Source organism: Chitinibacter sp. GC72 (genome assembly GCF_009760905.1).
Taxonomy (GTDB): Bacteria; Pseudomonadota; Gammaproteobacteria; order Burkholderiales; family Chitinibacteraceae; genus Chitinibacter.
Genome location: NZ_VIRW01000023.1, coordinates 1 through 48,954 on the forward strand (window position 1 = coordinate 1; position 48,954 = coordinate 48,954).

Annotated in this window: 49 protein-coding genes; 24 read left to right on the forward strand and 25 right to left on the reverse strand. The window is 55.5% G+C overall.

The features are described 5' to 3' along the window. Positions 1–383: 383 nt before the first annotated feature. Positions 384–1,355 (forward strand): hypothetical protein, encoded by a 972-nt coding sequence (locus FLS37_RS14405; protein WP_157670674.1) that lies wholly within the window; start codon positions 384–386, stop codon positions 1,353–1,355. A 34-nt stretch (positions 1,356–1,389) separates the two neighbouring features. Here the strand turns inward: FLS37_RS14405 and gatB are convergent, their stop codons facing one another. Genes gatB through gatC form a run of 4 tightly spaced genes read right to left on the reverse strand, consistent with a single transcriptional unit; the run spans position 1,390 to position 5,418 of the window. Further along, the gene (gatB, locus tag FLS37_RS14410; protein ID WP_157670675.1) at positions 1,390–2,832 is read right to left on the reverse strand and encodes an Asp-tRNA(Asn)/Glu-tRNA(Gln) amidotransferase subunit GatB; all 1,443 of its coding nucleotides are present in this window, start codon (positions 2,830–2,832) and stop codon (positions 1,390–1,392) included. 31 nt (positions 2,833–2,863) lie between these two features. Continuing rightward, on the reverse strand, positions 2,864–3,607 hold the full coding sequence (locus FLS37_RS14415; protein ID WP_157670676.1) for a GNAT family N-acetyltransferase: 744 nt from the start codon (positions 3,605–3,607) through the stop codon (positions 2,864–2,866). 12 nt (positions 3,608–3,619) lie between these two features. After that, on the reverse strand, positions 3,620–5,071 hold the full coding sequence (gene gatA, locus FLS37_RS14420) for an Asp-tRNA(Asn)/Glu-tRNA(Gln) amidotransferase subunit GatA (RefSeq protein ID WP_157670717.1): 1,452 nt from the start codon (positions 5,069–5,071) through the stop codon (positions 3,620–3,622). A gap of 59 nt (positions 5,072–5,130) precedes the next feature. Beyond that, positions 5,131–5,418, reverse strand: a complete 288-nt coding sequence (gene gatC, locus FLS37_RS14425) for an Asp-tRNA(Asn)/Glu-tRNA(Gln) amidotransferase subunit GatC (protein WP_157670677.1) — start codon at positions 5,416–5,418, stop codon at positions 5,131–5,133. A 232-nt stretch (positions 5,419–5,650) separates the two neighbouring features. On the opposite strand from gatC, the gene FLS37_RS14430 reads away from it, so the two are divergent. From FLS37_RS14430 to FLS37_RS14460, 7 genes are all read left to right on the forward strand, one after another. Next, positions 5,651–6,697: a rod shape-determining protein gene (locus tag FLS37_RS14430; RefSeq protein ID WP_157670678.1), complete on the forward strand. Its 1,047-nt coding sequence runs from the start codon at positions 5,651–5,653 to the stop codon at positions 6,695–6,697. Between the two features lie 150 nt (positions 6,698–6,847). Further along, complete coding sequence (gene mreC / locus FLS37_RS14435) at positions 6,848–7,732, forward strand: rod shape-determining protein MreC (protein ID WP_157670679.1); 885 nt, start codon at positions 6,848–6,850, stop codon at positions 7,730–7,732. Next, positions 7,732–8,238: a rod shape-determining protein MreD gene (gene mreD / locus FLS37_RS14440; RefSeq protein ID WP_157670680.1), complete on the forward strand. Its 507-nt coding sequence runs from the start codon at positions 7,732–7,734 to the stop codon at positions 8,236–8,238. The genes mreC and mreD overlap by 1 nt, the downstream gene beginning before the upstream one ends. 37 nt (positions 8,239–8,275) lie before the next feature. Next, a complete protein-coding gene (gene mrdA, locus FLS37_RS14445; protein ID WP_232522629.1) occupies positions 8,276–10,222 on the forward strand; it encodes a penicillin-binding protein 2 in 1,947 nt (648 codons plus the stop codon). Beyond that, positions 10,215–11,327, forward strand: a complete 1,113-nt coding sequence (gene rodA / locus FLS37_RS14450) for a rod shape-determining protein RodA (RefSeq protein ID WP_157670681.1) — start codon at positions 10,215–10,217, stop codon at positions 11,325–11,327. Before mrdA ends, rodA begins: the two co-directional genes overlap by 8 nt. A 182-nt stretch (positions 11,328–11,509) precedes the next feature. Then, positions 11,510–12,469, forward strand: a complete 960-nt coding sequence (locus FLS37_RS14455; protein ID WP_157670682.1) for a septal ring lytic transglycosylase RlpA family protein — start codon at positions 11,510–11,512, stop codon at positions 12,467–12,469. Positions 12,470–12,669: 200 nt separating this feature from the next. Further along, positions 12,670–13,017: a DUF805 domain-containing protein gene (locus FLS37_RS14460; protein ID WP_157670683.1), complete on the forward strand. Its 348-nt coding sequence runs from the start codon at positions 12,670–12,672 to the stop codon at positions 13,015–13,017. 71 nt (positions 13,018–13,088) lie between these two features. Here the strand turns inward: FLS37_RS14460 and FLS37_RS14465 are convergent, their stop codons facing one another. From FLS37_RS14465 to FLS37_RS14555, 19 genes are all read right to left on the reverse strand, one after another. Then, entirely contained in the window at positions 13,089–13,421 is a 333-nt protein-coding gene (locus FLS37_RS14465; RefSeq protein WP_198314658.1) for a YnfA family protein, read from the reverse strand. A 103-nt stretch (positions 13,422–13,524) separates the two neighbouring features. Continuing rightward, positions 13,525–13,884 (reverse strand): membrane protein insertion efficiency factor YidD, encoded by a 360-nt coding sequence (gene yidD, locus FLS37_RS14470; protein ID WP_157670685.1) that lies wholly within the window; start codon positions 13,882–13,884, stop codon positions 13,525–13,527. Between the two features lie 144 nt (positions 13,885–14,028). After that, entirely contained in the window at positions 14,029–16,848 is a 2,820-nt protein-coding gene (locus FLS37_RS14475; RefSeq protein ID WP_157670686.1) for a bifunctional diguanylate cyclase/phosphodiesterase, read from the reverse strand. A gap of 233 nt (positions 16,849–17,081) precedes the next feature. Then, positions 17,082–18,392: an amino-acid N-acetyltransferase gene (gene argA / locus FLS37_RS14480; RefSeq protein WP_157670687.1), complete on the reverse strand. Its 1,311-nt coding sequence runs from the start codon at positions 18,390–18,392 to the stop codon at positions 17,082–17,084. Between the two features lie 81 nt (positions 18,393–18,473). Continuing rightward, complete coding sequence (gene wbaP, locus FLS37_RS14485; RefSeq protein WP_157670688.1) at positions 18,474–19,946, reverse strand: undecaprenyl-phosphate galactose phosphotransferase WbaP; 1,473 nt, start codon at positions 19,944–19,946, stop codon at positions 18,474–18,476. A gap of 14 nt (positions 19,947–19,960) precedes the next feature. Continuing rightward, the gene (locus FLS37_RS14490) at positions 19,961–21,046 is read right to left on the reverse strand and encodes a glycosyltransferase (protein ID WP_157670689.1); all 1,086 of its coding nucleotides are present in this window, start codon (positions 21,044–21,046) and stop codon (positions 19,961–19,963) included. Beyond that, the gene (locus tag FLS37_RS14495; protein ID WP_157670690.1) at positions 21,043–21,864 is read right to left on the reverse strand and encodes a glycosyltransferase; all 822 of its coding nucleotides are present in this window, start codon (positions 21,862–21,864) and stop codon (positions 21,043–21,045) included. Before FLS37_RS14495 ends, FLS37_RS14490 begins: the two co-directional genes overlap by 4 nt. A 40-nt stretch (positions 21,865–21,904) precedes the next feature. Beyond that, positions 21,905–22,549 (reverse strand): phytanoyl-CoA dioxygenase family protein, encoded by a 645-nt coding sequence (locus tag FLS37_RS14500; RefSeq protein WP_157670691.1) that lies wholly within the window; start codon positions 22,547–22,549, stop codon positions 21,905–21,907. Further along, positions 22,540–23,361 (reverse strand): glycosyltransferase, encoded by an 822-nt coding sequence (locus FLS37_RS14505; protein WP_157670692.1) that lies wholly within the window; start codon positions 23,359–23,361, stop codon positions 22,540–22,542. The genes FLS37_RS14500 and FLS37_RS14505 overlap by 10 nt, the downstream gene beginning before the upstream one ends. Beyond that, positions 23,358–24,491, reverse strand: coding sequence for a glycosyltransferase (locus FLS37_RS14510; protein ID WP_198314655.1), 1,134 nt, complete (start codon positions 24,489–24,491; stop codon positions 23,358–23,360). Before FLS37_RS14510 ends, FLS37_RS14505 begins: the two co-directional genes overlap by 4 nt. Beyond that, the gene (locus FLS37_RS14515) at positions 24,488–25,498 is read right to left on the reverse strand and encodes a glycosyltransferase family 2 protein (RefSeq protein WP_157670694.1); all 1,011 of its coding nucleotides are present in this window, start codon (positions 25,496–25,498) and stop codon (positions 24,488–24,490) included. The genes FLS37_RS14510 and FLS37_RS14515 overlap by 4 nt, the downstream gene beginning before the upstream one ends. Next, positions 25,495–26,826 (reverse strand): oligosaccharide flippase family protein, encoded by a 1,332-nt coding sequence (locus FLS37_RS14520; RefSeq protein ID WP_157670695.1) that lies wholly within the window; start codon positions 26,824–26,826, stop codon positions 25,495–25,497. Before FLS37_RS14520 ends, FLS37_RS14515 begins: the two co-directional genes overlap by 4 nt. Before the next feature lie 166 nt (positions 26,827–26,992). Continuing rightward, complete coding sequence (locus FLS37_RS14525) at positions 26,993–27,310, reverse strand: hypothetical protein (RefSeq protein ID WP_198314656.1); 318 nt, start codon at positions 27,308–27,310, stop codon at positions 26,993–26,995. After that, positions 27,307–27,933 (reverse strand): hypothetical protein, encoded by a 627-nt coding sequence (locus FLS37_RS14530; RefSeq protein ID WP_157670697.1) that lies wholly within the window; start codon positions 27,931–27,933, stop codon positions 27,307–27,309. The genes FLS37_RS14525 and FLS37_RS14530 overlap by 4 nt, the downstream gene beginning before the upstream one ends. Beyond that, positions 27,933–29,507 carry a hypothetical protein gene (locus FLS37_RS14535; RefSeq protein ID WP_157670698.1) on the reverse strand — a complete coding sequence of 525 codons (1,575 nt, stop codon included), beginning with the start codon at positions 29,505–29,507 and terminating at the stop codon, positions 27,933–27,935. The genes FLS37_RS14530 and FLS37_RS14535 overlap by 1 nt, the downstream gene beginning before the upstream one ends. Beyond that, positions 29,504–30,694 carry a type II secretion system F family protein gene (locus FLS37_RS14540; RefSeq protein WP_157670699.1) on the reverse strand — a complete coding sequence of 397 codons (1,191 nt, stop codon included), beginning with the start codon at positions 30,692–30,694 and terminating at the stop codon, positions 29,504–29,506. Before FLS37_RS14540 ends, FLS37_RS14535 begins: the two co-directional genes overlap by 4 nt. A 2-nt stretch (positions 30,695–30,696) precedes the next feature. Beyond that, complete coding sequence (locus tag FLS37_RS14545) at positions 30,697–32,397, reverse strand: GspE/PulE family protein (protein WP_157670700.1); 1,701 nt, start codon at positions 32,395–32,397, stop codon at positions 30,697–30,699. Next, positions 32,381–33,535: a lipopolysaccharide assembly protein LapB gene (locus FLS37_RS14550; RefSeq protein ID WP_157670701.1), complete on the reverse strand. Its 1,155-nt coding sequence runs from the start codon at positions 33,533–33,535 to the stop codon at positions 32,381–32,383. Before FLS37_RS14550 ends, FLS37_RS14545 begins: the two co-directional genes overlap by 17 nt. Further along, a complete protein-coding gene (locus tag FLS37_RS14555) occupies positions 33,532–35,355 on the reverse strand; it encodes a pilus (MSHA type) biogenesis protein MshL (RefSeq protein WP_157670702.1) in 1,824 nt (607 codons plus the stop codon). The genes FLS37_RS14550 and FLS37_RS14555 overlap by 4 nt, the downstream gene beginning before the upstream one ends. A gap of 324 nt (positions 35,356–35,679) precedes the next feature. Between FLS37_RS14555 and FLS37_RS14560 the strand changes: the two genes are divergently transcribed. The 16 genes from FLS37_RS14560 (at position 35,680) to FLS37_RS14630 (ending at position 46,763) form a co-directional block, all read left to right on the forward strand. After that, positions 35,680–36,471: an ABC transporter ATP-binding protein gene (locus FLS37_RS14560; RefSeq protein WP_157670703.1), complete on the forward strand. Its 792-nt coding sequence runs from the start codon at positions 35,680–35,682 to the stop codon at positions 36,469–36,471. Between the two features lie 7 nt (positions 36,472–36,478). Next, positions 36,479–37,270 carry a lipid asymmetry maintenance ABC transporter permease subunit MlaE gene (gene mlaE, locus FLS37_RS14565; RefSeq protein WP_157670704.1) on the forward strand — a complete coding sequence of 264 codons (792 nt, stop codon included), beginning with the start codon at positions 36,479–36,481 and terminating at the stop codon, positions 37,268–37,270. After that, complete coding sequence (gene mlaD / locus FLS37_RS14570; protein ID WP_157670705.1) at positions 37,271–37,741, forward strand: outer membrane lipid asymmetry maintenance protein MlaD; 471 nt, start codon at positions 37,271–37,273, stop codon at positions 37,739–37,741. Between the two features lies 1 nt (position 37,742). Further along, entirely contained in the window at positions 37,743–38,354 is a 612-nt protein-coding gene (locus FLS37_RS14575) for a phospholipid-binding protein MlaC (RefSeq protein WP_232522631.1), read from the forward strand. Beyond that, on the forward strand, positions 38,351–38,626 hold the full coding sequence (locus tag FLS37_RS14580) for a lipid asymmetry maintenance protein MlaB (RefSeq protein WP_157670706.1): 276 nt from the start codon (positions 38,351–38,353) through the stop codon (positions 38,624–38,626). Before FLS37_RS14575 ends, FLS37_RS14580 begins: the two co-directional genes overlap by 4 nt. Before the next feature lie 57 nt (positions 38,627–38,683). Then, on the forward strand, positions 38,684–39,508 hold the full coding sequence (locus FLS37_RS14585) for a VacJ family lipoprotein (RefSeq protein WP_157670707.1): 825 nt from the start codon (positions 38,684–38,686) through the stop codon (positions 39,506–39,508). Continuing rightward, the gene (locus FLS37_RS14590) at positions 39,505–40,398 is read left to right on the forward strand and encodes an ABC transporter ATP-binding protein (protein WP_157670708.1); all 894 of its coding nucleotides are present in this window, start codon (positions 39,505–39,507) and stop codon (positions 40,396–40,398) included. The genes FLS37_RS14585 and FLS37_RS14590 overlap by 4 nt, the downstream gene beginning before the upstream one ends. Before the next feature lie 157 nt (positions 40,399–40,555). After that, positions 40,556–41,311 carry an ABC transporter permease gene (locus FLS37_RS14595; RefSeq protein ID WP_157670709.1) on the forward strand — a complete coding sequence of 252 codons (756 nt, stop codon included), beginning with the start codon at positions 40,556–40,558 and terminating at the stop codon, positions 41,309–41,311. A 69-nt stretch (positions 41,312–41,380) separates the two neighbouring features. After that, positions 41,381–41,629 (forward strand): BolA family protein, encoded by a 249-nt coding sequence (locus tag FLS37_RS14600; protein WP_157670720.1) that lies wholly within the window; start codon positions 41,381–41,383, stop codon positions 41,627–41,629. Continuing rightward, positions 41,626–41,808, forward strand: coding sequence for a hypothetical protein (locus FLS37_RS14605; protein ID WP_157670710.1), 183 nt, complete (start codon positions 41,626–41,628; stop codon positions 41,806–41,808). Before FLS37_RS14600 ends, FLS37_RS14605 begins: the two co-directional genes overlap by 4 nt. Before the next feature lie 136 nt (positions 41,809–41,944). After that, on the forward strand, positions 41,945–43,195 hold the full coding sequence (gene murA / locus FLS37_RS14610) for a UDP-N-acetylglucosamine 1-carboxyvinyltransferase (RefSeq protein WP_157670711.1): 1,251 nt from the start codon (positions 41,945–41,947) through the stop codon (positions 43,193–43,195). After that, entirely contained in the window at positions 43,195–43,599 is a 405-nt protein-coding gene (locus FLS37_RS14615; RefSeq protein WP_157670712.1) for a DUF4870 domain-containing protein, read from the forward strand. The genes murA and FLS37_RS14615 overlap by 1 nt, the downstream gene beginning before the upstream one ends. A gap of 289 nt (positions 43,600–43,888) precedes the next feature. Continuing rightward, positions 43,889–44,542: an ATP phosphoribosyltransferase gene (gene hisG / locus FLS37_RS14620; RefSeq protein ID WP_157670713.1), complete on the forward strand. Its 654-nt coding sequence runs from the start codon at positions 43,889–43,891 to the stop codon at positions 44,540–44,542. A 1-nt stretch (position 44,543) separates the two neighbouring features. Continuing rightward, the gene (locus FLS37_RS14625) at positions 44,544–44,774 is read left to right on the forward strand and encodes a hypothetical protein (protein WP_157670714.1); all 231 of its coding nucleotides are present in this window, start codon (positions 44,544–44,546) and stop codon (positions 44,772–44,774) included. Between the two features lie 78 nt (positions 44,775–44,852). Then, the gene (locus FLS37_RS16785; protein ID WP_198314657.1) at positions 44,853–44,993 is read left to right on the forward strand and encodes a hypothetical protein; all 141 of its coding nucleotides are present in this window, start codon (positions 44,853–44,855) and stop codon (positions 44,991–44,993) included. Between the two features lie 105 nt (positions 44,994–45,098). Then, positions 45,099–46,763, forward strand: a complete 1,665-nt coding sequence (locus FLS37_RS14630; protein ID WP_157670715.1) for an FAD-dependent oxidoreductase — start codon at positions 45,099–45,101, stop codon at positions 46,761–46,763. On the opposite strand, the gene FLS37_RS14635 is transcribed toward FLS37_RS14630, so the two are convergent. Further along, positions 46,760–48,664, reverse strand: a complete 1,905-nt coding sequence (locus FLS37_RS14635; RefSeq protein ID WP_157670716.1) for a bifunctional diguanylate cyclase/phosphodiesterase — start codon at positions 48,662–48,664, stop codon at positions 46,760–46,762. The two genes, FLS37_RS14630 and FLS37_RS14635, sit on opposite strands and share 4 nt — an antisense overlap. A gap of 50 nt (positions 48,665–48,714) precedes the next feature. Beyond that, positions 48,715–48,954: transposase (locus FLS37_RS14640; RefSeq protein ID WP_198314448.1), on the reverse strand; the 240-nt coding region annotated here is incomplete at its 5' end.

Consider the following 48,954-nt stretch of genomic DNA (forward strand, 5'->3'; position numbering starts at 1 on the left):
CACACTGTCCCGGTTCTGCCACTTGTGAATGGTATCGACGGAGACGTTATAGCGTGCAGCCAGTTCGGCCTGAGTGCCGGTCGCTTGCTGAATTTCCCTGCGAATGGCAGGCGTGGTGCGGGCGTTTTTGTGTAATTGGACGATCATGTTGTCTGGGCCTTGAGCGTTGCCAGAAGCTTACCTAAACTCTCGCGAGCTAGGGCAAGTTTCCAGATGCGTTTACTCAGGCAATCGTCCGGGATGCGACACTTAACAAGCTAAATACCGTGTATTACAAAAATGAGCTTTTAAATTCCATATGCTCGGCGATTAAGGAGGGAATTAACCCAAAAGAGATATTCATGCTTAGCAGCTCACTCCCTCTATACAAGAGCTATACAAGAATGAACATTCTAAATAAAAAGAGTGCGCTAGAAATATTTTACAATATCGGCCTACCAATTCCACTTCAAGCAAACAAAGAATATTATGAAATAAATCTACTATTTCAACATTTCAAGAAAGTAAATTCACTACTAACTCAAAAGAAAATACAGCCATTACGCATAAAACTAATTAATGAAGCCCACGATTTTCTGACATCATCAAGTCTAGAAAGTGCTGAGCAGTTCATCTGTGAATGTGCCTTAGAACAATCAGAAAAAAGCATAGCCGCCGCAAAGAAAAAGAAAGAAGAAAAAGAAGGCATAAATCAAGAGGACATTGACAAAGCACTACGCAACTACAAAAAAGAAAAAGAAAACACCTATGCTACGCTAGATGCAATTGAACACATGAGCAGAGATGAACTAGAAGACTGCCTAACAAAAAATGACAGAGCATCAAAAAGAATTAAAGAAAAATCACTCAGTTTCTTCACTCACTTCGACAAAGTGGCTCGACCACTTGTATGCATTAGCATTTCAGAAACTCAGTTTAAGGTTCTAGGCCGAGCGTTAGTAAACAAAAAAGAACAAACAGGTCTAGAATTAAAAGAAATCAAGAAAAACAGCCCATTAGGTGCAATCATCGAAGGTGGAGTAGCATTAGCACAACTATTTACAGGGGAGAAAAGAGCGAACGAATTACACAGCATTGAGTTACAGTCAAAGCAACTAGACCTAGAAATAAAAAGAGAGACATTAAAACAGGAAAAGTTAAAAACAACGATGATGGAAATTAAGGTCGAACAAGAACTCACAACTTTAATTCATCAAAGCGACATAAAAACAATTGAACAAATACCAGACTCGTTCACACGAAACAGGCTTCAAAAAGCATATATGCGTGAAGATAGCAACTCACGCCAAGTCATGAATAATTACGGACTCCATTTAGAATTAGGGAGCACAAGTATTATTGATGCAAAAGCATAGGTAAAATAAAAGCCGGCTTTTGCCGGCTTTTATTTTACCCCACCTTCTTCTTCAACAACTCCAACGCCATCCCTGGGTTGGCCTTGCCGCCTGAGCCTTTCATCACTTGGCCGACCAAGGCATTCAATGCCTTTTCTTTCCCGCTGCGATATTCCTCAATCGCTTTCGGATTGGCCGCAAGTACCGCGTCGACGATCGCTTCAATCGCGCCGGTGTCGGATTCTTGTTTCAGGCCGTCGCGCTCGATAATCACATCGGCCGCGTCGCCCGACTCCCACATTTTTTTCAAAACGTCTTTGGCGGTTTTGTTGTTGATGGTGTTATCCGAAATGCGCTTGATCAAGCCTGCCAAGGCTTCAGCATTCACTGGGCTATCGGCGATGGTTTTCTCTTCGCGATTCAGCGTGGCAGAGATGTCGCCCATGATCCAGTTGGCGGCGAGTTTGGCGTCTGCACCTGCGGCAACGGTGGCTTCGAAGAACGCAGCCAGCTCTTTGCTGGCGGTCAGCGTGCGGGCGTCGTAGGCTGACAGGCCGTATTGCTCCGCGAAGCGCGCTTGCATTGCGACGGGCAGCTCTGGCAATTCGCGTTGCACGCGCTCGATCCATTCTTCGCTGATCACCAGTGGTGGCAAGTCTGGATCGGGGAAGTAGCGGTAGTCGTGCGCATCTTCTTTGCTGCGCATCATGCGGGTTTCGCCGCTATCTGGGTCGAACAGAATCGTGGCTTGCTGGATTTTGCGGCCCGATTCGATTTCGTCGATCTGCCATTGCACTTCGTACTTGATCGCCTGCTCGATGAATTTGAACGAGTTTAAGTTTTTAATCTCGCGGCGCGTGCCGAATTCGGCTTGCCCCTCTGGGCGCACCGATACGTTCACGTCGCAGCGGAAACTACCTTCCTGCATATTGCCGTCGCAAATGCCGATCCATGTTACCAATGAATACAAGGCTTTGGCGTAGGCTACGGCTTCGGCGGCCGAGCGCATTTCTGGCTCGGAAACAATCTCCAGCAGCGGCGTGCCAGCGCGGTTCAAGTCAATGCCGGATGCGCCGTGGAAGTCTTCGTGCACCGATTTACCGGCGTCTTCTTCCAAATGCGCGCGCGTCAGGTTGATCACCTTCTCGTACGGATCGCCCTTAGCCGGCTGCACCTGAATCGTGATCGCGCCGCCCTCAACGACCGGCAGCTCAAACTGACTGATCTGGTAGCCTTTTGGCAGATCAGGGTAGAAATAGTTTTTACGCGCAAAAATTGATTTGCGGTTCACTTTGGCGCCAATGGCCAAGCCAAACTGAATCGCACGCTCAACCGCGCCACGGTTCATCACTGGCAGCGCGCCGGGCAGCGCGATATCAACAACGGCAGTTTGCGTGTTCGGCGCCGCGCCAAACGCAGTGCTGGCGGCGGAGAAAATTTTTGATTTCGTGGTGAGCTGGGTGTGAACCTCAAGCCCAATGACAACTTCCCATTTCATGGTTTTGTCTCTCTTGTTTTAAATGGCGCCGTCAGACTCGCTGGCGGCGATACCAATAAGGATATTGTTCAGTAAAACCCAATTGCGCATACAGCTTGATCGCCGGCGTATTGGCCACGATCACTTGCAGCAAAGCTTGCTTCGCCCCCTGCGCTTGCGCCCACGCGAGCAAATGCCCCACTATACGGCGGGCATAGCCTTGGCGGCGTTGCTCAGCAAGGGTTACTACGTCATACAGGAGTACCGTATCAAACTGCAGCACCGCCAAAGTGCACGCTACTGCTTGGCCTTCGTGATACAGCGTGGCAAATTGCGTTGGGCAAGCGTAGCTAGCCAACATTTGCCGTGCGTTGGCCTGCTGCGCAGCGGGGACGTTGTTGAGCGCGGCAAATTGCGCAAACCACGCGTCGCTGACTGTATCGCTGCTTTGCACTGCGGCATCGAAGGCAAAATCACCCGCTTGCAGTGGGCGAGTTTGCACCGAGCTTGGATCGACGACCTCATAGCCGCGCGCAGCGAGCACCTCATCGAGCGCTTGCGACGCAGGCGAGAGCTTGAACACCGCGGGCAAACCTTGCTGCTGGTAACGCTGCTCGCAATAGTGGAGCTTTTGCAGCATAGGTAAAGCACCTTGCCACAGTGGCGTTACCGAATTGGCACGCTTGGTGTAGCCCGCAGCAAAGCGCAGCACCCAGCCATCGAGATACTCGCTAGAGAGCGCTGGCCACGCACCGGTGGTCAGGCTTTCAAAATGAGTGACTTCGCTCAGCTGCATACGCGGTGTGCTTTACAGCGCTGGCGACTTGCTATGCCAATCAGTGACTTGCTGGTATTGGTGTGCAACGCCGAGCATTTTGGCCTCGCTAAAGTAATTACCAATAATTTGCAGGCCGATTGGATGGCCGTTGCTGGCAAAGCCGACTGGTACGCTCATGCCCGGCAAGCCGGCCAAGTTCACGCCCAGCGTGTAAATGTCTTCCAAATACACCGCGATTGGGTCGGCGTTTTTCTCGCCGATATGCCACGCCGTCGTCGGCGTTACTGGCCCCATAATCACATCGCATTGCTCAAACGCAGCCTGGAAATCGTTGGCGATCAGGCGGCGCACTTTTTGCGCTTTGATGTAGTACGCGTCGTAGTAGCCGTGGCTCAGTACATACGCGCCAGTCATGATGCGGCGTTTGACTTCGGTGCCAAAGCCTTCGGCGCGCGTTTGCTCGTACATATCGTCCAGATTGCCGGTTTTCCCGGTGCGATGGCCGTAGCGCACGCCGTCAAAACGGCTCAGATTGCTCGATGCTTCGGCAGGCGCAATGACGTAGTACGACGGAATCGCCAGCTTGGTATTGGGCAGGCTGATGTCAACAATCGTGGCGCCCAAGGCTTTGTATTGCTCAACCGCCGCTTTGATTGCAGCGGCGACTTCAGTATCTAAGCCCTCGGCGAAATACTCGCGTGGCAGGCCGATTTTCAGGCCAGCGAGTGGCGTCGCCAGATCACGCGTGTAGTCTTCTTTCGCGTGCTCAAGGCTAGTTGAATCACGTTCGTCAAAACCAGCCATCACATTGAGCATCAGCGCGCAATCTTCGGCAGTGTGTGCCATCGGGCCACCCTGATCCAGCGAGCTCGCGTACGCGACCATACCGAAACGGCTAACAATGCCATAGGTTGGTTTGATGCCAGTAATGCCGCAGAACGCAGCAGGTTGGCGGATCGAGCCGCCAGTGTCGGTACCGGTGGCGACCGCAGCAAAACCTGCCGCGACCGCAGCGGCTGAACCGCCCGAGCTACCGCCAGGAACCGCTTTTTGATCCCACGGATTTTTCACCGCGCCGTAGTAGCTGTTTTCATTGGCCGAACCCATCGCAAATTCGTCCATATTGGCGCGAGCAACGACGACAAAACCTGCCGCATCACAGTTTTCTGCCACTTGCGACGAATACGGCGCGATAAAGTTGTCGAGCATTTTGCTGCCGCAGCTGGTTTTCCAGCCTTCATGGCAGAAGATGTCTTTGTGAATCAGCGGCACGCCGAGCATCGGACGTGTATCGCCTGCCGCGCGGGCGGCGTCGGCGGCGGCGGCGGCGGCGAGCGCTTTATCGGCATCCACCGTAATCAGCGCATTCAATTGGCTATTGTGCGCTGCAATCTGTTTCAGGCATTCGCTCACCAATGCCACCGAAGTGGTTTGGCCGGCAGCGAGTGCGTCAATTTGCTGTTTTAAAGTGTTCATCACTATTTCAGGCGAAACGCGCAGGGCTTACACCTCACACCTCACACCTCACTCCTCACACGTAATCACTCGATAACTTTCGGCACCAGATACAGGCCGTTTTCCACACTGGGCGCTACGGCCTGGAAGGCATCGCGGCGATTCGGGGCGGTGGCGACATCCTCACGCAGGCGCAACATCACGTCCTGCGCATGCGCCATCGGCTCGATGCCGTCGGTGTTGACGGCGCGCATTTCTTCAATCAGCGCAAAAAGTTGATTGAGCTGAGACTGGCTCTCTTGCACCTCATCGTCGCTGACCGCTATGCGGGCCAGTCGTGCAATGCGGCGTACATCGTCCTGTGACAAAGACATGGTCGTATTTACCCCGTAAAACCTTCAATAACGTCAACACAATAGGGTATCATATCGGGTTTGTTTCTCCCACCCGCGCGCTGGTCGCGCTGAAAACGGGAACAAGACTGGATGTACGCGCGCTGAGCCAATGCCGCAGCGCAACATCGAAGCACCATATTTCAGGGAATTGATGGGCAAAGCATCGCCGATTGATGCCGCTTTATACCGCTATAGACACGTGAGATTCGCAATGTTTGGACTTCTTTCCGGCTACTTTGCCAACGATATCGCCATCGACTTGGGCACCGCCAATACTCTGATCTACATGCAAGGCAAAGGCATCGTGCTTGACGAGCCATCCGTTGTTGCCATCCAGCAAGAAGGCGGCCCATCAGGCAAGAAAACCATTCTGGCCGTCGGTGCGGAAGCAAAAAAAATGCTGGGCCGCACGCCGGGCAACATTAATGCAGTACGCCCGATGAAAGACGGTGTGATTGCCGACTTCACCATTACCGAACAAATGCTCAAGCAGTTCATCAAGAAAGTGAACCCGAGCCGCATGTTTTCATCGCCTCCCCGCATCGTAATTTGCGTACCTTGTGGCTCAACGCAAGTAGAGCGCCGTGCGATTCGTGAATCGGCACTGGGCGCTGGCGCACGCAAAGTTGAATTGATCGAAGAGCCTATGGCGGCAGCAATTGGTGCGGGTCTGCCTGTTGAAGAAGCCACTGGCTCGATGGTAGTGGACATTGGTGGTGGTACAACCGAAGTCGGCGTAATTTCTCTGGGCGGTATTGTTTACGCTTCTAGCGTGCGCGTAGGCGGCGATAAATTTGATGAATCGATTATCAACTACATCCGTCGTAACTACGGCATGTTGATTGGTGAAACCACGGCCGAAGAAATCAAAAAACGCATCGGTTCGGCTTTCCCTGGCGCTGAAGTGCGCGAGATGGAAGTGAAAGGTCGTAACCTCGCCGAAGGTATTCCACGCTCGTTCACGATTTCTAGCAACGAAATCCTTGAAGCGCTGACTGACCCGCTAAACCAGATCGTTTCTGCCGTGAAACAGGCACTGGAACAAACCCCCCCCGAATTGGGCGCCGACATTGCCGAAAAAGGCATGGTGCTGACTGGCGGCGGCGCACTACTGCGTGACCTGGATCGCTTACTGATGGAAGAAACCGGCCTGCCGGTGATTGTGGGCGAAGATCCGCTCACTTGCGTGGTTCGCGGCTCAGGCAAAGCGCTGGAGAAGCTCGACAAGGGCGGCATCGGCATTTTCACCAACGATTAATCTTTCATGTGAGGCGTGAGGAGTTAGGAATGAGGGCTAAACCCTCTATCCACGAGCGCCACAGAAAACTTAAGCACCGATATAAAAAACAAAGGGGAAGGCTGATGTCTTTACAGCTCATGCCTGCCCCCTCACTCCTCACATAGCAAAATGCAAGCCACTCAACCTACGTTCTTTAAGCAAGGCCCCAAGCCACTCACACGGGTGTTGATTTTCTCAACCCTGTCGGTGGCTTTGATTATTGGCGACGCTTACTTCCAGCTCCTTGGCCGCGTGCGTGAGCAGATCTCTATTGTGCTTTATCCGCTGCAATGGTTAGCCACTGCGCCGACCAATGCGGTGATCGAAGCCAGCGCCTTTTTGCAAAAGCAAAGCCATCTAATCGCCGAAAACCGCCAGCTTAATGATGCCAAGCTGATCGCACAGGCACAGGAAATGCGACTTAAAGCACTGGAAGCAGAAAATGCCCAGCTGCGGGCGCTCAAACTGGCCAACGAGCGCAATCCGCGCCAAAGCCAGCTGACGCAGATTTTGTACAATGGCCGCGATCCTTTTGGTGCCAAACTGATTGTTGACCTCGGGCAACGCTCAGGTGTGAGCGCGGGACAAATCGCACTGGATGCCAGCGGTGTGGTCGGACAGGTGATCCGCGTGCAGCCGATGACCAGCGAAGTAAGGCTGATTTCCGACCGCGAACACATGGTGCCGGTACTGGTAGAGCGTAACCAGCTGCGCACCGTGGTGTACGGCACCGGACGGCAAAATCCGCTGGAAGTACGCAATATGGCGCCCAATGTCGATATCAAGCCGGGCGATATTCTGCTGACCTCGGGGATTGACGGTATCTATCCTGCCGGCTTGCCCGTAGCCAGAGTCAGCAAGGTTGAGCGCGCGGCAGGCAATGCCTTTGCTCGCATCCAATGCAAGCCGCTGGCCCAGATCGACCAGCATCGCTTCCTGCTGCTGCTCAATGCGCCAGAACCCCTGCCAGCCTATCCGCTGACTACACCTGCACCCAAACCGAAGGGACACTAATGCCGATCAGTCGCCAGATGTTGCGCCCTGTTGGGGGCGGCTTTATTTTCTTTTCATTTATTATTGCTCTGCTGATCAATCTGTTGCCCTGGCAAATCAGCAGTATCAATTTTGCCCCTGATTTTGTCGCCCTGCTGATTGTCTACTGGACACTCAATCAGCCGCGCCGTTTTGGCATTGCCAGCTCGTTTGTACTGGGCGTCCTGATGGACGTGGCCGATGGCAATGTGCTGGGGCAGCATGCGCTGGCTTATACGGTCATCGCCTATCTGGCGTTGTCACGCCAGCGCCAGCTAGCGGTATTTCCATTCTGGCAGCAGGCACTGGTGGCATTGGCCCTGCTGTTTTTATCGCAAGCCATCATGCTGGGCATCCGTATGAGTATGGGCGCGAGCTTTATCGGCTGGGGCTATTTTGCCGGTACGCTGCTGGCGGCCTTTCTGTGGCCACCGCTATCAAACCTGATGATCATGTACCAGCGCAAGGACGTACCGGACGAGCTATGAAGTACAGTCACTTGCTTGCACACGGACGCTTATGCCAATGAACCGCCGTGTCGTCATGAATCACCACGGCGAGCGCAATGCCTTTCAGGTGCGTCTGGCCGCTGCCGCCTTTTTTATTCTGGCCATGTTCGGCGTTTTGGTTGGGCGCTTTGTGTGGCTGCAGGTTATGCAGCATGACCGCTATCTGACGCTGGCCGAGCAAAACCGCATTTCGCTGGTGCCTATTCCGCCATCACGCGGCATTATCCGGGATCGTAACGGCGTCGTACTGGCGCACAATTTCTCGGCCTATACACTCGAAATCACGCCATCCAAAGTGGGCGATCTGGAAGAAACCATCGCCCGCCTCAAAGGCATTGTTGATATCACACCCAAGGATCGCCGCCGTTTCAAAAAACTGCAGGAAGAAACCAAAGACTTTGAAACGCTGCCGATCCGCACCAAGCTCAGCGACGACGAAGTCGCCCGTTTTGCCGCGCAAAGCTATAAATTTCCCGGCGTTGAAATCAAGGCACGTCTGTTCAGGCAATATCCAATGGGCGAATCTGCCAGCCATTTGATCGGTTACATCGGCCGGATCAACGACAAGGACATCAAACAGCTAGAAGACGATGGCCGCCTAGCTAATTATCGCGGCACAGATCACATCGGCAAGCTGGGATTGGAGCAGAGTTACGAGGAGTATCTACACGGCGTTACCGGCTTTGAGCAGGTTGAAATCGATTCGGGTGGCCGCGCAGTCCGCACACTCAAACGCACGCCACCGCAATCGGGCAAGGATTTGACGCTGTCGGTGGATATCAAACTGCAGCAAATGGTCGAGCAGCAATTTGCCGCGCGCCGTGGCTCGCTGGTGGCGATTGATCCGCGTACCGGTGGCATTTTGGCGCTGGTGTCACAGCCAGGGTTCGATCCGAATCTGTTTGTCGACGGGATTGACCCGCAAAGCTGGTCCGAGCTCAATGAATCGCTTGATAAGCCTTTGCTCAATCGCGCCATCCGTGGCGAATATCCGCCCGGCTCGACGTTCAAGCCCTTTATGGCGATTGCCGCGCTGGAGCTTAATACGCCGATTGTGAATCAGGTGATTTCCGATCCCGGCTACTTTATATATGGCGGCCATCGCTTTAATGACTCAAAAAAAGGCGGCTACGGCTCAATGAGCTTTGATCGCTCGATTGCACTCTCGTCTGACACCTATTTCTACCAGATGGCCGTACAGATGGGCATCGACAATATCGCCAAGTCGATGGCCATGCTCGATTTTGGTGTCCCCACCGGAGCAGACCTGCCCGGCGAGCGAGGCGGCATTTTGCCCAGCCCGGAGTGGAAGAAAAAACGCTTTAAAAAAACTGCCCAGCAAAAATGGTATTCCGGCGAAACTGTCTCAATCGGCATTGGCCAGGGCTATAACGCCTACACGCCAATGCAGCTGGCACACGCTACTGCCACGCTGGCCAACCGTGGCGTAATGTTCAAGCCGCACGCCGTGCAATCGATTATGGATGTGGCGACCGGCAAGAAAATGATTGTGGAGCCCAAACCGGTCAAAACCATGCCGTGGAAGCCGCATAACATCGAACGCGTTATTCGCGGCATGGAAGGCGTAATGACCGTGGGAACAGGTGCCGGCGTTTTCCGTGGTGCGCCTTATGTTTCGGCTGGCAAAACCGGCACCGCGCAGGTATTTAGCCTGAAAGGCGCCAAATACAATGCCAACGCCATCAAGGAGCGCCTGCGCGATCATTCCTGGTTTATTGCTTTTGCACCGTCGGACAAGCCGACGATAGCGCTGGCGGTCATCGTTGAAAACGGCGGCTTTGGCGCGCAAGCTGCTGCGCCGATTGCGCGTAAAGTGCTCGATTATTACCTGACAGGCAAGCTGCCGCCTGACCCTGCTGCGCTCGCCGCTTCGGCAGCAGCCAAGGCCTCTGCACCACAGTCAGTATCCACCGTTTCAGCCGAGGTAGTGCCGCGTGATTAAGCATCTCTGGGATCGCATCAAACGGCCAGTTGATCCGTGGCTACTGCTGTTTATCATTTTCCTATTTATTGTGTCGTCTGTTCTGCTGTATTCGGCGTCCAATCGTGATCTGGACAAGGTGATAGATAAAATCACCTTTATGGGCATTTCACTGTTTGGTATGTGGTGCATTGCCAATATCCAGCCGCGCGTGCTGATGCATCTGGCCTTGCCCGCCTATATTGTCGGGGTGATTCTGCTGCTGGCAGTCGAGTTTTTTGGCGTAACCAGCCATGGTGCCACGCGCTGGCTCAATATCGGGATTACGCGGATCCAGCCATCCGAGCTGATGCGCCTTGCCCTGCCGCTGATGCTGGCGTGGTATTTCCACCATTTCGAATCGACGCTGAACTGGCGGCACTTTCTGGGTGGTGCGCTGATTATTGCCGCGCCATTTATCCTGATTCTGAAGCAACCCGATCTGGGAACCTCGCTCTTGATCGCCTCTTCAGGCTTTTATGTGCTGTTTTTTGCCGGGCTGTCGTGGCGCTTTATTGGCCTGATGTCGGGCTGCATTGCGGTCTTTGCCTATATCGTGACGCATTGGGATATGTGCATCAATGTGCTGCACGAATATCAATGCCGCCGTATCGCCACCATGCTCAACCCAATGGAAGACCCGCTGGGTGCGGGCTATCACATTATTCAGGGCACCATTGCGATTGGCTCGGGTGGCTGGTTTGGCAAGGGCTGGCTGGCCGGAACGCAAACGCATCTGGACTTTATCCCCGAGCGCACCACCGACTTTATCTTTGCCGTGTATGGCGAAGAATTTGGTCTGGTCGGCAACTGCATTCTATTAATTCTGTACCTGCTGGTGATTTTCCGGGGGCTGATGATTTCCAATAGCGCCAATACGCTGTTTGGCCGCCTGCTCGCAGGCGCGATTGCGATGAACTTCTTTACTTATGCCCTCGTCAATATGGGCATGGTCACCGGCATGTTGCCTGTTGTTGGCGTGCCCTTACCGCTGATTTCGTATGGTGGCACGTCGATGGTCTCAATTCTGGCTACGTTTGGCCTGTTGATGAGCATCCAGCGTGACCGATCGCTGATGAAAGGTTGAGGCGGCTGCGGTGCTGCGTGAGTATTAACTGCGCAGGTTCCTAGAAGCCACCGGATTATGTCGCAGCCTGATGTTCTATTCCCACACCCCCCGCCCTCTCCCTGAGAGGGGGCCTCGCTACGCGAGCGGTGTTCTTTTGGAATCAGCGCAAGGCCGAGTGTTTACAGGATAAAGGCTTAGGAATGAAATCAAGCAATAAGGGTATATTAATCGGGGCATTGCTATTCAGTGCCTGCAGCACCACACCCCCACCCAGTACCCCCAGCAAACCAGCCCCTGCCCCCACGGCAACACCGGCCAGCACGCAAGGCAGCTCGCCGTCGCCTTATCGCTGCACTTACGCCCCCAAGGCGGGGAATGGTGCGTTTTACAAAGACGATGGCCCGATGAGCGATTTGCCCGCCAATCTTGATTTCATCGCCGAGCCCACGCCCCGCTGGGAGCCGCTGCACAAATGGGCCAATCGCCCCTATACCGTGCTGGGTTTGTCGTTTACGCCATTACAGGCCCCCGGGCAATTGCAGGAGCAAGGCATGGCCAGCTGGTATGGGCGCAAGTTTCATGGCCAGAAAACCAGCACTGGCGAAGTCTATGACATGTTCCAGATGACCGCAGCGCACCCCAGCCTGCCGCTACCGAGCTACGCACGCGTCACCAATGTCAAAAATGGCCGCAGCGTGATTGTGCGCGTCAATGATCGTGGCCCATTCCATAAAGGCCGCGTGATGGATTTGTCCTTCCTGGCCGCCTGCCGCCTAGGCTACGCCACGCATGGCAGCGCCGAGGTCAGGGTGGAAAGCCTGCTGCCCGGCGATGCACCCAGCCAGATTGTCAGCGCAGCAGCACAGCCATTACCTAGCCGCCCACCAGTCAGCGCCACCGCCCCGCGCCCCATCCCGGTGAGCGATCAGGCAGGCGGCGTATTTGTTCAGCTCGGCGCATTTAGCTCGGCACAAAATGCGGACAATTTCAAAGCCCATCTGGCACGCGAACTCGATCAGGATGCCGACAAACTGAGTATCCAGACGGCCAATCAGCTTTATCGCGTCCGCCTTGGCCCTTATGCCAGCCGCGATCAGGCACTCAGTGCGATCAGCCGGATTACTGGCGAGAAAAACCTGCAAGCCGTCATTAGCCGCTAGGGGTGGTGGACGGCTGCCGATCACGCGGGTGTTGATTCGGAAGGCTGGCAGTCCATCACTACACGCGAGATTGAAGGTGCTGACACATATCCAGCACGAAATTGACGAGATGATTTCATTTTCTCTCTGGCGATAGAATAATAGCCAGGCAGCCAAGCTGACCTTTTATGACCTTCTATCACTCACCGAGCAGAGCGACTATGACATTCCAAGAATCCATCCAGACATGCTTTAAAAAATACGCCGATTTCAATGGCCGCGCCTCACGGGCTGAATATTGGTGGTTTGCCTTGTTTATCTTTCTGGTCAGCGTTGTGCTGGGCCTTGCCGGGGCGGGGCTGATTTCAGGCCTGTTCTCACTGGCCACCCTGATCCCGAGTTTGGCTGCTGGTGTTCGCCGCCTGCATGATCTGGGCAAAAGCGGCTGGTTCTTGCTGCTCTCGCTGATTCCACTGATTGGTGCCCTTGTGCTGCTCTACTGGTTTATCCAACCAAGCACCGATGGCAATCAGTATGGCGAGCCAGCAGAAGCGCTCGCTCAGGCATAAGGCATTCACGGCCCTGAGCCGATCAATCCAAGCCACCAACACCGGTGGCTTTTTAGTTTATGAATTCAGCACTATTTGCCCAGCGGCTGCAAAGCAATGACGGCCATGCCAAGCAGGGCCAGCGCTGCGCCTGCCAGATCCCAGCGCGTAAGCGCAATACCATCTACCAGCCTGAGCCACAGCAAAGCGATCACAATATACATGCCGCCATAGGCCGCATACGTTCGCCCGGCGGCGCTGGGGTGCAAAGTAAGCAGCCAGGCAAACAGCGCCAATGAGGCTGCCGCAGGGAGCAATAGATACAGCGGCTTGCCCTGTTTAAGCACCAGCCACGGCAGATAGCAGCCGACTATTTCAGCCAGCGCCGTTATGGCAAATAAAGCAACGATACGCAGCAAGTCCATCATACTTATTCCAAGCAAACAGGGTATATCTCTACAAGACAATTGAGAATTGGCCTACAGAGGCATACCCAAAGGTAATTTTCTCGTTTCGTGTTGATTGTTGCTAGCGCCTGAGCAGGCTGCGTTTTTTGGAGGGTCTGGGGTTTTTCTTTGAGCGGCTGGGCCAGTCGCAGCTGAGGCAATCCAGGCAATCCGGATCACAGCCCGGATCGCAATCGCCGCGCTGGTAGCGCGATGGGCGTGGCGGCATACTGGCTGCATGTATATCGCTGCAGCGCTTTAAGCGATTGCGTAACAGGGCCATACCCTTGATCAATCCAAAGCGCTGAATGACCCGGTAACCCAAAGCCGAGCAGCTGACGCGCCCGGTGCGGCAGCGATAGGCGCAGTGAAAGCCTTTATACGGCGAGAGGTAGCGCTGGTAGGCGCGAATCAGTAATAAGGCAGTAGTGCGTGCTGGCATTAGCAGGCCGTTGAAAAAGGTAGCGAGAGGCTCAAAGGCAAGGCCAAAAATGGCGAAAAACCGCAGTTTACAGCTAGTAAATGAGGATTTTGAGCCATTTTTAAACGCAGAATTTGAGTCGCGTCGTCGTTTTTCATCGGCATGCTAGCGCAGCCCCGGGTGATCACGCTGCGGTTTGTCCAGCCAGTAGCCTTGCACTTGGTCAACGCCAAACTCGACCAGCATATTGAAAATGGCTTCATTTTCAACAAATTCGGCGATAGTGACTTTGCCTAAATCATGAGCAATGCTCACCATGCCACGCACAAAGACCTGGCTGTCGGGGTCGTTTTGCAAGTCGCGGATAAACAGGCCGTCGATTTTCAGTACATCAGCTTTCAATTGCTTCAGGTAGGCAAACGAGGCAAAACCCACGCCGAAGTCATCCAAACACACTACGCAGCCGGTGGCGCGCAAGGCATCGATAAAGCGCTGCGCATCGGTCATATCGGACACGGCCGAGGTTTCGGTCAGCTCGACCAGCAGGCGCTGCGGGCAGACCTGATATTGCGCCAGCAGATTATGGATGTAGGCCGGCAATTCCGGATCGTCAAACGAGCGGCCAGAGACATTGACCGCAATCGATGGGCAATCGGGGTAATTGGCCAGCTGGCGAATCACCTGTGCAATCACCCAGCGATCCAGATCGAGAATCTTGCCGGTTTTTTCGGCATGAGGGATGAAATGATTCGGCATGATCACGCCATTGGGCGCTTCGGCGTCTTTCATCCGCACCAGCGCTTCCAGATGCGCCAGCGATTTGTCATGGCAGTAGTAAATACCCTGGAAATGCAGCTCGAAGCCGTTGTTTTCCAGCGCATCAACAATGCGTTCTTTCCACGACAAGCGGCTTAGCTCGTTGCGCGAGTGATCGGCATCGGGGCGATACAGCCGCCAGGTGCCTTTACCAGCCGCCTTGGCCTGATACATCGCCGAATCGGCGTGTGCCACGAGGTCTTCGGCATTTGCCGCGTGCTGCGGATACAGCGCCACGCCGACTGACGTGCTCGGGCGCATCAGGTGCGAGCCGGCCATAAACTGGATTTGCGAAATCGAGCTAACAATCCGGTCGGCCAGCTTGCTGACTTCAAACTCGCCACATTCGGGCAGCAAGACCGCAAACTCGTCGCCCCCCAGGCGCGAGAGCACTTCGTGGCGACGCACCTGTTTGCCGATTTCGCGGGCAATCGCTTTGAGCAGCTCGTCGCCGACGGCGTGACCAAAGCTGTCGTTGACGTGCTTGAACTCGTCCAGATCAAAAAACACCAGCGCCATTGATTGCTGGCGGCGATCTGCCTCGGACACCATGCGCTCCAGCTCCTGCTGGAAGCGATGGCGGTTATACAGGCCAGTGAGCGCGTCGCGCTCGGCCAGATTGACCATATGTTCAGCCAGCGCGCGCTGCTGGGTCACATCTTCATATACCCACAGGCGGCCATTGGTATTGCCTTTCTGATCGAGCACCCGGTAGCAGTTCTGCGTCACGATCCGGCCATCGTTCATCGTGATTTCGCCGAATTCGACCCGATCTTCCATCAGCGAGAGCTCTTCCAGATAAATCGACAGAATATCGCCCATTGCCGGGCGATTATCGGCCTGCTGCAGTACCTGGCCAATCGGACGATGGCTATTAAGGTCGCTGCTGGATACGCCCCATAGCTCGCAAAATGCCGGGTTGAAAAACACCACCCGGTTGTCGTTATCCAGGAACAACACGCCAAAACGCATCGCCGCCAGCAGCGCCAGCATGCGGGCACGCTCGGATTCGGCGCGCAGCAGATAGCTCTGCCCCAGCGACTGGATTTGCCGCAGCTCGACCACGGCCTTGCGCAAAGCCAGCCGGTCGTCTTTCATTTCCGAGTTATCGCGCAAGCTGGCGCGCAAGCCCAGATACTGGCCCTGCGCGTCAATCAGCGGCATCCAGCTGGCCGAAGCCCAGAACAAAGTGCCATCGCGCCGCACCGCACGGAATTCGTAATCCTGCTGCACGCTACGCTCCTGCAAGGCCTGCTTGAGCGCGGCGTCGAAACGCGAGCGCTCTTCGGATGTCGCGAGCGACAGCGGAAAATCGGGCAGCAGTTGGCATTCATTGACCGAATACCCGGTCATGCGCTCAACCGAGGCATTGACCCAGACCAGCTTGCCCTCCGGGTCCAGCCATAATTCAGTACTGTAAGTGTGGTCGGCAATGGCGTGGAATTTGGCTTCCGATTGCGACAGGGCGTAGACGCGCTCGCGAATAACACGGGCCATTTCATTAAAGCGGCGGGTAATCTGCGCCACTTCATCATGCCCTTTAGGCTCGGCCATCGCTTCAAAATGACCCTGGCTGGCCGTTTCAGCCGCGCTAATAATGCGGTAAAGATGCCGGGTTAGCCAGATGCCCAGCACAGTCATTAATACAATGGTCACCATCAGCCCGGCCACCAGCGCTAGTGCGCTTTGCCAGAGCAGGCGCTTGGCCGCGTCGTGCATAATGGCATTGGACAGGCCAAAACGCAGCTCGCCAAGCGACTCGCCGCCCTGCTCGATCCGGGTAGCGGCATGAATCAGCACCGGATCGGTCTGATCCATCGTCGCCACCGTGGTCAGCACGGGCAGCTGCTGCGAGACATCCCAGCCCCGCGCGGCAATAATCTGCTGCTTGGCATCAAGCAGGATCAGGTAGTCAATGCCGTCATTGGAGCGGATACCGTCCAGCAAATCGCTGGCCTTGGCCAGATCACCCCCCGCCAGCGGGGTGGTAAAAGCGGCACTGAGTAGACGGGATAATTCCTGCACCCGCACCTCGGTGACGTGCTGCACCATTTCGCTCCAGATTCTGGAGGTATTGAAAAGCAGAACGATCAGCAGCAGCGATTGCACCAGAATACTGGCACCAATCAGGCGGGCTCGTAGCGAGGAGAAGGCGGAAGGACTTGGCATAGCGTGGAGCTTACTATTTCTTGACCCTTCTGGACTAGAAAAATACAGAAAATGGGGCAAAACCACATCGAAAAAACCGGCCCAATCCTAAGGACTATTGACGTTTGGTTTACCGTCGCGCTGGCGCGAGTTTTTCGATGAGGCAAGAGGTAGATCACGCCGCATAGTCATTCTATGTCAGCGGTCTACAACTCGGCATCATCGGAAAAATCGCCAATCAAATCTAAAGCAAGCTAGCGCGTCAGCGGTTTGATAAATACTTTCGAGCGGCGCTGGTAGTTGTAGAGCTGTTTTTTCTCGATTGGCAGCACCTCCACCGTCGCCTGCGTAAAGCCGCGCTCGACAAACCAGTGGCTGGTGCGGGTAGTCAGCGCGAACAATTTTTCCATGCCCAAGCCACGCGCCTGCTGCTCGACGTGGCGCAGCAAATCAGCACCGCGATCTTCGTCGCGATAATCAGGGTGAATCACCAGGCAAGCCAGCTCGGCCATCCGGCTCTCGGCAAACGGGTGAATCGCCACAATGCCGATAATTTTGCCGTCGTGCTCCAATACCGAGTACCGGTGTACCTCGCGCTCCAAGAGCTCACGCCCCCTCTTGACCAATACCCCCTGTTCTTCCAGTGGCTCGATCAGCGCCAGCATCCCGCCGATGTCGTCAATCGTCGCGTGGCGCAGCGTTTCGAGCGACGCCCGCGAGATCATCGTCCCGATGCCATCGTGGGTAAATAGCTCCATCAGCAAGCTGCCATCAACGTGATGCGTCACCAGATGCGCCCGCTTGACGCCATAGCGCACCGCGCGAATCGCGCAGGGCAGATAGAGCTGCACGTCTTCATTCACGTTCGGATGATCGGCTAGAAACTGCTCGGCTTCAACCGCAGTCAGCTCGGTTTGCAACTCGCCCGCCTCGTCAACCACGCCTTGCGAGCCAAACATAAACAGCAATTTATCGGCTTTGAGCGCAATTGCCGCGCTGGTCGCAACGTCTTCGAGCGTTAAGTTGAAAATCTCGCCGGTCGGCGAATAGCCGATGGTCGACAGCAGCACCATTTCGCCATCGTCGAGCCGGTAATTGATTGCCGTCGTGTCGACCTTGCGCACTTCACCGGTGTATTGCAGATCGATCCCGTCGCGCACGCCCATCGGTTGGGCGGTAACAAAATTACCCGCCGATACGCGAATATCGGCGTTGGCCATCGGCGAATTGGCCAGCCCCATCGACAGCCACGATTCAATCTCGACGCGCACATGACCGGCGGCCTGAATCACGCATTCAAGCGCCTGCTGGTCGGTGACGCGCACGCCATTGTGATATTGCGGCGGCAAGCCGCGCTCGGCCATGCGCGCCTCGATCTGCGGCCGTGCACCATGCACCACCACTAGGCGCACACCCAAACTGGTCAGCAGATTAATATCGTGCGTGAGCGTGGCAAACTTGCCATCACGCACCACTTCACCACCCAGGGCAATCACAAAGGTACGGCCACGAAAAGCGTGGATATACGGCGCAGCCTGACGGAACCATTGAACAAAATCTTGCATTCGATCGCCTCTAAGGCAAAACATTAACTAAGGGTATAAGCCTAAAAACCAACACCAACAAAGCTTATAAAGACATACCCATCAATACGCGCCACGTCCGCTGACCACCGTACGAATGGTTTTGCAGACAATCGCGATGTCGTACCATAAATTCCAGTTTTTCACGTACCACGCATCCAGCGCCACGCGCTCGGCATACGTTGTGTCGTTGCGCCCGGACACCTGCCACAGGCCCGTCAGCCCGGGGCGGGCTTCGAGATAGAAATCGACTTTATCACCGTAGCGTTCCAGTTCGGCGTCAATAATCGGCCGTGGGCCAACCAGACTCATTTCGCCTTTTAAAACATTCCACAGCTGCGGGATTTCATCCAGGCTGGTTTTGCGCAAAAACGCGCCAATGCGGGTAATGCGTGGATCATTCTTCAGTTTGAAGTCCAGCTCCCACTCGGCTTTGGCTTGCGCGTCGCTAGCCAGCAATTTTTCCAGCACTTCCTGGCTATTGTGCACCATGGTGCGAAATTTCCAGCATTTGAACGGCACACCATTCATGCCGACGCGTACATGGCCGAAAAACACCGCGCCGGGGCCGCCTTCTTTTTTGATTCGCAGCACCACATAGGCCAGCAGCGGCGACAGCAACAGCAAGCCGACACTAGCGCCAAATAGATCAAACGCACGCTTGAGCAAAATCAGCGGCTTGACCATCAGATTATTGCGTACACGCAGCAGCAGCACTTCATGGCTAAAAAAGTGATGCGGCACGACGCCGAACAGCGGCAGGCCGGCAATCGGCGGAATAATGTGGATGTCCTTGTAGCGCAGCGATAGCTGCTCAACCTGGCTTCCCAGCTGGCGCAGCTCTTCTTCATCGACTGCAATCACCACATGCGGGCGGCCATGATCGCTTAACCATTGCAGCAAGTCCTCGCGCGCCAAGCGCACAACAGGTAAAGATGTTTGACCAAAAGTCAGCTGATCCGGCGCTTGCGCGTCAATCGACACAAAGGCCTGCACCTCAAAGCCAAGCTGACGCTCGGAGGTCATCGCCCGATAGGCCTCTTGTGCATTGATGCCAGCGCCGATAATCACCGTCGGCAGCTGCCAGAGCTGCAGTCTGAGCAATAAAGACTTCATTGCAGTACGTGCATACGGCAATAAAATCAGCGCCATTCCCCAGGAAACCGGCCATAGAAAACGCGAAATGGTAAATTTGCCCAGCAGCACCAGCATGCCGTTGAGCAAAGCCGCCAGCAGCAAGGCGCGCAGCACTTCAAGCAATTCGTCCCAGAATGGCAGCCGCAGGCTGTAATGCCCGCGCCACCAGAAATTGGCCACCGTGATCATGGCCAGGCCAAGAAACGCCAGCCCCTGCTGCTGCCCTTCCCAGACCCACCACAGCTCCATGCTCGCGCCAATACGGTGGTAGCGAAAGAGCCACAGCAGCAACATGGCAATGCCAAACGACACGCACAGCGCCAGAAAATCAGCCAATGCCAACCAGGGTTTCGAGCACTCGGCCTGCAAATGCTTGTTTTGTGTATTTTGCGAAGTCACAACTTGTCCATTGATTAAAATCCGTACGCGGCGTAGAGCTCGCCCATCATCCTGTCGAGAGAATAATTGGCCTGCGCAAAAGCTCGGGCCTGCCCTCCAAGGCGCCAGCGTAGGTCAGCATCGTTAACCAGTTGGCCAATGTGCTGCACAAAATCGGCGGCGTTTTCTGCCAGATAGCCATTTTCGCCATTTCTGACCAGATCGCGATTACCCACCACATTGGTCGCAATCACCGGCAAACCAGCCGCCATCGCCTCAATCACCGCCACCGGCAAACCTTCCCAACGGCTGGTCTGCAGATAAATATCCAGACTCGCCAGCTGCTGCAATGCGGCGCGGCGTTCACACCAGCCGCTGACCGCTACCCCGGCATTTCTGAGCGCGGTTTCGCCACTCTCGTCACCGCCGCCAATCCAGACAAATTCAAGCGGCAAATCACGGCATTGCGCAGCAATATCGGCGAAAAGCTCAGGATTACGCGCCAAAGTAACGCGCCCTACTGTACCGATTCGCAATACACCAGCCTGATGTCGCGTACCCGTCGCCTCGGGAATCGCCGCCAAATCCACCGCATTGTTCACCACTTTCACATTCGGTGAAAGATGTTGCCGTATTTCTTCGCCCTCAGAGGGCGAGCAGGCCAGAAAAGTCACCGGCACACCCGCCAGTATTTTCTCGATGCCGAGGAAAATGCTGTTTTTCAAGCGCCCTTCTGCGCGCTGCAGAAACGACAAGCCATGCGGCGAAAAAAACCAGCGCGGGCCGCCTTGCCCTGCCCAAGCCAGGCTCACCAATCGCCCCACCGCACCGGCCTTGCTCGAATGCAAGTGCACTACATCGGGCTGCAACTCTTTAATCCAGCGATACAGCGCACGACCCGAGCGAAAATCATTTAAGGGGTGAATTGCACGCTGCATGGGCAGATGAATGCATTTGATCGCCGCCGCAAATAATTGCGGCCAGTTTTCCGGTGTTTCCTCACGAACCGAGTGAATAATCGTCACCCGATGACCATCGGCACTTTGCCGGTTCGCCATCGCCGACACCATGGACAGCGTACCGGCGCCAAAAGATTCGACCACGTGCAGGATGTGTTTCATGCTTGATTCCCGCGTAATTTGGATTTGAGTTTGAACACCAGCTCATACGGCAGTGCCAGCAGCGCCACCGTTCTGGCCATGCCCGCCAAGGCCGCTGGCGAGCCATCATAATATTTGCGCTGCAGTTTAAACCGCGATTTGAGCTGCACCTGACGCTTGCCCAGCGAAATACCGTTGGGGTCTAGCTCATAGCGGATCAACACATCGGGCAGATTAGCCACCTTAAACTGGCGTGCCATCGCCCAGAACATGGCGTAGTCTTCAGCCGCTGGCGCATCGAGCGGATACATCCCCACCGCATCGGCCGCGGAAAGCTTAAACATCACCGTCGGGTGAATATAGGCCGAGTTTTTCTTCATAAACGCCAGAATGGCGGCGTGCTCGGTCGGATGGCGCAGCACAAATTGCTCAATGCCCTGCTGATCAACAAAACTCGCCGCACCCCCGAGCAATACTACATCCGGGTATTGCTCCAGAAACGATAGCTGGCGAGCGATGCGGTCAGATACATTGCAATCACCGCAATCAAGCCGAGCAATCCATTCGTAGCCGCGCGCTTTGGCCCACGCCAAACCCGCGTTGAGCGCGCCTTCGATACCCTTGTTTTGCGGCAAATTCAAAATACGTAAAATGCCTTGACCCTTAAACGCCGCCTGCGCAGCCGCCGCATCAATAGTCTTACGCACACTGCCGTCGTCGACCACCAGCACATCACACGGCTCATCCGCACCAATGCTCGCCAGCGATTTACTCAAGCCTTCCGGGTTGTTGTAATGGGGGATTAGCAGCAAGGCTGGGTAATTTGTTCGTTCATTCATTGATGTGTGTCCAAGTGCTGCCAGGCCAATTTATCCGCCATCAGATGCTGGGCGTATTCAAAATGCAGAATTGTCGACTTTGGGGCTGGCTGGCTTTAGATGACGCATGCCACAACAGCGGCGACATCAGTAATACGTCACCCGCCTGGGCATCACAAATCACAATCTCTTCTGGATCGAGCGAAAATCCACCCCGCTCGATACCGCCAAGATGTGAGCCGGGAATAATTTTCAGTGCTCCATTGTGCGCATTTGCGCAATCCAGATGCAAACGCACAGTGAGCATGCTTTGCAGCACATCCAAAGGAGCTTGCACGTGTAATACGCCCTCTTTTTCAGACCAAGGCCCCCAATCTGGCGCGGCGAAACGCTCATTGGCGGTGACGGTTATATCCTGATGCCAAGCAACCAGCCAATTCTGCGCTGCGCTTTTATCAAACCAGATGGCCCTGACAAATCGTGCATTTGCACCGCAATATTGTTGCGCCAAACGGGCCACTTCACCGCTAAATGCCAGTCGAGTCACCGACTCAAGCTGTCGCTCGATATGGCGAACTCCGCCACGCCTTGCTGCAAATGGCAACGCAGCTAATTGTTGCTTGAATTGAGCGCACTGCTCAGCCTTCATGAACCCACGTAACCAGGCATAACCCTGGCTTGCAAGCTGGTGAGCGATCAATTCCATTTGCCAATCCCCAGTACTCGCTTTAAAGCTCGCGCGATTGACAACGGCAGCACATACGACAAGCTGGCCTTGACCAACTTCAGTACCGAGTTGGCGCGCCAGTCAAAATGCCGCGCCAGCAGTTTGAGGCGCATCGCCTGTTGTTGCCGACGACGGCTCATCGAGATACCTGCGTCGTTATATTCACTTTTGGTTAAAACTTCGGCCAAATTCGCCGTTTGGTAGCGATCTACAAACTGCCAAAAATAGGCAAAATCCTCCGCCGCCTTGCAATCGAGCGGATAGAGGCCAATTTCGCGCACGCCTGCCACGCGGAACATCACCGTAGGATGGGTAAAGGCATTGTCATCATGCATCTGCCGCACGATTTGCTGATGTGTCTGTGGCTGGTAAATGGTAAAGCGATCTTGCTGGCGGCCATCGGGCAGACATTCAAAAAAAGTCACCGCCGAGCCAAGCAAATACACTGCCGGATGTGCGTCAAGATAGCTGACCTGTTTCGCAAACCGATCTGCCGCGACCACATCATCACAATCGAGCCGCGCTACGTAGTCATACCCTGCCGCCAAAATCGCTTCTAGCCCGGTATTGAGTGCGTATTCAATGCCGCAATTAGCAGGCAGATACAAAAAGTGTAAAACCCCCTGTGCTTTGAACACGGCATGCGCTTCATCTTCATTGATTGTCGAACGAGAGCTACCATCGTCGACGATAAAGACGTCAATTTGCTCATCAATACCAATCGACGCCAGCGAGGCGCATAGCCCGGTGGGGTTATTAAAATGCGGGATTAATAGTGCCGTGCGGTTCATAGCAACTCGGAAGATGGCTGGGTTGGAGCAAGCAATTGCGCCCATTGTTGCAGAATTCGCGCTTGCGAATAATGTGCGGCGCGTTGCTGCAGGAAATTTTGCAGTAACTGCCGCTGGCCTTGCTGGCGCAAAATCAATCCGGCTAGGGCCTCACCGGTGGCCTCGGGTACGACAAAATCATCGCGCCGGCTATTGGATCCATCACCAAATAATTCATATACCCCACCAGCGTTTGTGCTGGCAACCAGCAGACCAATTGGCATAGACTCCAATACCACCAATGGGCAGCCCTCAAACCCTGAGGTCAGCAACAAAACGTCGGCATGAGCCAGATATTCGCCAACATTGTCGCGCCGCCCGGCAAACACCACCTGAGACGCCAGCCCTCTAGCCTGTACAGCCGCTTGCAAATCAGCCTCCAGCGGGCCATCTCCAACGATGGTCAGCTGTGCGGCCACGCCCTGCATATTGAGCGCCACCAAGGTATCGAGCCAAAGCTGTGGCTGCTTTTCTTCGGCAATGCGGCCAACAAAGAGCAGGCGCAGTGGCGCAGCGTCCTCGCGCTCGGTACGTGGCAATAGCACTTGCTGCGCATCGACAAAATTGGGCAATACCTGCCAGCCTGCAGATGGCGCCTGCTCCAGCCAGCGCGCCATCGAGGTACGCGCATGCTCGGACACAAACACCAGCTCTTTCAGGCGACGATAAATAAACTGGCAAGCGCGGCGATGCACCACATTCATGCGGGCAAAAGCATCCAGCTCATAAAATGGGCCGTGCACCCAACCCAGCACCCGCTTACCCGAGCCCAGACTGGCGGCATACGCCATATACAGCGGCAGCAAAAATGTACCGGCAATCACCACATCGCTCTGGCGCACCACTTGCCGCGCCGCCCGCCAGCCGCTCAGCCAGGTTAACGGTTTTAGCGGCTGCCACTGGCCAGATAGGTCAACGACCTTGATATTTTTAATGCGCGACGCCCAGAGATTGCGTGAGCCGCCCAACAAGACTAGCGTCACCTCGAAGCCCTGCGCCGCCAGCCCTTCACCCACCAGCACCGCGCAACGCTCCACGCCACCCAGCCCGAGGTCACGCAGGAAAATAGCGACTTTCTTCGATTCACTCATGGCTTGATCTTCCGCCAGACACAATCGGACATTGCCAGCCGCAGGCTTTGCTTGAGCATTTTGTTGCGCTCGGCTTTGGGCGGCGGCATGTGCAAGGCCAGTTTCAATACACGTGGTATATCGAGCAAATTCACGCCGCGACTGCGCTGCAAGGTATCGAGCCAGATCTCGCCCAGCGCACCCCGACTTTCCGGGCGCAGCGCCAGTAACTGGCGGAAAAAATCGACCATCCATAGCCATTCGGCATGATTCAAAATCCGGCTGGGCTCGGCCAGCTTGGCGAACTCTGCAGCCAGCGGCTGCAGCGCCGCGGGCAAGGCGGTGCGGGCGTATTGCTCGCGTACACACTGCGCGGTGATCAGCAAAGCGGCTTTTTTGGCCTGCGTGACCTGCCCGGGATGAGTGCGGTAATGCAGCAGTACTTGCGGCATATTGGCAAAACGCGCACTCGTGCTCGCAGCGATTTGGCACCACAGCGCATAGTCTTCGGCGTGCGGCGCGTCATCGGGGTAAGGATGCGCCTTGAGCAAAGCGGCACGCGCCAGAATTGAGGGGTGGGCTAATGGGGTATTAAACAGCAAAGCCAGCCGGATTTCGGCATCCGACTCCGGCGTATGCCACTCGCCACTACGATCGCCGATAAAGCCTATCCAGCTACCGCAGATGTCCACCTGCTGGCGCTGGCAATAGTCAAGCTGCTTGAGCAAACGATCGGGCGTGCAAATATCGTCGGCATCAATGCGCGCAATCCACTCCCCGCTGGCAGCGGCAATGCCTTCATTCAGACTGGCGATCAGACCACGATTCTCACGGCTAATGATCTTAAAGCGCGGCTCTTGCTGCGCGGCGGCCTGCAAAATACTGAGCGTGGTATCGCTTGAGCCATCATCAATCGCAATACACTCCCAGTGCGTATAGCTCTGCAGGCCAATTGCATCAAGCGTTTGCTGTAAATACTGCCCGGAATTAAAGCAAGGCAATACAAATGAAACCAGCGCTGAACTCACAATGCTTCTCCTTGCTCCGTCCGTGGGCCTTCATCCGCAATTTGCCGCCGCACATCTAGGCACACCTGACGGGCACGCCAAGCAAAAGCGACCACAATAAAGGCCTCGACGATCAGCACCGATTGCGCGGCGCGCAGGCCTGCTTCAGTCGATCCCGGCACCAGCAGACACATCAGCGCCACATTGATTACGCCAGCCGCGACCAAGACCCGACTGAAATAGCGCTCTTGGCCAAACACCAGCAAGGTTTGCTGACCAAACACCAATGACACGGCGCCGAGCAAAATCACCGGCGCAAACCAGTACAAAATCAGCTGCGAATCGGCCAACGCCAAAAATGCGCGCGACAGGCCAAAATCGGCGCCAAACAGCTGCACGCTCAGCGGGGTAAAGAGCGGCACAAACAGCGCCAGCGCCAGCGTCATCGCCAATCCGATACCACCTTGAATCAGCAAGGCTTTACGAATCAAGGCCAGCGCACCAGCTTTATTGCTAACGGCCAATTGCGCGATGCGTGGGTACATGGCCTGAATCAGCGGGCCAATGAGACCCTGTGCGATATACACCAGCTTGCTGGCGGCGGCAAACAGACCAACCTGCACCGGCGCAGCAAACATCCCGAGCAGCACCGTCGTCGAGGTGGTATACAGACTGGTTGAAATTGCCGACAGAAAAAACGGCCAACTAGCACGTAGCGCATCCCGCAATTCGCCTAGCTGGATAGTCACCCATTGCGGGCGCGCAATCCCCCAGCCGCTCAACCACCACACCAGACCGGCCAGAATTTGTGGCATGGCCTGCAAAATCACCGCCAAGACAATATCCTGCGGCCCGCTCACCCAATACAGCAAAAAACCCAGCATCAGCGCGCGCGCAAACACCATCAACCCTGAGGCCAGCTGCAGCTTTTCAAAGCCCTGGAAATACCATAGCGGGAATAGCACCGAGCTGGCGATATACAGCTGGCTCCACAAAAACACCTCGCTGTGCGTACGCCAGCTATCGAGGCTAAAGGTCAGCACCAGCAAAATCAGGCTGGAGGCCACCATCAGCAGCACTTTGGCCCAGGTCACCCGCCAGAAAATCCGCGCCGCAGCCTGTGGATCATCGCGCACCTGCGCCACATCGCGCACCGCTGATAAATTAAAGCCGAAATCGGTGAGCAATACGCCGTACTGGATACAGGCAAAGGCAAAATTCATCACCCCGAAGCCTGCGCTACCGAGCTGCACCAGTAAAAAAGGAAAAGTTACAAACGAAACGACGTAATTGAGGCCCTGTACCAAATACAGCGCAAAAATATTCGCCCGCAAACGCGCATCAACCACACATCACCCCAAAGCTGCTCGCAACGGCGAGTAGAGACGCATTTTACGCTTTTCAATTCAATTGCCTGTAACAGTATTCATGCATCAGCGTTGGCTAATTTTGAATTTCTGCGTACAGCACCATGGCAGACCAGTTTGAGGGGAAAGAGCGGTGGCTGGCAGGGGATTACTGCTGATTAGCACGCTCGCCGGGGCGTAATTGGCGCGGTTTTGGTGCGCTCTGGCCATCAACCCAGTGGGTCTGCTGGCGCGGCCCCTGCACATAGCCATTATAAAAATCAGGCGACGGATTCAATACAGGCGCAGTGCCGACTGCGCTGGCCGGCACGGCCGTTTTGCTTGGCGTGCGCAGCTGGGCGCGTTCGCTCGAAGTGAAAAACAAAGTACCCCAGTCGTCCGCTTGCGCATTAATCGCCAGCATCATCAAAGCAAGTGCCAAGCCAAGCAGCCAGACCAAGCCCGGCAAAATCCGTATTTTCATCATGATGCCTTGTGAAGACCAATACTCAGCCAGTCGTAGTGACATTCAACGGCGATTCCGCTGGCCATATTCGCAGCAGCAGTGCCAGCACGGGCAAAACGGCACTGCCGCGCTACCGCCATGCCGGACAAGCGGGTCAGCCAGCGCTCAAACTGGCTTAAATCCCACTCGCTGCCTGCACGCCAGCTCACCGTCATTTTGCTCGCCAGTACCGCACTCTGCCCGTCAGCCACCGGCGCGCTAAGCTGCCTTTGCGGCGCAAACGCATAGTCGAGATGCCAGTGCGCTTGCTGCTGACGCAACTGCTCCAGCGCCTCGATCCAGTCCAGCCGATGCTCGCTGTCCAGCACGCGCATTTGCTGCAAATGCAGATAGGGCTGCTGGTACTGCTGCACCCTCTGCCATTGCTGCCGCTCCTGCGTGAGCAATTGCCGCAGCTGATTGATCTGCGCGCTTTGCTTGGCCATTCTTTGCTGGATATGAGCAAAAACAAACCAGCTCGACAAGAGCAAACCCAAAGCCAGCACAATGGCCGCCGCAGCCCACAGCAGTTGCGGCCCGATCAGGCGTAAGTCTTGCCCAATCAACCGCCAGCCAAGCGCCCCATCACGCCAAGCCCCTCGCATCAGGCGCCCTCCTTGCTTGCGATTGCTTTGAAAACCAGCTGCACACGGATGATGAAATCCGGCTTGATTGCCTGAGCCCCGCGCTGCGTAGCGGCTGCAGGCTGTACACTGGCTGCCGGGCTGGTATCAAGCGGCCATTGCTCGACAATAACAGTCGCCTCCGGCCAGCGCTGCAAAGCCAGCACCAGCGCCTCAACCTCGCCGATGGCGGCTCGGTAGGCCAGCCGATTCGGCACCCGGCCACTGATCAGTAAGGTTTGATCTCGCCACGCTACTGGATCAGCTGAGTTTGGCTCAGCATTCTCGCCCTGAGCCTGCACCCCATACTGACCCGTCAACCAACGGACTTCGCTGATCGACACGCCCGGCAGCGCTTGCAAGACGTGACTCAAGCGCCGCAAAGTAGGCTCAAACCTGGGCGCAGATTGCAGATGATCGCGCTGCAGTTGCATCACCTGCTCCAGCTGCCCAGCTTCGGCGGCGGAAAGCGGCGATTGCGCCAGATTGCGCGCCAGTTGCCGACGTTGCTGCTCAAGCGCTTGCCCGACCTGCTGGCCCAAGGCCAGCTGCCGGTGACCATCCAATACCTGCCAGAGCAAAATTAATGCCAGTATGCACGCACAGGCCAATCCAGCTATCGCCCCCAGCAACACACGCCTACCCAGTATATTGAGCCGGTGGTATTTCATCACCTTAGCGCTCGCATACTGGTTGGGCACGCCGCGCACCACCAGCATGGCCACCAGCAGGTCACACCAGTGATGACAGGTTTTGGGCAGCCCCAGCCGCGCAGCCAGATCGCCGATGTCGGCCTGCATATTGATCTGCACCAGCTCGGCCACATCGCCCAGCGCCAGCAGTACTTCGGCGTGCATAGGCGCGAGAGCTGCATCAAAAAAAGCCAGAATATGCAGCGTTTCGTCGTGCCTGAGCAGATGCTGCGTCATCAGGTATTGCCGTGCGCGGATAATTTCGCCCGCCATTCGGTTTGCGTGCGTGTCTTGCTGCGCGCGAAAAGTCGCCAGCCGGGAAAAACGCAGCCCTTCAGGCGTGAAATAGCTCTGCCTGAGCTGGCCGGGCGCATTGCACGACATCACCAGCGCGCAAGGCTGGCCGAAGTTGAGCTGCGAGAGCATGATTTGCGTCAGCAAGGCCACCGAATACACACCGACCACAGCGGCTTTGACCACGGCCAGATCGGCCAGAATCCGCGCCAGCGCATCGGGTTGAATCAGCGCCGAAAGTTGCAAGCTATCCTGCTCGCCACGCCGTGCGGCAGGCAGAACGCTGGCGCGGCGATACGGCGTGGCGCGAAAATGCTGGGCCAGCTTGCGCTCGCACAGCGTAAGCCGATCCTTGCCCGACAGATGCGGGATCATTTCATGCTGAAAATCTTCCTCAACCAGATCGGTGACAATGCAGTAGCTCAAGCTGGCGTGGCGGATAATCCATTCGCGAAAATCGCTAATGCCCAGCTCGTTATGCGGAAAAAATGCCAGTGGCAACGCGCCCTGCTCGCCCCAGCCATAGGCTGACACCACTTCATGCGTTAGAAACAGGACAATGGTTTTCATCGCAGCTGGCTCATCGCGTCAAAAATAGGGCCGAGCACCGCCGACATAATCCACGCCAGAGCCAGCCCCAGCAGCACCGTCATTACCGGCTCGAGCAGGGCATGCGCCCGGGCGATGGCGTCCCTGATGTCGCGTTCATAAAAATAGGCCACATTCAGCAGGGCCTCATCCAGCTGCCCCGAGCCTTCGCCAACGCGCAGCATTCTAAGCACCAGCGGCGGAAACAGTCCGGTCTGCGCAAAGCTGGCCGACAAGCCCTGCCCATCACTAATCCGGCTCTCCACCTGCCGCAAGGCTTCTGCTAGCACCCGGTTATTGATCACACCCCGAGTCATTGCGATGGCATCGAGCACCGGAATACCCGCGCCGTACAATAGCGCCAGCACATTGGCAAAACGCGCCAGCAAAATTCGGTTCACGATGCTACCCACCGCAGGTAGACGCAGCAGCCAGCCATCTAGCAGCAAGCGGAACTGCCCATCCACCCGCCAGCGCCAGCGCAACACCAATACGCTCAGTGCCAACAACAGCAGCATTGGCACACCAAAATGGGTCAGCAAGCCCGATAGCCACAATAAAAGCTGCGTACTGGGCGGAATCTGTTGCTGCATCGCCTGCATAAATTGCAGCAATTGCGGCACCAGATACACCAGCAAAAAACACAGCACGGCCAGCACCAGCACCGCCACAAAGGCCGGATACATCAGGATGCGGCGGGTCTGCACGATCATTTCGTCCTGCCATTTGATCGAATCAGCCAGACGTTTGAGTACGGCGGGCAGCTCGCCACTGAGCTCGCCCGCCTGCACCAGATTGACAAAAACCGGATCAAACACCGCCGGATGGGCGCACAGCGCTTGCGATAGCAGCTTGCCGCCGGCAATGTCTTCGATCAGTACCGCCAGCAAGGCGCGGACATGGGGCTGCTCGTGGCTATCGCGCAAGTCACCCAGCCCTTCGAGCAGCGGCACACCAGCGCGGGTGAGCTGCTCCAGATGAAAGCAGAAGTTGATCAATTCGCGGCGGCTGATCCGGCCTGTACTGGTGCTGGTGTGTTCTTCGCGCGCGTCGATCAGCGTCAACGCCAGCCGTGCCAGCCGCTGCTCAAGATCGGCCAGATGTGCGGCAGGCAAAACGCCGCGCCGGATGGTGCCTTGCTGATCAACAGCCCGGTAACGGTAGCGCATCTTTAGTGCACCCTATCGGTCAGATCGACCACGCGGCCAATTTCATCGAGCGAAGTCACACCCGAGCGCACCAGACGACAGGCGTCGTCCGCCAGCGGCACAAAACCCTTGCGCTGGGCCATTTGCCCCAGCTCGTGCACTGTGGCTCGCCGGGCGATCAGTGCGTCAAGCTCGCTATCGGTTTTTAACAGCTCCATTACCATGGTTCGGCCCTGATAGCCCTGATGCTCACACTGCGGGCAGCCGCTGGCGCGGTAGAGGGTACGTGGCGCATCGGAGCTCAGGCCCAACAGGGTTTGCTCGAACGCATCGGCCTCGTAGGCCTCTTTGCAATGCGGGCACAAAATGCGCACCAGCCGCTGCGCAATCATCCCGATGATATTGCCGCACAGCACATCAGGCAGCACGCCCATATCCAGCAAACGCGGCAAAACACCGAGCGCCGAGCCGGTATGCAGAGTGGCATACACCTGATGCCCGGTCATGGCGGCGCGAAAAGCCATTTCGGCGCTGGCGTGATCACGGATTTCGCCGATCAGAATCACGTCCGGGTCCTGGCGCAGAATGGAGCGGATGCCATTCACAAAATCCAGCTTGCTACTGTCATTTATCGAGGTCTGCCGCACCATAGGCAGCGGATATTCCACCGGGTCTTCCAGTGTCATGATATTCAGATCGACCGAATTGATCTGATTCAGAATCGAATACAGCGTCGTTGTTTTGCCCGATCCGGTGGGGCCGGTGAGCAAAATAATGCCTTCAGGTCTAGCAATCATCAGCTGCAGCAAGGCCAGATTGGCAGCGCTGATGCCCAGCGAAGCCAGCGGCACCAGCCCTTGCTGACGATCCAGAATACGCAGCACCATATTTTCACCCCACGTTGTCGGCTGCGCCGAAACGCGAAAATCTAGGCTGCGCCCGGACAGCATCAGCGACATCCGGCCATCCTGCGGGGCACGGGTTTCGGCAATATTCATGCTGGCCAGCACTTTGAGCCGCACCACCATCGCGGGCCAATAGGTTTTGTGCAATGAACGCACCTGCCGCAATACGCCGTCGATCCGGTAGCGAATCCGCACAAACGATTGCTCAGGCTCGAAATGCACATCCGATGCGCCCCGCGTGGCTGCATCGGCCAGCAGAGCATCGATCAGGCGCACCACCGGCTGGCTGTACTCGCCCGCACTCAGGCTCTGGCTGGCGTAGTCGATTTCTCCGGTTTCGATCTCATGCAAAATACCATCAATCGACAACTCGAAACCGTAGTACTGATTGATCGCTCGCGTGATGTCCAACTCGGCAGCCAGCAGCGGAACAATCTGGTACTGATCCCTGATCTGCATCCGCAATTGATCCAGCGCCAGCAGATTATCCGGGTTAGCCATCGCTACCGTCAGCTGCTGCGTGTGCGCATTCAAACCCAGCGGCAGCAGCAGTAAACGCTTGGCTAACTCCTTGGGAATCAGGCGGATGGCTTGCGGGTCGGCGATCATGCGCGCCAGATCGGCAGTCTCGTGCCCCAGCTTTTCGGCCAATGCTTCCTGCAGCACACGCTCGGACATAAAGCCGAGCAAAACCAGAATTTTGCCCAGCAGCAAACCCGATTGCTTTTGCTCGAGCAGCGCGATGCGCAGTTGGTCTTCGGTAATCAGGCCTTGGGCAATCAGCTGCTGCCCCAGTAATCTTTTATTCTGTCCGGCCATCGGCATCCTCCTGCAGGCGAGCCAGCCGCACGCGCACCGCAGCGGGCTCGAATTGCGCCTTGCGTTGCGCCGCCAGCGTCAGTGCTTTCTGATAAAACTCGGCCGCCAGCGCGCTCTGGCGCAAATGATCCAGACTAATCGCCAGGTTGTAGGCCAGATCAGGGTGATCGGGCTGCTCGCTCCAGGCCAGAAAATACTGCGTTTGCGCCTCCTGCCAGCGCTGGCGGGCAGCATAATACTGGCCCAGCAGAAAAGGCCGGGCTTGCGCCGCCTGCAGTAAGTTGGCTTCTGCTGCATTATTTTCAGCGGTGTTCGTGGCCGACTCCAGCGCCAGCTGCGTCGCGGCCACTTCGTCATCCTGCGGATTGAGCTGCAGCAGATATTGGTAAATCCCCGCCGATCGTCCCAGCTGCCCCTGTTGCAGCGCAATTGCGGCCAGCCCCAGCAAGGCATCGCGCTGATCTGGCTCGCTAGCCAGAATCTGCCGGTAGCGGGTTTCAGCCTGAGCCAGCTCGCCCGCCTGAAAATCGCCCCAGGCCTGCAATAGCGCGGCAGGCGTCTGATTCCGGCTGGCAATCAGCCGCACCGACTCGGATGAAGGATCATCCCCTTTGGCAGGCACAGCAGCCAAGGCTTGCTCCTGTGTCTTTTCTTTCAATTCATCATTAGAGGTATTGCCAGCAATATCAATCTGCAATTGATCTTCAGGCTCATACCCCTTAGCTAGAGTTGGCGAACTACTCTGGCTAGCAGTAAATTGCCCCGTGCTCGGCGTGGGCGATTGCGATGGTAAAGCCTGAACAATAGGTGCGGGCAAGGCGGGCCAGCTTCGCAGCTGATAGCGCCACGCCAGCCAGAGCAGCAAGACCAGCACAAGCAGCGTCGCGCTCAAACCCATCACCGCCAGACGCAGCGCGCCGCGCGGGGTTGACGATACGGCAGCCGGTGGCCAGACCGTGCCGGGCACAGGCGTCGCCGCCGGATTATCGTTGGCGACAATGGTCACAGTGGCAAGCACGGGCTCATCGCCAGCCAAAGATGGCTCGATACGGCTGGGTATTGCTGATTCAGCCGCATCGTCCGCATCCACGCTACCGAGCGCGCGCCGCAAGGCATTGATCGGCGCACTCCGATTCATTCCTGCGCCCCCTTTTGCACAGGAATCTGCCCAGACTGAAACGCCGACAAGGCATGATCGCTCGGCGAAGCAAAGAAATCTTGATCAGGCAGCCATTGCCGATACGCCGCTTGCTCGCCATTCACGCCTTGCTCGCCCACCAGCAGCGGGCGGAGAAATACAACCAGCTCGATTTTGCTCACTTTGTCATCCCGGTAGCTGAACACATCGCCGATCACCGGCAGCCGCGAAACACCGGGCAAGCCCTGGCGCGTATTGTTCTGCTTATCCTGAATCAGGCCACCGAGCACGGCAGACTGGCCGCTGGCGATTTTGAGCGTGGAGTCAAACTCGCGCACCTGCAGCACCGGAATCAGGCTCTGCACACTTTTGCCCGAATCTGCCGCAATCAGCGCCACCGCAGGGTCTTCGACATAGCGGCTGATATTGGTAATCGTCGGGCGCACATTCATTGAAATCGCCCCCGCCTGCGAGACCTGTGGCGTCACCTGCATCACCAGCCCGACCGGCACGGTATGCAGTGTCGAGGTATAGGTTCGACCCGTCACTACGCCATCGGCGTTTTTGTCTTCATCGAGCGCCAGCGTAAAATACACCTGCTCTTCAACCACTTTCATCACCGCAGTCTGGTTATTGAGCGCGATGATTTTCGGGCTCGATAGCACGCGGGTACGGCCAAATTGCTCCAGTAGCCTGATCGTGGCCGCAAACTGATTGCTGGTATACGACACCACCGCGGCCGGGGCGGTGGCCAAATTGGCGCCCAACAGACTTTGCCCCAGACTCCAGCCCTGCCCGGTGGTGATTTTTGACCAATCGACGCCCGCCTGATACTGATCGCCCAGCGCCACCTCGACGATTGTTGCCTCAATCATCACTTGCCGCTGCGCCGAGCTTTGTACTGCGGCCAGAAATTCGGCCACTTTGAGCTGATCCTTGTGGCTGGCGCGAATGCTGATGGTGCCGCTTTCCGGATTCATCACCACCAGATTGCCCGGCGCAAGCGGCGAGCTTGATGCCTGCAAAGGCTGCGGCGTGATGTCCTGCCGGGTTTTCTCGGTCTGGGCCAACGTTTTATCGACTTTAGCCAGACCGTCGGCCAACGCCAGCGCCGCCTTCGGGTCATTGCTGCCGGTGAGCGATTGCGCCACTTGCTGGGCAATCGCGCCTGCCATCGGTGAATTGGCCGCCCCTGTGGGTAAGCCCTCCCTGACCCCCAGCATGTCTTTCAGATTGCCCTCTAGCCGACGCCAGAACTGGTTGAGGTTTTCACTCTCGATCCCCGTGCTCGAACTATTGCGCGCCGTTGCGCCCGCCTCCAGCCGCGACGAGCTGGCCACCGAGTTAAACACCGCCACGCTTGATTTCATCGTGCGGGACAAATTGAAGTAATCAATCCGGTATGTTTTGAAATAAGGCTGATCCGGGCGAACCGTCAGTACGCCCTGCTCCAGCGTCCAGCGCAGATCAAGCTGGCTGGCCAGCCGGTCCAGAATTTGCGGCAGCGTCTGATTGATGGCGTTCAAGGTCACCAGTCCCTGCACTTGCGGGTGAACGTCAACATTGATTTTGGCATCGCGAGCCAGCGCAAACAGTAGGCGATTCACCGGTAACTGGCTAACCACGACGCTATAGGTTTCCAGCTTTGGGCTGCTGCCGGGCTTGGGCAGATAGGGAATCAGCTCGACGGGCTTGGGTATGGCCGGATTCGCTGGCGCAGCCGCCTGCACATGCCGCCCCTCGGGATCGGCAAGCTTGTGCGTCGCCATGCATGCACTCAGGCTGCACAGCAGCAAAATAGGCCACAGATATTCTTTCATATTTTGTTCATTACAAGTAAGTTAAAAACCATTCTAGATAAGAGATTTTTAATTACCAGCACTGAAAGTCTGATTCCGGCAAAAAACTAGCCTTCCACCGGTAAAATTGCACAGCCCGGCACACATCAACATAGGTATAGCCCTGTAGGTCATACCAATAAACAGCTACAGCAATATACCCATACTCAAAAATAGACAAACCCCATGTGTAGGCAAAATCACCGCAGTACATACGCCGAAATACAGTAAAATCGCCGGTGCAATGCAGCAAAAACGTACGTGTGAGCCTTTCTTCGCCAACCTGCTTTCTTTTAAAATTTGCCCATGCCATTAATTGATTTTCAAAACGTCAGCTTTGCTTACGGCGACACGCCGATTTTGCGCGATGTTTCACTGCAGATAGAAGCAGGGCAGCTGGTCGCCATTATGGGCGGCTCGGGCTCGGGCAAAACCACGCTGCTCAAGCTGATTGGCGGGCAAATCCGCGCACAAAGCGGCAAAGTCTGCGTCGCCGGGCAGGATGTCGGCGCGCTGGGCGAGCGTGAGCTCTATCAGTTGCGCCGCAAGCTGGGCATGCTGTTTCAGTTTGGCGCGCTGTTTACCGATTTATCGGTCTTTGACAATGTGGCTTTCCCGCTGCGCGAGCGCACCAAACTGCCCGAGAGCATGATTCGCGATCTGGTGTTGATGAAGCTGCAAGCCGTCGGCCTGCGCGGCGCGGCACAGCAAATGCCGCAGGAATTATCCGGCGGCATGGCGCGGCGCGTGGCGCTGGCACGGGCGATTGCGCTCGATCCACAGGTGATGCTGTACGACGAGCCATTTACCGGGCTTGACCCGATTTCGCTGGCCACCGTTGGCCAACTGATCCGCGAATTAAACGACGCGCTGGGCACGGCGTCGATCGTGGTGACGCACGATGTCGCCGAATCGCTGGCGATTGTCGATTATGTGTATTTCCTGGCCGACGGGCAGATTGTCGCGCAAGGCACGCCTGCACAGATCAGAGCGTCGGAGCATCCTTTTGTGCAGCAATTTATCAATGCGCGCCCCGATGGGCCGCTACCGTTTCATAAACCCGCGCCAGCGTATGCTGACGATTTAAGGCTTGCCTGAGAGCGAGATGAATTTTCTAGTTGAATCGATTAGCCGCTTCGGGCGGCCGCTGACCAATAGCCTGATCAAGCTGGGCTTTGCCTGCCGCTTTTTGCTGGCGATTTTGCGCCACTCGGCAACGGCCTTGTTGCGCCCGCACCTGACTTTGCGCGAGATCTGGTTTGCCGGGGTTTTATCGGTCTTGATTATTACGGTTTCGGGCTTATTTGTAGGCATGGTTCTGGCTCTGCAAGGCTATGACACCCTGCAACGTTTTGGCGCCTCCAGCTCGCTGGGCATTCTGGTGGCCTTGTCCTTGGTCCGCGAACTGGGGCCGGTTGTTGCAGGCCTCTTGTTTGCCAGCCGTGCCGGTAGCGCCATTACCGCTGAAATCGGCCTGATGAAAACCACCGAGCAACTGGCGGCGATGGAAATGATGGCCGTGAACCCGATTGCCCGTGTCGTAGCACCGCGCTTCTGGGGCGGCGTGATTTCAATGCCGCTCTTGGCCGCCATTTTCAGCGCGATGGGCATTCTGGGCGGCTATCTAATCGGCGTGCAATTACTGGGGCTGGATGCGGGCAGCTTCTGGTCGCAAATGCAGGGCGCTGTTGATTTCCGGCTTGACGTGATGAATGGCGTGATCAAAAGCGTCTTTTTCGGCGTAGCCGTTGCGCTGATTGCGGTTTTTGAAGGGTATGATGCGCCCCCAACCGCCGAAGGCATTTCCAGCGCCACAACGCGCACTGTGGTAACCAGCGCACTGACTATTCTGGCGCTGGATTTTATTCTGACTGCTTTTATGTTCCGGGGAGTTTAAATGAAACGCGGCATGATCGACTTCTGGGTTGGCCTGTTTGCGCTAGCCGGTATTGCAGCTCTGCTGTTTCTCGCACTCAAGGTGAGCAGCCAGGGCAGCCTGCCTGCGGGCAGCTCTTACCAGCTGATTGCCAATTTTGAAAATATTGGTGGCTTGAAAGTACGCGCGCCAATTAAAAGCGCGGGTGTCGTGGTTGGCCGGGTGAGCAGTATCACGCTGGACCCTGAGCGCTATGTCGCCAAGGTCACCATGGACATGGACAGCCGCTATCATTTTAGCCGCGACAGCTCGGCCGAGATTCTGACCTCCGGCCTCTTGGGCGAGCAATACATCGGCATTACTTCGGGTGCCGACGAGAAAGTTCTTAGCGCAGGCAACACGTTTAAAATCACGTCTTCAGCGATTGTGCTGGAGCAGTTAATCAGTCGATTCCTGTTTAGTCAGGCCGACCAAGAAAAGGAAGCCCAATAATATGTTCAATTCAATGCGCCTGATGCGCAATTCATTGCTTGCAATGCTAACGCTGTTTGTGAGCGCCGCGCTGTTTGCCGCAGAAAGCCCGGAGCAGATTGTCCGCTCGGCCAGCAAGGATGTGCTGGACATCATCAAGAAAAATGAAAAAGACGCCGCCAAGACGCGTGATCTGGTCGATACCCGCCTGTCGCCAATGGCCGACTACAAACGCATGACCGCGCTGGCCACGGGTCAGTACTGGAAAAGCGCCACACCGGCACAGCAGGAAGCACTGACTGCCGAGTTTCGCGCCATGCTGGTTCGTACTTACTTAAGCGCGCTGACGCTGTATAAAAACGCCCAGATCAATATCAAGGGCAGCCGTGCTGGCAACGATGCCGACGAGCAAACCGTACGCACCGAAGTGACTTTGCCCGGTCAGAAACCAATCCCGCTTGATTTCAGTTTTGAGAAGAAAAACGACTGGAAAGTGTACGACATCAGCGTGGACGGCATCAGCTTTATCAATAATCACCGCAACCAGTTCGGCTCGGTAATCCGCAAAGACGGCATTGACGGCTTGATCAAGCAGCTGGCCGCGCGCAATGCGGCTGCCAAACAGGCCAAATGATGAGCGCGATCTACCACGCTCCCGCCTTGCTCAACAGCGAACACTGCGGCCAGTTGCTGGGCGCAATTGACGATTTGCTCCGGCAAGGCGATGTGGAGATCGACTTTTCAGCACTCACCAGCGCAGACTCCAGCGCCGTCGCCTTGCTGCTCGAATGGCAGCGACGTGCGCAGGCAGCCAAGCGGGGGCTGCGCTTTGCAGCCATGCCATCGACACTGCAGCAACTGATTAGCGTCTATGGGGTGCAAGAGTTCTTGCAAATCAAGAACTAAGCAATACACAATTCATTTATCCATTACTCATATTGCGCCCAACGGCGCATTGCGATCATGCGCCGCCTACTATTGCTCTCTGCTGTTTTGCTAACAGCCTGTGCCACGCCACAGAATAATTATGATCCGCTCGAGAACGTCAACCGATCGGTCTACAAATTCAATACGGCGCTGGACGATGCCGTGGTGCGCCCGGTTGCGGTGGCCTACAGCGACTACATCCCGTCGCCACTGCGCACAGCCGTCGGCAATTTTATGGGCAATATTGACGATCTGTTTGCCATCCCGGCCTCCATTCTGCAAGCCAAAGGAACTTCAGCGTCCAAAAGCACGGCCAGGGTGCTGCTCAACTCAACGTTTGGCCTGGTTGGCCTGCTCGATATCGCCAGCGAAGTTCCGATTGAAAAACAGGACGAAGATTTCGGCCAGATGTTAGGCGCCTGGGGTGTACCCAGCGGCCCGTATCTGATGGTGCCATTCTATGGCCCGCTGACATTGCGTGATTCAAGCGACAAGCTGGCTCGCTTGGCTTGGGGGCCAATCGACTATATCGACCCGCTGGCAGGCAAGGCGGCTTATTACAGTGTATTTATTACCGACACCCGCGCCAGCCTGCTGCCTTTTGATGCCACGATTGCCGAACAGATCGACCCATACGCTTTTGTTCGCGATACCTATCTGCAGCGCCGCTGGTTCAAAATCCACGACGGCAACCCGCCACACCCGTTGCCGCTGGGTGAACCAGAGAGCGAGCCAGTAGACGACGCAGGCAACGATGTTCCAGCCAAAGCAGTAGAACCTGTCAGCCAGACAGCCAGCGAAGTGGTCAGCAGCGCGGAGCAAGCCGCCCCCAGCCCAGACAATGCAGGGCAGAGCCAGTGAACGCCATTCAATTTAACGCCGTTGGCAAGGATTTCGGTGCATTCACCGCGCTCAAAGAAGTGAGTTTTGCTGTCGAACAAGGTGACTTTTTCGCCCTGCTCGGCCCCAACGGCGCGGGTAAAACCACACTGATTTCAATTCTGGCCGGATTAACCCGCGCCACACGTGGCACAACCAAGGTGATGGGGCTGGATGTACAGGCCGACTACCGCGCCGCCCGCCGCGCCGTTGGCATCGTACCGCAAGAGCTGGTGTTTGATCCCTTCTTTAATGTGCGCGAAGCGCTGGTATTTCAGTCCGGCTATTTCGGCATCAAGCACAATGATGGGTGGATTGATGAAATTTTGCACAATCTGGGGCTGACCGATAAAGCCCACACCAATATGCGTGCATTATCCGGGGGTATGAAGCGCCGCGTCATGGTGGCTCAGGCTTTGGTGCATAAACCCCCTGTCATTGTACTGGATGAGCCCACGGCGGGCGTCGATGTCGAGTTGCGCCAGACGCTATGGTCTTTTGTTAAAAGTCTGAATGAAAAAGGCCATACCATCGTACTGACGACGCATTATCTGGAAGAAGCCGAAACGCTGTGCAACCGGATTGCGATGCTCAAACGCGGCGAGCTGATTGCGCTCGAAGACAAAAATACGATGATGCAACGCGGCGCAGCACGCAGCGTGATCCTCAAGCTCAAACCTGCGCAATTGCCAGTAAGCTTGCAGCCGCTACTGATTGCGCAGCATGACAACCGCTTTGAGCTCAAACTGGCCGACATCAAAGAGCTGGATGCCATTCTGGCTGCACTGCGCGCCGAGCAAATCACGCTCAAAGATCTGGAAATCACCCAGCCGGATCTGGAAGAAATTTTCGTCCAGATGATGCACGCGTGAGTGAGGCCTGCCAAGTAAGTCGCTTGAGGCGTGCAGATTGTTTGCGTCACATATCAAAAATCAAAGCAATAATTAAGTATTTTACAGGAGCAGGCTGTCAGGACTGAAGGAATAGAGGTTTTCCACCTTACACCTTTCCCCTTACACCTCACACACCATGACCGGTTTTTACACTTTATTCCGCAAAGAAGTCCTGCGCTTCTGGCGCGTCGCCTTCCAGACGGTGGCCGCGCCTGTGCTCACCGCGCTGATGTATCTGCTGATTTTCGCCCATGTGCTAGATGCGCATGTGCAGCCCTATCCGGGCGTGCAATACACGGCGTTTCTGATTCCGGGTTTGATGATGATGAGCATGCTGCAAAACGCCTTTGCCAATACCAGCTCCAGCCTGATTCAATCCAAAATCACCGGCAATATTGTCTATATTCTGCTGCCGCCACTCTCGCATCTGGAGTTTTTTGGGGCGTACACGCTGGCAGGCGCGGCGCGGGGCTTTGTTGTTGGCGCCGGGGTATTGCTCGCTACACTAGTATTCTCAATACCACCATTCAAATACCCTCTATGGATCATCGTGTTTGGCTTGCTGGGCTGCAGCCTGATGGCGATTCTAGGCTTAATTGCCGGCATCTGGGCGGAAAAATTCGATCAATTGGCCGCTTTTCAAAACTTCCTGATCATGCCGCTGACCTTTCTGTCCGGCGTGTTTTACTCGATTCACAGCCTGCCGCCATTCTGGCAATCCGTGTCGCATTTCAACCCGGTTTTCTACATGATTGACGGTTTCCGCTATGGCTTTTTTGGCATCAGCGACGTCAATCCATGGCATTCGCTGGCGGTTGTCGGATTTACTTTGGCAATCCTCACCTTAATTAGCCTGAGCTTGATAAAATCGGGCTACAAAATTCGTCGCTGATGGCAAAATACAGCGAAATCAACACACAGCCGCTCGCGCAGCGGCCTCAAACCATCGCACCCAAGAGCAATAATGACGCCAGAACACGTACAAAGCCTGATTTCTCAGATCATCCCCTGTGAGCATATCGAAGTGGAAGGCGACGGCCACCACTTCTATGCCACCATCGTTTCGGCACAATTTGACGGGCTCAAATTGCTGGCCCGCCATCGAGTGATCAATGATGGCCTCAAATCCTATCTCGACTCGGGCGAGCTGCATGCGCTGTCGATGCGCGCGACGCTAACGCCAGCCGAATGGGCCGCACGCCAGCAATGAGCACGCGCGATCCCCGCTTTGACTTGGGAAGTATCGCCAAAAACAAAGCCATTATCGAGCAGGCCAAACTGGACGCCAATAAACGCGAAGCCAAGTCAGGCGGCCCTTTAATGGCCTTGGTCAACCTGCCCTGGCTGATTGCCGCAGGTGCGTGGGTCTGGTGGGAATATTTTCGTTAAGTACGTCAGATTTCGCGCGCGTTCTTGTCTTGCCTTGCGGGCAAGCACTAGTAAATCGACTTAAAGCCGTCTTGGGCGGCACATTTTTCGCATGAGCCTGTTAAGGTTCAAGCGCAGAGCAAAAGGCTAAATACAAATGGATAAACTCAGAATCATCGGTGGCAACCCAATCGCAGGCGAAATCACCATTTCTGGCGCCAAAAACGCCGCCTTGCCGATCTTGTGTGCGTCTTTGCTGACCGCCGATACCTTGCATCTGACCAATGTGCCACAGCTGGCCGACGTAAAAACCACGCAAAAATTGCTACAAGGCATGGGCATGCGCGTGATGACCGATAACGTCCACGAATACGAGCTGACCGCCAATAACATCACCAGCACCATCGCGCCGTACGAGCTGGTGAAAACCATGCGCGCGTCGATTCTGGTCTTGGGCCCGACGCTGGCGCGCTTTGGCGAAGCGCAAGTGTCATTACCTGGCGGTTGCGCAATTGGCGCGCGCCCGATTGATCAGCACATCAAAGGCCTGCAAGCGATGGGCGCCGAGATCGTCATCGAGCATGGCTATGTCAAAGCCACCGGCAAACTCAAAGGCTGCCGTTTCCGCTCGGACATGATCACCGTCACCGGCACTGAAAACCTGCTGATGGCCGCCACCTTGGCCGAAGGCACGACGATTCTGGAAAACGCCGCGCGCGAGCCTGAAGTGGTTGATCTGGCCGAATGCCTGATCAAAATGGGCGCGAAAATCAGCGGCCACGGCACTGACACGATCACGATTGAAGGCGTGAAAGAGTTGCACGGCGCGAGCCACGCGATTGTGGCCGACCGCATTGAAACCGGCACCTTCCTCGTTGCCGCCGCGGCTGCGCAAGGCAAGATTTTGCTGAAAAACACGCGTGCTGACATCCTGGGCGCAGTGCTCGATAAATTGACCGAAGCGGGTGCCTACATCGAAACCGGCGACACCTGGATTTCGCTGGATATGAAACAGCGCGCCAAAGCCGTTGATATTCGTACGCTGGAATACCCCGCTTTCCCGACCGATATGCAGGCGCAATTTACGCTGCTGAACTCGATTGCCGAGGGCACCGGTGTGATTACCGAAACCATATTTGAAAACCGCTTTATGCATGTGCCAGAGTTGGCGCGCATGGGCGCGAAGATCAAGGTCGACGGCCATAGCGCGATTGTCACCGGCGTAGAAAAGCTATCGGGCGCGACCGTGATGGCAACCGACTTGCGTGCTTCAGCTTCACTGGTGATCGCAGGCATGATCGCCGATGGCGAAACCATCGTTGATCGCATCTACCATCTGGACCGCGGCTACGAACATATCGAGACCAAACTGGCAGGCGTCGGCGTCAATATCGAACGGATACGCTAATGTTTATTTTAAATCCCAAACCCGCTTACCAAGAGCAGGACGATAAGCCCAAGCCCCCCAAAGAACATGAAAAATTCTTTGCCGTACTGGCGCATCTGGCGGGGCTATTCTGGCTGCCCATCGTACCTGCGCCGATTGTGGCGATTGCGCTACCATTTATCGTGCTGCAATTTGCCCGCGTACATTCGGATTTTGTCGAGCAACACGCGCGCGAAGCATGCAATTTCCAGATGCTGATGGGTTGTTTTTATATTGTCGCGCTCATCGCCACATCGCTGCTCAATACCACCTTCCTGCTGTGGTGGGTAGGAATCGGGGCTTCGCTATTTAGCATGTGGCAAGGCGGGCGGGCGATGAATGGCTGGCAGGCAAAGTACCCCGCCAAACTGAATATATTCAAATAGGCAATACTCAGATTGTGTGTTGATATGGCCAAATATTGTGATTTAACTATTGAAAAGCGATATTTGTAGGGTGGGTTTGGCGATTTTTTGCCGCGTACCCACCGTGACGCGATACAAACATGTGCAGCGCTACGGTGGGTACGCGGCCGAAAAGCCTTTGCGGCGTTGAGCAAGTGAGTGGCGGCCTAACCCACCCTACGGGTGATGAACACAGAATCTGAACATACCCTTCAAATAATAGGTATTGCCCTGTAGGGCAATACAGAAAAGACATACAGGCAGATACCCCATGATTACCATCGCCCTTTCCAAAGGACGTATTTTTGAAGAAACCCTTCCGCTACTGGCCGCCGCAGGCATCGTGCCCGCTGAAGCACCAGAGAGTACGCGCAAGCTGATCATTGGCACCAATCAGCCGGATGTGCAGCTGATTATCGTGCGTGCATCCGACGTACCGACTTATGTGCAATACGGCGCGGCGGATCTGGGCGTAGCGGGGAAAGATGTGCTGCTGGAACATGGCGGTCAGGGCCTGTATCAACCGCTCGATCTGGAAATCGCCAAATGCGCACTGATGGTGGCGACGCAAAACGGCTTTGATTACGAAGGCGCAGTTAAGCAAGGTGCACGGATGCGCATCGCGACCAAATACACCGAGCAGGCCAAAGAGCATTTCGCCGCCAAAGGCGTGCACGTTGATCTGATCAAGCTGTATGGCTCGATGGAACTGGCCCCGCTGGTGGGTCTGGCCGACGCGATTGTGGACTTGGTTTCGACCGGTGGTACGCTCAAAGCCAATAATCTGGTCGCCGTTGAGCATATTCGCGATATTTCCAGCCGTCTGGTGGTGAATCAATCGTCGCTCAAGCTCAAGCATGAACGCCTGCAGCCAATGATTGATGCCTTTGCAACGACAGTCGCCGCACGACTGGCCAAGGTCTAGCATGATTTTTCGCTTACTCGGTATCACGCTCGGGCTAGCCTTTCTGGCACTGAGCGTGGGGCAATGGCCGCAACTACGCGATAGCGCCAGACCGGCTCGGGCGATCATCGGCCAGCTCTGGCAGATCTTCATCGCGGGCAGCTTGCTGATTTATGGTCTGGGCGGCCAAAAACGGCTGGATCGCTACTTGCCATTTTTCCGGCCTAAATGGTGGAAGCGGCAAGAGCCTTAAGCTGTTAACCCAACAACGATTGCGAATAGCGCGTATGCTGTCCTAGCCAGCTGGCATTTCACCCACTAGGGGTACACCATGGCCAAAGGTCAGATACGCAGCAATAAAGAAGCAAAAAAACCCAAGCAAGAGAAAAAAACCACCATCCCCGCCTCCACATTTGGCAACGCAGCGGCGCAAGCCAGCTCGCAAATGAGTGAAGCGAAAAAACATAAGTAAGTGTGATTCTGCAGCAGCCACCTTCGGGTGGCTTTTTTACGGCTTTACATTATATATTTATATATATTATTATAAACGATATTGAAACCTGCAAAAGGCAGCTCGATGAGTTCCGTACAAAAATTACTGATTGTCGGTGGCGTGGCAGGCGGTGCTTCGGCGGCGGCACGCGCAAGACGCCTGAATGAAGCGGCGCAAATTATTGTGTTCGAGCGTGGCCCCTATGTGTCGTTTGCCAATTGCGGCCTGCCGTATCACCTGGGTGGCGAAATCGCCGAGCGCGAGTCACTGCTATTGCACACGCCTGAATCACTCACCGCTCGCTTCGGGCTGGATGTCCGCGTCAATAGCGAGGTGCTCAGCATTGATCGCCATGCCAAAACCGTGCGCGTTCACCATCGGCAGACCGGTGAAACCTATGAAGAAAACTATGACACGCTGATCCTCGCACCGGGCGCTGCGCCGATTCGCCCACCGCTGCCCGGGCTGGATAATCCTCGGGTGTTTACACTGCGCAACGTGCCTGATCTTGATCGGCTGATGAGCGCGATCAACAGCGAGGTGAAACACATTACCGTTGTCGGGGCAGGTTTTATCGGGCTGGAAACGGTTGAAGCGCTGCGCCATCGTGGCTTGGCCGCCAGCCTGATCGAGCGTGCGCCCCAAGTGCTCACGCCGCTCGATGCTGAAATGACCACGCCGCTGGCTAATACACTCACAGCGCATGGCGTTGAATTACTGCTGGGTGAAAGCCTGCACAGCATCGACGATGGCGAGCAGCTCACACTCAATCTGGCGTCCGGCCATCAACTGAAAACCGATCTGGTGGTACTGGCGATGGGCGTGAAACCGGAAAACCAACTGGCGCGCGAAGCCGGATTAGAGATCGGGCAAACAGGTGGGGTATTGGTCGATAGCCAGCAAAAAACCAGCGATGCAAGCATATACGCCGTGGGGGATGTCGTTGAAGTCCAGCATATTGTGAATGGTCAATCCATCTTGCTGCCACTGGCTGGCCCAGCCAATCGCCAGGGTCGCATTGCGGCCGACGCGATCTTTGGCCGCACAGCCAGCTATCGCGGCAGCCAAGGCACGGCGATTTGCAAAGTGTTTGATCTCACCGCCGCCAGCACTGGGCTGAACGAGCGCAGTCTGCAGGCCACGAATATGCCGTACCAGAAACTATATTTGCACGGCAACGATCACGCCAGCTATTACCCCGGCGCAACGATGATCAGCCTGAAAGTGCTATTCGATCCAGCCAGCGGCAAACTGCTCGGCGCGCAGGCGGTGGGCGAAAAAGGCGTGGATAAACGCATCGACATCCTGGCGGTGGCTTTGCAGGCGGGTATGAGCATCGATGATCTGGCCGAAATGGAACTGAGCTACGCGCCACCGTATGGCGCAGCCAAAGACCCGCTCAATCTGCTCGGCATGGCGGCGCAAAATCTGCAGTCGGGTTTACTGAGCCTGATCAACCCCGAACAACTGGTGAAGGAGCTAGGTGATGTGCAATTGATTGATGTGCGCGAAACAGAAGAAATCGCCAGCGGGCAGATTTCCGGCGCGCATCATATTCCACTGAGCCAATTACGCGAACTCAGTCATTTGCTCGACGCCAGCAAACCGGTGGTGGTGTACTGCATGGTCGGCCTGCGTGGCTACATTGCCCAGCGCCATTTGCAGCAACTCGGTTTTAACGTCCGCAGCTTGAATGGCGGCTTTAAAACCTGGCAAATGTGGCACAGCACCCTGACGAGCCCGCGCTAGACTTGGCGTGGCACAAATTGCCCCAGCGTTAACCACACCTTCTGAGCCTGCCAGCATTCAATCCAATCAGGGATGTCACTGGCAGGCATCGGCATGGCGATGCCATATCCTTGACTTAAATGACAGCCAATTTGCAGCAGCAAGGCACCATGCTCAAGGGTTTCTACTCCTTCGGCGATCACTGGGCGGTCAAAGGCATTCGCTATTCGCACCACGCCTTCGACAATATTCAAGTTATCAGCATCAGAGAGCATATTGCGCACAAATGACTGATCGATCTTGAGCACATCAATCGGCAAACGGCGGAAATAAGCCAGTGAAGAGTACCCCGTCCCAAAGTCATCCAAAGCAAAATGAACACCAATTGCCAGACATTGCTGCATAGCCTCGATAGCCTTAGGCAAATCATCCAGCGCTGTACTTTCCAGTATTTCCAGACCAAGATTACTCGGGGATATCTGCGGGTATTGATCAAGAACATACCGCAGCCGCTCACAAAATGCCGGATGCATAAAATGCATGGCCGCAATATTGACACTCACAGGCAAATGAACCGATTGATCTTGCCAAAGGCTCATCTGCCTGAGTGCTTCAGAAATAATCCATTCGCCAACCGGTATTTCAAGCTCACTTGCCAAAATATCATGCAGAAAGTCAGCCGGTAGCAAAAGGCCACGTTCCGGATGCTGCCAACGAATAAGCGCCTCCGCTCCCGTCACTGCGCCGGTGAGCAAATTCACTTGCGGCTGGTAATGGAGCACAAACTCATTACACTCTAAGGCTAGAGCCAGCCTTTGTATCGCAGCGTTCCGGGCCATGGCCAATAAATCCGCACGATGGTCATAAAACTTAAACCGATTTTTCCCTGATTGCTTGGCCAGATACATCGCCTGATCAGCATGACGAATCAATGCATCAGCACCAACATTGTCTTGCGGAAACAAAGTCACACCAACACTGGCAGAGATATGCACTTCAATATCACCGCAATGAGTCGGAATACAGACGGCAGCCAGCACTCGCGCCAGAATTTGTTCGCATTCTTCGGTGGATGCCAAATCACTCAGCAGCAATACAAACTCATCGCCCCCCAGCCGAGCCAAGGTGTCATCCACCCGCAGTACCTGTTGCAGGCGTTGCGTCACGCCAACCAATAATTGATCACCTGTGGCATGGCCATACAGATCATTAACCTGCTTAAAACCGTCCAAATCCAAGTAGCAAACCGCCATGGGGATATGGCGACGTTGCGAGCGCGCCACCGCTTGCTGCAAACGATCACTCAATAAGCGGCGATTGGGCATCCCGGTCAGCGGATCAAAATGGGCAATTTGATCCAGTTCTGCTTCATGACGCTTCAGAATGCTGATATCACTAAATACCCCGATGTAATTAATGACTGTGCCTATGTCATTTCGCACCGATGTGATTGACAGCATGATCGGATATTGCTCGCCATGTTTATTCCGGTTCCATAATTCACCTCGCCAAGCACCATGCTCGATCAAAACGGCATTAATCTCATGATGAAGCTGCCAGTTACTCGGATCGGCAGAAAAACGACGTGGCGAATGCCCCAATACCTCCAAGCGACTAAAGCCCGTAATTCGGGTAAATGCCGGATTCACTTCGATGATTTTTCGCTGTGCATCCGTAATAATGATGCCCTCAAAAGTGTGCTCGAATACACTGGCCGCCAGACGCAATCGCTCACGGTCCATATTGAGTTCTTCGCACTGCATTTCCAGCTCGATTTGATGAACCTGCAACTCATGGGTAAGCCGCAAAGCTTCATGTTCACTTAAATCAGAAGGAAGCTTCGTTTGACCTTGCTGAAGTCGAAACTCGGCAAGCTGGCGCAAACGATCAGCATCACAGGCAGGCACAGCGCGCAGTGTCATGGTATTACCTCACATAAGCGGCCAATTTAGCTTCCAATTGTTTTAAGTAATCACGCATAACTAATTTTAAATTTCGAACCGAAGCCGGATAAAAGGGTGTGGACTTCTTCGACCAATTTATCCTTGCTCCACGACTTGAAGCTACGCCAAAAATGCTTGGCGTGTTTCCACACGATCTCGATCAAATTGAGCTCAGGGCTATACGCTGGCAAGTACATCACCACAAAACGATGATCCACCAACCAACGATTGACCACCTCTTCATCAAAATGGTGATGCACTGTCGCGTT

Coding starts and splice junctions, on each gene's coding strand:
- FLS37_RS14560 (WP_157670703.1), top strand. CDS start 35,680: ATGCCATTAATTGATTTTCAAAACGTCAGCTTTGCTTACGGCGACACG.
- FLS37_RS14605 (WP_157670710.1), top strand. CDS start 41,626: ATGAGCACGCGCGATCCCCGCTTTGACTTGGGAAGTATCGCCAAAAAC.
- FLS37_RS14460 (WP_157670683.1), top strand. CDS start 12,670: ATGACATTCCAAGAATCCATCCAGACATGCTTTAAAAAATACGCCGAT.
- FLS37_RS14525 (WP_198314656.1), bottom strand. CDS start 27,310: ATGATGAAAATACGGATTTTGCCGGGCTTGGTCTGGCTGCTTGGCTTG.
- FLS37_RS14595 (WP_157670709.1), top strand. CDS start 40,556: ATGACCGGTTTTTACACTTTATTCCGCAAAGAAGTCCTGCGCTTCTGG.
- FLS37_RS14575 (WP_232522631.1), top strand. CDS start 37,743: ATGTTCAATTCAATGCGCCTGATGCGCAATTCATTGCTTGCAATGCTA.
- FLS37_RS14430 (WP_157670678.1), top strand. CDS start 5,651: ATGTTTGGACTTCTTTCCGGCTACTTTGCCAACGATATCGCCATCGAC.
- gatB (WP_157670675.1), bottom strand. CDS start 2,832: ATGAAATGGGAAGTTGTCATTGGGCTTGAGGTTCACACCCAGCTCACC.
- mlaD (WP_157670705.1), top strand. CDS start 37,271: ATGAAACGCGGCATGATCGACTTCTGGGTTGGCCTGTTTGCGCTAGCC.
- FLS37_RS14510 (WP_198314655.1), bottom strand. CDS start 24,491: ATGAGTGAATCGAAGAAAGTCGCTATTTTCCTGCGTGACCTCGGGCTG.
- FLS37_RS14540 (WP_157670699.1), bottom strand. CDS start 30,694: ATGCGCTACCGTTACCGGGCTGTTGATCAGCAAGGCACCATCCGGCGC.
- FLS37_RS14505 (WP_157670692.1), bottom strand. CDS start 23,361: ATGAACCGCACGGCACTATTAATCCCGCATTTTAATAACCCCACCGGG.
- FLS37_RS14630 (WP_157670715.1), top strand. CDS start 45,099: ATGAGTTCCGTACAAAAATTACTGATTGTCGGTGGCGTGGCAGGCGGT.
- FLS37_RS14490 (WP_157670689.1), bottom strand. CDS start 21,046: ATGAAACACATCCTGCACGTGGTCGAATCTTTTGGCGCCGGTACGCTG.
- FLS37_RS14495 (WP_157670690.1), bottom strand. CDS start 21,864: ATGAATGAACGAACAAATTACCCAGCCTTGCTGCTAATCCCCCATTAC.
- FLS37_RS14530 (WP_157670697.1), bottom strand. CDS start 27,933: ATGCGAGGGGCTTGGCGTGATGGGGCGCTTGGCTGGCGGTTGATTGGG.
- FLS37_RS14580 (WP_157670706.1), top strand. CDS start 38,351: ATGATGAGCGCGATCTACCACGCTCCCGCCTTGCTCAACAGCGAACAC.
- mreD (WP_157670680.1), top strand. CDS start 7,732: ATGCCGATCAGTCGCCAGATGTTGCGCCCTGTTGGGGGCGGCTTTATT.
- FLS37_RS14545 (WP_157670700.1), bottom strand. CDS start 32,397: ATGGCCGGACAGAATAAAAGATTACTGGGGCAGCAGCTGATTGCCCAA.
- FLS37_RS14615 (WP_157670712.1), top strand. CDS start 43,195: ATGTTTATTTTAAATCCCAAACCCGCTTACCAAGAGCAGGACGATAAG.
- FLS37_RS14535 (WP_157670698.1), bottom strand. CDS start 29,507: ATGAAAACCATTGTCCTGTTTCTAACGCATGAAGTGGTGTCAGCCTAT.
- mrdA (WP_232522629.1), top strand. CDS start 8,276: ATGAACCGCCGTGTCGTCATGAATCACCACGGCGAGCGCAATGCCTTT.
- FLS37_RS16785 (WP_198314657.1), top strand. CDS start 44,853: ATGGCCAAAGGTCAGATACGCAGCAATAAAGAAGCAAAAAAACCCAAG.
- FLS37_RS14405 (WP_157670674.1), top strand. CDS start 384: ATGAACATTCTAAATAAAAAGAGTGCGCTAGAAATATTTTACAATATC.
- yidD (WP_157670685.1), bottom strand. CDS start 13,884: ATGCCAGCACGCACTACTGCCTTATTACTGATTCGCGCCTACCAGCGC.
- mreC (WP_157670679.1), top strand. CDS start 6,848: ATGCAAGCCACTCAACCTACGTTCTTTAAGCAAGGCCCCAAGCCACTC.
- FLS37_RS14625 (WP_157670714.1), top strand. CDS start 44,544: ATGATTTTTCGCTTACTCGGTATCACGCTCGGGCTAGCCTTTCTGGCA.
- FLS37_RS14550 (WP_157670701.1), bottom strand. CDS start 33,535: ATGAATCGGAGTGCGCCGATCAATGCCTTGCGGCGCGCGCTCGGTAGC.
- mlaE (WP_157670704.1), top strand. CDS start 36,479: ATGAATTTTCTAGTTGAATCGATTAGCCGCTTCGGGCGGCCGCTGACC.
- FLS37_RS14500 (WP_157670691.1), bottom strand. CDS start 22,549: ATGGAATTGATCGCTCACCAGCTTGCAAGCCAGGGTTATGCCTGGTTA.
- FLS37_RS14455 (WP_157670682.1), top strand. CDS start 11,510: ATGAAATCAAGCAATAAGGGTATATTAATCGGGGCATTGCTATTCAGT.
- FLS37_RS14415 (WP_157670676.1), bottom strand. CDS start 3,607: ATGCAGCTGAGCGAAGTCACTCATTTTGAAAGCCTGACCACCGGTGCG.
- FLS37_RS14635 (WP_157670716.1), bottom strand. CDS start 48,664: ATGACACTGCGCGCTGTGCCTGCCTGTGATGCTGATCGTTTGCGCCAG.
- FLS37_RS14555 (WP_157670702.1), bottom strand. CDS start 35,355: ATGAAAGAATATCTGTGGCCTATTTTGCTGCTGTGCAGCCTGAGTGCA.
- FLS37_RS14585 (WP_157670707.1), top strand. CDS start 38,684: ATGCGCCGCCTACTATTGCTCTCTGCTGTTTTGCTAACAGCCTGTGCC.
- gatC (WP_157670677.1), bottom strand. CDS start 5,418: ATGTCTTTGTCACAGGACGATGTACGCCGCATTGCACGACTGGCCCGC.
- FLS37_RS14465 (WP_198314658.1), bottom strand. CDS start 13,421: ATGGACTTGCTGCGTATCGTTGCTTTATTTGCCATAACGGCGCTGGCT.
- FLS37_RS14475 (WP_157670686.1), bottom strand. CDS start 16,848: ATGCCAAGTCCTTCCGCCTTCTCCTCGCTACGAGCCCGCCTGATTGGT.
- argA (WP_157670687.1), bottom strand. CDS start 18,392: ATGCAAGATTTTGTTCAATGGTTCCGTCAGGCTGCGCCGTATATCCAC.
- murA (WP_157670711.1), top strand. CDS start 41,945: ATGGATAAACTCAGAATCATCGGTGGCAACCCAATCGCAGGCGAAATC.
- hisG (WP_157670713.1), top strand. CDS start 43,889: ATGATTACCATCGCCCTTTCCAAAGGACGTATTTTTGAAGAAACCCTT.